This is a genomic window from Arenibacter sp. ARW7G5Y1 (assembly GCF_003201775.1).
In the GTDB taxonomy this organism is placed as follows: domain Bacteria; phylum Bacteroidota; class Bacteroidia; order Flavobacteriales; family Flavobacteriaceae; genus Arenibacter.
The window spans coordinates 1-57,671 of record NZ_QJJZ01000017.1 but is presented as its reverse complement, the minus strand read 5'-3'; the positions used below and the strand labels follow the sequence as shown (position 1 = coordinate 57,671).

The window sequence follows — 57,671 nt, the reverse complement described above, 5'->3', positions numbered from 1 at the left end:
TGCACGATATTGATGTGCGAATTAATGTATTAACGCCCTGGCATTTGTGGGGCTTCCTATATGAACTTCCTAGGATGGAGATCCTTTACAATAGCATCCATTATATAGACATGATACGGTACTTTTTAGGCAACCCTAAAAGAGTGTTGGCGAAAACCACAAAACATCCCAATATGCCTGAGCTGGCAAACACGAGGTCTTCCATTATTATGGATTACGGGGATTTTATAAGGGCCAATATAAACACAAATCATGGCCATGATTTTGGCATAAGACATCAGGAATCCTATTTCAAATTTGAAGGTACAACGGGTGCAATAAAAATTGTGGTAGGTCTTAACCTGAATTATCCCGAAGGATTACCAGATCAGTTCGAGTTCATCACCACTGAAAATGATCAAGGATGGCAAACTTTGGAAATAGAAGGGTCTTGGTTCCCCGATGCATTTATAGGTACCATGGCAGGTTTAATGAAGAAAATGGAAAACCCTGATTATAATTATATCAACTCCGTTGAGGATGCTTTTTGCACCATGGAGGTAGTTGAAAAATGCTACGAATCCAGTGCTGGACAAGAAAAAAATGGTAATTATTAATATTTGAATAAGAAATACATTGAAAGTCGGTCTATTTATACCATGTTATATTGATCAATTTTATCCACAGGTGGGAGTCGCTACACTAGAGTTATTGGAGAAATTAGGTGTAAACATTTACTACCCTAAGAACCAAACTTGTTGTGGTCAGCCAATGGCTAACTCGGGATTTGAATGCTATTCAAAGGATACTTGCAAACTATTTATCAAAAACTTCCGTGAATATGATTATGTCGTTACACCTTCTGGCAGTTGTGCTTACCATGTTCGGCACCATTATAATATAATTGAACAAAATGAAAATGTTACCCACTTAAGAAAAAACACTTTTGAACTTTGTGATTTTATTGCCAACGTAATGGAAACCCTGCACTTAGATGCTTCTTTACATAAAAAAGTTGGACTACATCAGAGTTGCCATGGTTTAAGGGGTCTGAAACTTGGTCAGGGCAGTGAATTGGTTTCCGAACCGCACTCCATCGCGGAATCATTGCTTTTAAAAGTACAGGGACTTGAATTGGTTTCTCTTAATAGAAAAGATGAATGCTGTGGTTTTGGTGGGACTTTCGCTATAACTGAGGAAGCAATTTCAATTAAAATGGGAAAAGACAGACTAACCGATCATATTAAAAATGGTGTTGAAATTATAACAGCGACCGACATGTCCTGCCTGATGCACTTAGAAGGGATTTCCAAAAGAAATAATTTGCCTATCGAGGTTAAACATATTGCAGAAATTTTAAATAGCCAATGTTAACACATTCACAAGCAGCAAAAGAATTTAATAAGGACGAGAGTCGAGTAGATTGGCATGACAAAGCCATATGGCATTTGCGCCAAAATAGAGATTTAGGCGTCAATAAAATTCCCAATTGGCAACAATTAAGAGAAACGGCTTCGGAAATTAAGCTTAATGTACTATCCCATTTAGATACTTATCTCGAAGAATTTGAAAAAATGGCCCTGTCAAACGGCGTTCATGTCCATTGGGCTTTGGACGGTGATGAGCACAATAAAATTGTTAAGGACATCCTAGAAAAGCATAGTGTGCAGAAGCTGGTTAAGAGCAAATCAATGTTGACCGAGGAATGCAATTTGAATCCCTATTTGGAAAAGTATAGCATTGAGATAGTGGATACAGATTTAGGTGAACGGATAATTCAATTGGCCAAGGAAAAGCCAAGTCACATAACCGCTCCGGCAATTCATAAGAAGAAGGAAGAGATAGATCAGCTATTTCAGAAGATGTTGGGTACTCCTCCTTCAAATGGAGACGCCCAGTTTCTTGTCAATGCCGCTCGTACGGATTTACGGAAAAAATTTCTTAATGCTGATGCAGCTATTACCGGAGTCAACTTTGCTATTGCGGAGTCGGGCGGTTTCGTTGTCTGTACCAATGAAGGCAATGCCGATTTAGGGGTTCATTTAGCGCCAGTCCATATTGCTTGTATGGGCATAGAAAAGATTATACCCAAACTTGAACACTTAGGAGTATTCTTGAGGCTATTGGCAAGAAGCGCCAACGGTCAATCCATTACGTCCTATTCTTCCCATTTTTTCAAACCTAGGAAAGGACAAGAAATGCATATTGTAATAGTAGACAATGGAAGGTCTAAACAACTGGCAAGTGAGGATTTTAGGAATTCTTTGAAGTGTATAAGATGTGGTGCTTGCATGAACACATGTCCAATATATCGACGTAGTGGAGGCCATAGCTATGGGAGCACTATACCTGGTCCCATTGGATCAATTTTGTCTCCCAACATCGACTTAAAAAAATATTCGTCATTACCATTTGCATCAACATTATGTGGGTCTTGCACGGATGTTTGCCCTGTGAAAATCGACATCCACTCCCAATTGTACAAGTGGAGGCAAATTATTATGAAAGAACACCCAAATAGAGTTAAACAGATGGCGATGAAAACGAATCAGAAGGTATTTGAGCATCCCAGGCTCTATAATATAGTTGGAATTGTTATGCGAAGGGCTATCAAATTATTACCTAAAAGTATTTTATACAATAAACTAAACATATGGGGAAAACAGAGAGATTTACCCAATGCCCCAAAGAAAAGCTTTAAAGAATGGTACAATGAAAGAAGTTAACAGTAGGACCAAAATACTATATCGGATTAAGGAAAATAAGCCAAATGATAAAACCAATATCGATTTAGGTCAATTTTTTATTGACGATAATGAGAATAGCGTTATCAATTTTTGTGAGAATTTAGTAGACAACGATGGGGACTATCTAATTCTAGATCGAGCGGATAACTTACAAGAGGTGCTTCTAAAGGAAATCAATGGGAGATCATTCGCAGATTTAACGGGAAATATTGTAGACCATCAAAGTTGGAGTTTTAATGGACTGATCAGCCCTAAAAAATGGAGTGATATTAAGGTTTCGATAATCAATGGTATTATTGGAGTGGCCGAAAATGGAGCAGTTTGGTTGGACGATGATTCGATGCAGAATATTAGGACCCTGCCTTTTATAGTGGACCATACAATCTTTATTCTGAATGTTAAGCAAATTGTGCCTACAATGCACCATGCTTATGAAGCCTTGGGTAAAATTAAAACCGGATTTGGAGCCTTCATTGCAGGCCCATCCAAGACGGGAGATATAGAACAAAATTTAATTATTGGAGCACATGGACCAATGTCCCACCTAGTTATAATTGTCGGCTCTTCTGATTCCCAATAGGAAAATCCTTAGGTGCAAGATGAACTCTGACAATGGGAGTAAAAACAAAAAAATTATTGTTTTTAGGTAAGCAAGGCAAAATATGGATTAATGGCAATAAAGAGAATAGTTTGTTAAACAATTGCTATTATGGACATTGTAACAACCACTTAATTAATTGTAATAGTAATGAATTCAAATGTTTTAAATGACGATCTAAATAAACGCAAACAAAATATGATTAACAAGACAAGTAGAATACTTATGGGAATTATGTTGATAAGTTTCCCATTATTTATTAATGCTCAGCAAAAGTTGAAGCGAGCAGATAGTTTTTTTGGCTTTCACTTTGATTTTCATGCCACCGCAAATGATAAAGATTTAGGAAAATACTTTAATGAAAAGGACCTAGCGGATTTTTTAAGACGTACAAAACCCGATTACGTACAAATTGACAGCAAAGGACATCCTGGGTTTTCAAGCTATCCTACCAAAGTTGGATACTCTGCTAATAGTTTCAATCAAGATCCCATGAGGCTATGGCGAGAGGTGACCAATTCCTTTAATATCCCCCTTTATGTACATTATTCTGGCATATGGGATGATAAGGGAATTAGTAGTAACCCGGAATGGGCCCGTGTAAATGCAGATGGCTCTAAAGACCTTAGACATGCCGCCTATTTAGGTCCATATTCGGATAAACTATTGATTCCTCAAATAAAAGAAATGATCGATAATTATAAAATCGATGGGGCATGGATAGATGGCGATTGCTGGGCTACAGGCCCTGATTATTCTCCAGAAGTTGTTGACGCCTTTTTACAGGTAACAGGTTTGGATGCGGTACCATTAAATTCCGAAGACCCAAATTATGGTAAATGGTTGGATTTTAATAGAACCAAATTCAAACAATATTTGGAACATTATGTAGATGCAATTCATACCTACAAACCTGGATTCCAAGTAGCAAGTAATTGGGCCTATTCTTCGATGATGCCCGAAAAAGTAAATATAAATGTCGATTTTCTTTCGGGAGACGTTTCAGGCCAGAACTGTGTTTATAGTGCTGCCTTTCAAGCTCGTTGCCTTGCCTTGCAGGGGAAGCCTTGGGATTTAATGTCATGGGGATTTGTGCCTTTGGATTTTTCGGCAGGTATTCATAGTCCTAAATCGCTGGTACAGTTACAACAGGAAGCGGCTCAAGTAATGGCTATGGGGGGCGGATTTCAGGTATACTTTCAGCAAAATAGGGATGCGTCGTTTCAGAATAGTATAGATGTAGATGCAATGACAAAACTGGCAGAGTTTTGTAGAGAACGACAACCTTTTTGTCAGAATAGCAATGTGATACCTCAAATTGCTTTATGGTATTCTGGGGAAGGTTGGAAGAAAGATAATAAAGGGGTATATGGATGGGGGTCGAATATGGAAGGCCTTAATAACCTATTTATGGACGGTCAAAACTCTGTTGAAATCTTGATGGACCATCACCTGGATGAGCGTATGGAAAAGTATCCTGTAATTGTTATTCCGGAATGGGACCATTATGACCGCATTTTAAAAAAGAGATTACTGGAATACGTACATAACGGCGGAAATCTTTTTGTTATGGGCGCTAATGCTGTAAATCAATTTGAGCCGTACTTAGGTGTTACTTTTGTGGAAACCAACAGCCATGAACAATTTAATATAGGGGATAAAGATCTAAATGGTATTACAGGAATACGGACCAATTGGCAAAAAGTAACCCCTAAGGAAGGAACTAGTACTATTGGCCACGTATACCATCAACGTGATTACCGTTTTGCAACCGAATTTCCAGTTGCCACCATAGCTGATTACGGGAAAGGGAAAATTGCCGGTTTGTATATGGATCTGTCAGAATCATATAATGTGTCCAGGCACCCCATCTATAATAAAATAGTGAACAATGTATTGGACAAGCTTAATCCAACCCCAGGGGTGCGCGTAATTGGAAGTGAAAAAATACATGTTGTACTTGGTAAAAATGAATCGAATATATTAGTACATCTAATTAATGCCGATGGGGCACATTTTAATAAAAATGTTTACGGTTATAGCGAGGTGATGCCTTCCAATTCGTTAACTATAGAGATTAAATCCAATAATAAACCTAAGGCAATTAATTTACAGCCAGATGGCAAGCGACTAAAATTTGATTATCAAAAGAACCTTATAACCGTAAATGTTCCACCAGTGGATATTTATTCGATAATTGAGGTTGAGTATTGATCAAAAATTTTTGATTTAGTTTCTCTTTTTTTGGGTTACCTATTAATCCAATATGGTGGTCATATCGTTTGAAACATCAGATAATACAATGTATAGTGTCCAATAACCGTAAAAAACCTTTTTTTTACGGTTATTGGATGCCAAACTCCCTTCCAATTTAACCGCAAGTATCAGTACTTATGGTTAAAATTTTAAGTATCCGGTTAAACTTGCAAATTGACATTTTTCATATACCTAGTTCTGTTGCCTAATTCAGCTTGGCCCATTGCTTGGAACAAAAAGGGGTAGTGACCGATATTATAGACGGGTCCTTGTGGCATCATAATTTAAGAATCACACAGGCATATTTAAAAGATTTGAATAATCCGGTCTTGGATGTTGCTTGCCGGCTTTTATTATGGAGCAATACTTTCCAAAAGTTTATTTACAAATAATCTCCTTATGCTATTTTGTGAAACTTATTACATAGCAAGGTCGATTTAGAATAGATCCAATATCTGTAATTATGAATTGTGTCATTATCCAAAGAGGTAGCGATATATGGACCATGTCTATTTCACAATCTCTTGTTCAAATGTAATTTGATATATTCAGAAGGACTAATTTGTTTGATTGCCTTAAAAACTCTATTAAAATTTGAAATATTATTAAAACCTGATTCATAACACACCTGGGAAATATTGCATTTATACTCCATCAACATCTTGCATGCAAAACCTATTCTAATTTCATTAACAAATTGCGTAAAGGTTTTTTTATGGTAATTAGAGAAATAGCGACTAAAAGAGGATGGATTCATATGTGCTATCTTTGCAATTGTTTCAAGTTTAATTTCTTCTTTGAAATTATTCATTACATAATTGTAAACAGGAGCCATTCTACTTTTTGGAATACCTTGAAATGAGTTAACAAAACCCGAACTGGACAATAATTCAAAATCATTTCGAGCAGCCAATTCCGCCATAATGTTAATTAGGATATTAACTCTGTCATAGGCCGAGCTTTCTACCATATCAGTCGCCTTTTTAATTATAGAACTATTTGCTCCACCTCTAAAGGCGACACCAACTTTTGCCTTTTGTATAAGTGAAATAATATTTTCCATCTCTGGTATTTGTTGCATTCCCGAAACCAACTTGTTGTCGAAGTGTATAACAACAGCTTCTGCTTTCAATGCAGAATGTTCTTGGAAATATATATTATCGTTTAGCCAAAGATGTGGTAAATTCTCCCCCATTAATACTACATCCCCAGGTATAAATTTTTTAATACTGTCACCAACAAATCTGGTACCTGTACTAGATAATATAACATCCAACTCCAATTCAGGGTGATAGTGCCAGATTTTTAAAAAATTTTCAGAACTGTAATTTTGAAGACTTACCGATTTATTTGGTTCAATGTACCTCCCGATTAGTTGTGCTTTCATTTTTTGCCTTCCAAGTTTAGTTTTAAAAATCTAACACAATATACTTAATTCACCAAGTATAATGCCATAATATTTAGATATAATCAATCTATTTGCAAAAATCGTATCATAATTGGAAATAATTTTAGTAGATAGCACTTTGGTTTCCTTCTAGTTTTACACTGAAATATTATTACGGAAGTGAGCATATTATTAAAAGAACCTTCCATAATCAAAGTTTGGATGAAATTAGGGTTTAGTGTGATTTTGATAGTTCAAGAAGGACTATTTAATAGATAACGGGATTAACCCTGACCATTTCATTAAAAAATAACAGTTTATAAATAAATTTTATGTGTGGTAAAGAAGTTGACCTTATAAAGGCTTTAAAAAATTGCTTTATCTACCTGTTTTTATTTATCTCTTGTACGGATAAGGAGTTGAGAGTAGGTGAAGTTGCTGTTATTCCAAAACCGCAAGAACAAGTTATTGGAGAGGGGTATTTTGAGTTTGATTCAAATACAAAAATAGCAGTGGAAAATGAAGAGCAACTGAAAATTGTTGATAGGATTTTAACTAGGTTTAAGAAGCTTTCTGGTTGGAAACCAATCGTATCCATCTCAAATAATGGAGACATAAATTTTATTACTGATTCCTCTTTGCCTGCTGAAGCATATGTTTTGAATGTTATGAATGGAAAAATTGAGGTGAAAGCAGCATCCGGTCCAGGTTTTTTCTATGCTATGGAGAGTATGAAACAATTGTTCCCTGTGGAGTTTTTTGGTAAAGACTTAAATAAGCCTATTAGATGGGGTATACCTGTAGTATATATTAAAGATAGGCCAAAGTTTGAATGGAGAGGTTATATGCTGGATGTTTCCCGTCATTTTTTTGACGTGGAACAGGTAAAGGCGGTTATTGATTTTATGGCCGAATCAAAATTAAACCGTTTTCATTGGCATTTGACAGATGATCAAGGGTGGCGTATAGAAATTAAAAGTTTTCCAAAACTTACAGAGGTTGGGTCATGGAGAGTTGATTACAATGTTACGGATGAAACAATCTCCAATTGGTTTGGACGACCAAGGCAGAAACAAGGTGAAAAAGCTACATATGGCGGGTTCTATACACAAGATGACATTAAGGAAATTATTTCTTATGCAAAGGATCGATACATAGAGGTAATCCCGGAAATTGACATGCCTGGTCATTCCCAAGCCATTGTGGCCTCCTATCCAGAATTAGGATGTGTCAATGCCGAATACACTGTTGCCACCGGTGGAGTGGTAAGAAATAATACACTAAACCCTGGAAAGGAAGAAACCTATGAGTTTGCGGAAAATATGTTAAATGAAGTGATGGACCTGTTTCCCTTTGATTATATACATATAGGTGGCGACGAATGCAATAAAGAGCAATGGCGGGTTGATCCTGATGCTCAACAAAAAATCTTAAAAGAAGGCCTGAAAAATGAAGCGGAACTGCAAAGTTATTTTATTAAGCGCATGGAGGAAATTATTAATGCCAGAGGTCGCAAAATGATTGGTTGGGATGAAATTCATGAAGGAGGATTAGCTCCAAATGCCACTGTAATGAGCTGGAGAGGTGAGCTGGGTGGAATTAGTGCAGTCAAATCGGGGCACGAAGTAATAATGACCCCGTCAAATTTTTGTTATATAGACCTAAAACAAGGGCATGATGACTTGGAACCAAATTTGGGATACTCAGAACTTTTATTGTCAACTTCCTATAATTATAAGGTTGTTCCCGATAGTCTCACAGCGCAAGAGGCACAACTAATTAAAGGAACCCAGGCAAATATGTGGACAGAATCCATAAGTGATTGGGGTAAGCTTACCTACATGACATTTCCCAGACTCTTTGCAATTGCAGAAAATGCTTGGACAGAACATTCAGAAAAAGATTGGGATGATTTCAGCGATAGACTTTTGAAACAATTTGAAAGAATGGACACCAAAAATATTAGGTATGCTGTTAGTGCGTTCAGTCCATGGATAGACCACGAAGGCAATGGGAAAAATATCAATATCTCATTAAAAACGGAAGTCAATGGGCTCGATATTCGATATACTCTGGACGGTACTACCCCCACTAAACAATCTTTAAAATATGAAGGAACATTTATAATAGACAAAACTAAAGATGTAAAGGCAAGAGCCTTTAAAAAGGATAAGCCAGTTGGCTATATTTCCAATTTAAAATTCCCTGTTCATTTAGCTGCTGGAGCTAAAGTCCTGGACCATTCTAACGATAATACCCAGGAATTGCTCAAGTTGACCGATTTGAACTACGGGAGGCTAAAACAGGAAGATCCATCTTGGCAATATTTATCAAATAATGCAGAAGTGGTTATATACCTTGACTCTATAACAGCCTTGGACGAACTGAAATTTGAGGCCCTTAGGTATACCATATCCGGAATTTATGCTCCAACAGAAGTCGAGGTATCGGGCTCCATAGATGATTTTAACTATACCCCCTTGGGCAACATGTACATGCCTGAAGCTGGGATACAGGGAAGAAATAAGGTTGAATACCGTATACCATTATCGAAAAACAAAGTAAAGAGTATTAAAATCAAAGTAAAAACGCCGTCTCCAATACCAAAAGGGCATCACATGGCAGGCAGTAGTAGCATTATAGCAATTGATGAATTAATTCTAAACTAATCACAAAGCAAAATAACATTACTACGAACCATTTTTTAGGAAGAAATAACTCTCAAAATAAGATTCCAAAACTAGAAAAAGGGAGATAAAAATAGACAATACTTTTTTGATTTCCCTTGGATGATTTTTTTATAACTGAATGGCATCAAATGGTTATGGAAAATGTTGATCTAATTTAAAAACATTTCCAGAAAGAAGATGTTTCATGCTGGTTGAGGTATATACCAAAATTACATGGAAGGATATGTCTTTACCCATTTTGAAGTAACCAAGTAGATCATTGCAAATTTGAAAATAGGGATTTCACTTCTTGAAAGGGAAGGGGTGGTCTTGAAGGAAATATAAAGAGGTTTCGTGCGACTTATAACGGTAGATCTCGGACGAATTCAAATCAATTTTTTGAGAGATTTAGTTAAATGTTGGAAGTAAACAAAGTTGAATAATAAACCAAAATACAAATTATGAAATTTTTTTATCGCAAAGGATTAAATCCTCCTTTAACCCGGAAACTGAATCTAAAAATTATGCTCACAGAATGTTTTATTTTAACAATCATTCTCAGTGCCCATGCCAATGTCACCAATCCAGGCATAGTCAATAACTTAAATAAAAAGGGAATTGAAGTCAATTCAAAGTTGCAACATATAATTAATGGAGTAGTTATGGACGCTTTTGGCGTCCCGTTGCCTGGTGCAAGTATTTTGGAGAAGGGCACTACTAACGGAGTTCAAGCTGATTTTGAAGGTGAGTTCCAAATTGATTTAGCTAGTAAGGATGCTATTTTAGTGATTTCTTATCTAGGATTTGTAACACAAGAAGTTGAGGTGAACGGACAATCAAGTGTCACTATAACTATGGAAGAAGATATTGCTAATTTGGATGAAGCAGTAGTGATTGGATACGGAGAACGAACCAAAAAATCGATTGCAGGATCTATAGAACAAATTTCTGGTGAAGTTTTAGAAAATCGTCCAGTTACAAATGTGTTGAACGGCCTGCAAGGAGTTATGCCCGGCCTTACTGTAACAAGGAGTAGTGGAACACCAGGAGGGGAAGGTTATGCGCTAAATGTTAGAGGTTTAACCTCCATAAACGGAGGTAATAGTCCTTTAGTGTTAATTGATGGTACAGAAGGAGATCTTAACCTCTTAAACCCTAATGATATTGAATCGACTACTTTGTTGAAAGATGCTTCGGCTTCCATTTACGGAGCCCGAGCGGCAGGAGGGGTTTTATTAATCACTACTAAAACTGGTAAAAAAAATAAAAAAATTAGATTTTCTTATACTACCAATTATTCCACAAATGTTGTTTCAAACTTAACGGAAAGAGTTAATATAAAACAATGGGTAGAAATGGATTGGGAAGCAAAATTGGCTTCTGGATCGATACCTCAATTTGCAGGGGGAGGTACCTTGGAGGAAGTTTTAGCTAAAATTGATGCTAAAGCAGAGCCCGACGACATTGGAGGCAATGCCTATTTGTTTTATGAAGATGTAGATTGGGATTCAATACTCTTTGATGACGGTATTCAAACAAATCACAATATTTCCATTGATGGTGGAGGAGACCGTTCAGATTATTCAACATCTTTTGGGTATACAAGAGTTGATGGTATATTAAGTGATGGTTGGGATTCTGATGAACGCTATAATTTAAGATTAAATCATGGTTACGATATTACTGATCACCTACGTCTTGAATCTAAAATTTCTTACAGTCGTTCTAGAACATTGGAAGGTCCAAGAGGTTCGAGCAACGTATTTGCTCTAAGAAACAAAATGTTTACATGGTTTCCAGTCTATACTTTAAGTGGAGATACCTATGGTGAACAATGGGGTTTTGAAAACCCAAAACAATGGGCAAGTAAAGACCCTGGTAAATCTACACGTATTAGAGAAAATCTGGATGGTAATTTTAAGCTAAGTTATAAAATATTCAAGGATTTAAAACTGCAAAGTCAAGCAGCAATAAATAGAAGAATTGGAAATGACGAGCACTTTAGGAATATAGTGCCTAGAACTAATTATAATGGTACGCCGGCAGGCTTTTCTCAGAGCAAAACTGAATTGCAATATTGGAACCAAAATTCAACTTATAAAAATTTCTCATTGTATTTTGACTACCATAAAATATTTGCAGGGAAGCATGATATTAGTTTAATGGGAGGTACGAGTCATGAAGAAAATGAAAACAAAAGTTTTTGGGCCAGTAGGGATAATTTTTCCCAAACAGAAGTACTTAGTCTAAATCTAGGCAGTACCGAGAATATGCTAAATAGTTCTAATGCAAATCAGTGGGCCATTCGATCTTATTTTGGAAGATTAACGTATGTTCTTGATTCGAAGTACGTAGCAGAAATTAACTATCGTAGAGATGGGACCTCTGTATTTTCACCGGAAAAAAGATGGGGTGATTTTGGGGGGCTTTCTTTGAACTGGATAGCTTCCGAAGAAAGGTTTATAAAAAAATTAAACACATTTGATTTCTTAAAAATAAGGGCTTCATATGGTACTACAGGTAATCAAAATTTAAATTCAGCCAATCTATATGATTATATAGCACTCATAAATATTGGTGGGGTATATCCCTTTGGTAATGGAGAAAGGGCTCAAAGCGCCACAGAAGCTGGTTTGGTTTCTCAATCTAGAACATGGGAAGATTTGGAAACCGCTAATTTAGGACTTGATTTTGCTTTTTTAGGTTCCAGATTATCGGGTTCATTAGACGTTTATAAAAAAAATAATAACAATATGTTATTGGGGGTTAATTTACCTTCAGTTTTAGGAGGTTCTCCTCCAGCCAAAAACATTGGAAGTCTAGAGACGAAAGGATTTGAATTTAGTTTGAAATGGGCAGAGGCTTTGTCTACTGATTTTTCTTATGGTATTAGTGGATATTTGAGTGACAACACCAACATCCTGGTAGATCTAGATGGAAGAGACTTGATTAGCAGTACTAGAGAGGGGTACGCATTAGGCACAATATGGGGATATGTTTGGGATGGAATTATTCAAAATCAAGTTGAATTAAATGAATATAAAAAATTAACAGGTATTCCTAATGACATACAAGTGGGCGATGCGAGATATAAAGATATAAATGGCGATGGAAAAATTTCACTATATGACGATCAGGGAAATGATGGAGATGTTGTTGATTTAGGAACCAATGCACCTAGATATAGTTTTGGGTTTAATTTATCTGTAAAATACAAGGATTTTGATTTTAGTACTTTCATTCAAGGGGTTGGAAAAAGATCTGTATTCTATGAGGGTGCATTTGCTATTCCTTTTGAGCAGCCATGGTGGCAACCTTTAAAAAGATTCTACGGAAATACTTGGCAACCAGATAATCAAGGAGCCAAATATCCAAGACTTACTACAGGAGGCACTAGATATTGGAATTACAGAACTTCAGAAAACACTAGGGTTAACGGTGCTTATGCACGATTTAAGAACATTACCCTTGGATATTCTCTGCCGCAAGAGGTACTGGAGAAACTAAATATTAGCAAGCTTAGAATTTATTTCAGTGGGGAAGATTTATTTACTATAGATAGTATGACTGGAGGATATGATGCAGAAAACACCAATGGTTCAGATGTGTTTTATCCATTTACGAAAAGATATTCACTTGGTTTAAACTTAACTTTTTAATAAAGGAGAAATGAAAAAAAGACTGACAAAAATAATAGCATTGTTTGCCGTATTGGCATTCATGATGAGTTGTGATAAGGAATTGAATTTGTATCCCTTGGATCAAGTTTCCGATGGTTCTTTCTGGAAGGTTCCTAGTGATTTTGAAAAAGCCGCTAACGCTTTTTATGGCGGTTTGCCTGGAGCGAGCGGAGGTTATGATCAAGATTCCGATATTGCTGTTGGAGGAAGTTCCAACACCATAAGCAATGGGTCTTTGATTATTGAAAATGGCCCGGGATGGAGTGGTCAATACGCTACTATTAGAGGGGCAACTAGATTAATTGAACGTTATGAAAGTGCATTGGATATACAATCAGATATTGAGAGATATGCGGCTGAAGCACGTTTTTTTAGAGCAATGACTTATCATAATCTGGTAAGCACATTTGGTGATGTTCCTTTGGTAAAAAGGGCTCTAGATTTAGACTCTGAAGAATTGGATGCCCCAAGGGCGCCAAGAGCCGAAGTTGTTGACTATATATTGGAGGATCTTGATTGGGCGATTGCACATTTGCCTTTAGAAAGCGAATTGGTTTCAAGTGAAAAGGGAAGGGTGACAAAGGGGGCCGCTTTGGCGTTGAAGTCTAGAGTATTTTTATTTGAAGGGACATGGTCAAAATACCATGGAGGAGGTGATTCCAACGCTTATTTTAGTCTGTCCATTGATGCCTCTCAAAAGTTAATAGAATCTGGGGAATATGAACTTTATACTGGAAGTTCGACAAATTCGGCATATAGATTTTTGTTTTTAGAAGAGGGTGAAGGTAGTAAAGAGTCAATTTTAGCCAGACGGTATAATCGCGATTTAGAAATTTTCCATAATACCACAAGATTAGTAATGACATTCTATAATGCGCCAACAAAACAATTGGCAGATATGTATGTTTGTTCAGATGGCTTACCTATAAGTGTTTCCCCTTTGTTTCAAGGTTATGATTTAATGACATCTGAATTTGAGAACAGGGATCCGAGGATGGCCCAAACAATGTTAGTGCCTGGAACAGAATTTGATTATTTAGGTTTGAGAACTTTTATACCGAGTATTGGGGGAACCAATGAAAGTACACCTAGTGGGTATATGCCCTTTAAATTTGTCTCGGATAATTCGGAAGCTCAATTGGGAAAAGCGTATAACGATTATATGGCTTTTAGGTATGCGGAGGTTTTACTAAATCATGCAGAAGCTTTGTATGAGAAAAATGGGAGCATTTCTGATTCAGACTTGAATTTGACTATTAATAAATTAAGAGACCGTGTTGGGGTGGCTCATCTTACAAACAGTTTGGTAAATAGTTATAATTTGAGTATGCTCGAACAAATTAGGAACGAAAGAACTGTGGAGTTAGCTTTTGAAGGATTTAGGTTTAATGATTTAAGAAGATGGAAACAAGCAGAAAACAAACTTCCTGTAAACTTATTAGGTGTGAAATATACAGGTACGGAATATGAAAATTCCCCTCCTAATGATGTTAAAACTATTCAGGTTGATAGTGATGGATTTACAATTGCTGATGATGCTATTCGAAGATCATGGGATGATAAACTTTATTTGTTTCCTGTACCCGTTGAGCAGATTCAGTTAAATCCAAATCTTTTACCCCAAAACCCAGGATGGTAAATAATAAAATGAAATTAAAAATGTTCAAAATGAAAAATATACTATCAATATTCGTTGTGCTATCTCTAGTAATTATGGGTTGTGAAAAAGAGCTCGATTATCAAATTAAAATTGATAATCGACTTAAAGGAAAAGATCAACTTTTTTTATCGCATGTTAATCCTAGTACAGGAGTTGATTATACAACTGAGGAATTGGCAGCGTTGGAATACGACCCACAAAAAGAGGATTTTTTTACCGGTCCTATTGATTTAACACTAGCTGCTGAATCTAAACTCCTGAATATAGAGGTCATTAATAACAATGAGGTTATTGAAACCATTAACAATTTTACGGAGGTGAACGGTTTATATGAAGCAACATTTAGCTCAACAGTCGGCGATCTTGGAGTTGGTATAGGCGAAAGTTACCCTATTACATTTAAATTTACTTATGACAATTTGGGTGAAGATGGGTTCGATTATAACGCTGTACTATTTTTAGATTTTTTAGTCAGGGATAACTCTCCCAATTTAGCTTTACATAAGCCCTCTAGGGCCTCTAGTGAAGCTTATGGCACTTTTGCCGCTACGGCAAATGATGGAAGTACAAATTCAAATTATCCCAACATTGTCCACACGGCTGATCCAGTTGGTGTAGATAGTTGGTGGGAGGTGGATTTGGAGGATATTTATTCTATCAGACAGATAAATATTTATAATAGAACCGATTGTTGTAGTGAACTCTTAACTAATTATCATGTATTTATTTCTGAAGAACCATTTACAGATAATAGCGTTGCTGCAATTCAATCTCAGCCAGGTGTTACCGATATTTTTCAAACCTCAATTGCGGGTCATCCAACTAAACTAACAGATATTAACGTTATGGGAAGGTATGTTCGCATACAATTCGACTCAACTGATGCGCAGTTTCTTGAAATAGGTGAAGTAGAGATTTATTAAAGCTTAAAAAATAATCATTTGGTCGTTAATATTTAGTTAGTTATAATAGAGGCTGTTTATGTGAAAACAGCCTCTATTTTTTTATTTCAAAATTGTAAAAGGCAAATAAACTAATAGCAGTTGTTCCTTCCGATTCAGATTTCTGAATATATTAAAATATGCAATCCATCAAGGGTGTTATTTGTACATTATGAGTTTAAGAAGGTTGTCTTTATTCGGGTTCAAAGAGTTAAGGGTATTGATCCTTGGAGAAACTAGAATAAAGATTTTTATTAAAGAAAGCTCAATCATACCGTATATTTGGATACATCGAATTTGATGATTTTGCTTACCTGATCATAGTACAATGCCTTTTTAATACCCTTGCCCTTTAGTTTTGAAATCCTTTAGGTCTTGAACGGGTGGTCTGTCCTTTATAATGTTCCGTTCAATATCCCTATTGTATAATGCTCTTAATCTACGTTGCGTTATGCCGATTCCACCATTCTTCCTGCCAGTTTAAAACATGAAACAATTTTTTCCCAGAAAGGAAAAACAGCATCGTTTATAGGATTGTTGTCCACCCGGAATTGCTGACCAAAATCATGTAAGTTGAAAAATTCCTTTCCAAATTCAAGATAGGCATAGACCTTTAGTGCCCGGTCTTTATTTCAACAACAGCCTATTATTATGAATCTATTTGGTGTTTTTTTAATAAAACAACCCGTATGTGAATCCCATGGGCTATAAAGATAGTATAGAGTATCTATTACTAAGGTATTGCGTTACAGGCAAACAAAAAAGATTTACTAAATTGGCCTGTAAAATAAATATAGTCAATAACTATATTGAATCGTAAGTAATTATTTAATGTTTTGTATCCCAATAAATAAATATAGATCAATAATACTAGCCTTACTTCTTTTTGGATTGGTGAGTTGCGAATTCCTGTCTCAGCAAAAAAGCAATTCGGAAAACAGAGAGGAATCCAAATCATTAGCTGTGAAAAATCGCAATAACAACAATTTACCAAGCATTAACGATAGTCTTATTTTTCAAAAAGTCAAGCAAAAATTTGTTTTTGCTGGCGGGGAAGATATTCCATTGATCCCATATAGCTCCAAACATATATTTGATGACCATTCCTCTATTATATTCGTTGAATGGCTTGATGGGAACCATATCATAATGATGACTGAGGAATATGAAAAACCTAATAAATTAATTGTTCTAAATACCAATACAAAACAAATTAAGGAATCTGTTCTCCTCGAATTATATAAAACCTATGGTGCCATTTCTAGATCTAAAATATATGGTTTATCTCCTAAAAAGGACTATTTCCTTTTTTCAATTGGAGGAAATGGTAATACTTCCTTTAAACTGATTGCCTTAGATTTAAAGAGTTCCATAACATATGAAATAGAGGATTTTATAAAGGATAGACTTATTATATATAAAAAAACCAATCAATTGCTCCCTCCTGAGGGAAAGGATTTTTCATTTCTACCAAACTCCATAAGCTCTTATGGGGTATTTTCGTTTACCGATGACAATGGTTTCCAAATAGAACATTCACAAGCAAACTATGATGAAAAAAATGATGTTCAGAATTACTATACTACCATCAAGTTTCCATCACTACAAAAAATAATTTCCAAACCAAAAACAGGAACTATAGATTTTCCAACAATAGATTCTTATGGGATGAGTGATAAGGAAGTTGAAAAACGTTTATACTTTACAAATTTTTATACATCATTGCCCTTAAAGTTTGAAAACGGAAAAATATACAATGCTCCACCAAGTAATATTGGAGCTTCTTTTGGGTTGCAGGAAATCAATAATGATGATAAAAGCCGGTATTCTTTGATTCCCTTCCATTATTATTTAAACCCAAAAACTTTAACTCCAAGTTTTGAAGTTGAAATAAATTCAACTATAAACTCTATGAGCAGTAAAGAACAAACAAGATACACAGGTTTGTTGGTGAATGATAAAAATAATTTTGAGCTGAAAAAAGTACTCGTTCACGGCGTAGGAGTCCAACATCTGTACAAAAGGAAAGACGATTTTTTGATAACTTCCATACTTTCTGACAAAAAGGATAATCATCTGGCTGTATGGGACCTAAAGACAATGGGGAGTTTGGCTGTGCTTAATTTGGAGCCGAAAACCAATTATATGAAAGGACTGTTTTTTGATGCAGTGAACAATCAAATTATTGCAGTACACTCAAATCCTGCCAAAATATTCTTTTGGGATTATCATCCCAAATAGATGATAACCCATTACCAATGTATGTTTGGAATAATTGCGGGAAAAAAGACAAAACATAAAATAAAGGGTAACTAATAACGATCATGTTCTCCTATGAATTGGTGCCGATGAGGCATAGTTTTTAATAAGAATAAACAATAGGAGAACTAGCAATTATAGCTATTTTTTGGGACAGGCGGCTTATACGTATAAATCGGGCAAATTATATGAAATAATCCGAGGAAAGGATTATGATATCAAATGGTTAAGTCTTGGCTATGGTTGCTCAAAAAAAGAAGACAGCATTTATTTGTATGAAAGTGAATGTTTTATCAAGACCCATAATGGACTGTAAGCACTAATTACTATATTCAGTGTTGTAGCCATTTTGAAAATTGAACGCTAAATGAAAACCGAATATCTAAATAGTATCAAGAAACAATTTGAATATTACAAATCTGTTGGAGAAAAAACATTTGACCAATTGAATGAAAAAGACCTTTTTTGGCAATTTAATGAAGACTCGAACTCTATTGCTGTAATAGTAAATCATCTTTGGGGAAATATGAAATCTCGTTGGACTAATTTTTTGACTACTGACGGAGAAAAAGAATGGCGGAATAGAGATATGGAATTTGAATCGGTTATAAAAACCAAAGATGAATTACTTGAAAAATGGAATGACGGGTGGAAATGCTTATTCAAGGCGTTGGACTCGGTAAATGAAGATAACTTTGAAACAAAAGTATATATCCGAAATCAAGAACATTCAATTCTCGAAGCAATAAACCGACAATTCGCTCATTATCCTTATCACATTGGACAAATCGTATATATCGGAAAAGTAATAAAAGGAGACGGATGGGAAAGTTTGACTATTCCGAAAGGGAAATCGAATGAATTTAACGAAGAGAAATTTTCAAAAGGAAAACACAAAGGACATTTCTCTGATGATTTAAAACAAGAATAATAACTGGCTACAACAACATAAGCTATGTAAATCAATAGTCCATCCCCATACATATGAGACCCTGCAGTAACTATTTTGTTTTAGATGGGTCCATAATGTTGATTTTGGGGTGTGGAATTGGTGGCGACCGTTCCAAGGATTTTTTATGTTCAATTAAATGTTTCATGGTTATTCCAGACTTGGTCTATCTGGATAGGCTATGGCATTAATACACTTTACGGGCATACCCGACCTAACATTTGAGTGGCTTGCAAAGTTTATAACGGTACATTCCATCAACAAAGATGTGCTAAAGTAGATTTATATAGAATAACTGGTATAGAAAGAAATGGTGTTGCGGCTAAGGACCATAGTGAACAAATATATTCCGCCGTAGCTAATTCCAATCCAATTATATTGCCCTTGGTTCATCTTGCGAAGATTGTACGCAACTATTTGGTTGAAAAATCAATCTTGGATTTTTTTTCAAGGAAATATGATATTCTTCGAACTTAAAGGTATTTCGGAGACCTAGGCGTTAGGGATGGAATTTTGCAAAACGATCCTCAAGAATACAATCCGCAATGGATGGTTCAACACTTTTTACCTTAAAATTGACCTTCTTGGCCTTGGCTGATCTTACTTTTTTCCAAATTGTGAATGGAGTCCATATCCAATGAACGTGTTTTTTTTGAAATATACATCCCATGAAGGATTACGAAGATGGTGCCTCCTGCAAAACAAAGATTCAATACGAGTATTATGCTTATGATCTGTGACATGATATAGGGTTTTTGGGTGTTATACAAATGTCGAAAATAGGGGAAGCTGGGTGTTATACAATTTTTAAAATAGGTTATATAATTATTCTAAAATGGACCGTTTAAAAACTGTAAAGACTATTCTGTTTGGTATAAATAAAAGTCAGTTTAAAGGCTATGGCCGTAATTCCATTTTAATTTTGAATGAAGATAGGGAGTATATACAGTGGTTGGATATGGAAATGTATAAATGGTAACATTTCCTGCACAATCGGTTTGAATGAATATGGCGTTTCCATGGACAACACCATGCCACTGATGGTGTTCCGGCAGTAAATGGAACCGTTGACCTATCTAGTTGAACACTACCCAAGTATTGGTAGAATTGTGTTTTCCTTCTATCACAATTTTATAAAATCGGGAAGGAAATTTACGTAAGTCTATTTTTGTACTATTACGGCTCCCTTTTACTGTTTTAACCAATTTAAAATGGTCGTAATTACCATTTTTAAAACCATTTTCCGTACTTAGATAAATTTTAAGTTCTTTATCCCTATTATAATTCCTCCAGTTAAGGGTTAAGTCGTTGCCTTGAACACTCGCCTTTAAATTACTCACCGAAAGTGGTCCGGTAATGGAGACCCCATCAATTTCAAACGCCCTGTTACGCTCGGGGTTGATTTCCAAACTTCTGAGCATCGCCGGCAAAATATCAACTATACCTGGGGTTTCGTTTTTAAAATAGTCATTTAAATTATCGGCGTTGGTAATGATCCAGGTCAGGCGTTCCCTGTCGGATTGTCCACCATGCCCTTTGCCCGTTTCCTTGTTCCTGCCATGATCTGTAGTGATGAATATCTGCCAATCTTCGCCATATTTCCCTCGTCTAAATTCCATTGCCTTGTATATACGCCCTATTTGTTTGTCCATTATGGTAATGGCATTGTGAAATTGTTCGCTATCCCCGTAACGGTGCCCCATATCATCTGTATATTCAAGATACACCCATGAAAGATCTGGACTTTCCTCTATTATATACCTGGCGGCTTCATCAACTACCATTTCATCTATTTTATGGATGTAAAGCCGGTCTTCGTCATGTGGAAAATTTATGGTGTCCAATTCAAAGCCATCAAAATGATAGTTTAATTTCAGGTAATTGGTTTGAGGAAGGCTCTCCCCGATTAATTTTGTTCTATTGTCCAACCATGTAGAGAATATAGCTGTTTTTAATTCTGGCCTGCTCTCTTTGGCATATCTGAAAATTGTCCAATAATTGTAATTGGGATCTTCGATACTGTTGCCCCACACATTGTGTTTATTGGCCCAAGTACCGGTTAACAGACTGTTGTAACCTACGGCGGAAATAGTAGGAGTTTCAGAATAACTATCCTTAGTTCCTCCTACATAGGCACGGGTATATCCCCCTTTCTTGGCAATGGTATCGAGGTGGGGTGTTTCCACGTTTTCCAAAACATCAGCAGAGATACCATCAACTATAACAAACATTATTTTGGTGTTCTGCTTCTGTCCGAAGAGGGTGGAGTAGTAAATAAGGCTGATTAAAATGAGGCTATAAAGTTTCAAGGTACTGATTGTTTATTGGTTTTTCTCAAGGTGTATGATAGGTATAAATATACTTTTAATTTTACGGAATGTTATTTTGGATTGGAATTAATTTGTAGTGGATATTTTCTAAGATTGTATTGAATTTTCATGTCCATTACTTGGATTGCCCCGGCAATAAAAAGAATATAATCATGACTTACAATATTCAACTAAATGGGTTTGAAACTAAACGTGGGTTTCCCAATGGCTGTAGTCCCAATAAAAATTTGGAATTATTGGGTCAAATCGAATTTAGGGATACCGGCAATATTTCAGCTTGAGAATGGTAGGAGATATATGTTGTCCTTTACGGATTTTGAACCTTCTGAAACAACAGCCATGGTTTTGGGCTATCTGTTCAAAAATATTTTAAAAAGAAGTCAGATTGTTAATTTGTCATAGGTTAGGCGTCATGAAAAAATGTAAGGGGGAGTATGTGGATGTATCGGCAGTATCAATTTTTTAGTACGGCAAGGTTGTTGTTTCGGGCTTTTAATGGCAAGTTTTTCCCAGCCAGTGATCCTTGGGTTTAAAGTGGTTTTTTTCATTTCTTCAACGCCCAACATTTTAAAATTCTATGTATGTTTGAATAAATATGTTGAACTATGGGTCTTAAAGTTGTTATGGGTACAATGATTGTTGTTGTATTTACGTTCCTTTCGTGTAAAATGGAAACGAAACCATCCCATGTGGGTTCGGCCGAAATATCAAAAACAATTGCCCCGCCAAATATTATTTATATCCTTGCCGATGATTTGGGGTACGGGGATCTTAGTGTATATGGACAAAAAAAATTTAAAACCCCCAACATAGACAAGTTGGCTGCCGAGGGTATGCTTTTTACCCAACATTATTCTGGGAGTACTGTTTGCGCCCCCTCAAGATCGGCACTTATGACCGGTATGCATACGGGGCATACGGTGGTTAGGGGGAATCATGAGGTTAGGCCGGAAGGACAGTATCCCATTCCTGATAGCACCCTTACCATAGCCGAAGTCTTAAAGACAGTTGGTTATAGGACAGGGGCCTTTGGAAAATGGGGATTGGGATATCCTGGGTCTGAGGGTGACCCCAATAACCAAGGATTTGACACCTTTTATGGCTATAATTGTCAACGATTAGGGCATAATTACTATCCTTATCATTTATGGTCCAATCAAGACTCGATAGTGCTTCCGGAGAATTCGGGCAAGAAAAAAGGTATTTATGCTCCAGATCTCATCCATGAAAAGACCTTGCAATTTATTGAAGAGAATAAGGATAGACCTTTTTTTGCCTATGTTCCTTCTATAATTCCCCATGCAGAATTAATTGCACCTCCGGAAATACAAAATAAATTTAGTGGTAAATACTTACCTGAAAAAATATACAAAGGAACCGATGGGGGTCCAACTTATAAATTGGGGGGTTACGGTTCCCAACCCGAATCGCATGCCGCTTTCGCAGCTATGGTGAGTATCTTGGACGAACAGGTAGGTGAAATTGTTAAGAAGGTCGAGGATTTGGGAATTGCGGATAATACCCTTATAATCTTTACCTCCGACAATGGTCCGCATCTAGAGGGAGGGGCGGATCCTGATTATTTTGACAGTAATGGTCCTTTAAAAGGATATAAAAGAGACTTGTACGAAGGGGGAATTCGTGTCCCCATGATGGTAAAATGGCCCACAAGAATCAAACCGGGAACTATCACCGAGCATGTTTCCGCATTTTGGGATGTCTTTCCCACTTTGGCTGAAATAGCGGGGGTAAAGGATACTCCAGGTTTGGACGGGATTTCCTTATTGCCCACCTTGCTAGGTAAATCCGCTGAGCAGAAAGCGCACGGGTATCTGTATTGGGAGTTTCATGAAAAAGGGGGTAGACAAGCGGTACGAATGGGAGACTGGAAGGCGGTAAAGTACAATGTACTACAGAATCCTGATGCCCGGATAGAGCTATATGATCTTTCCAAGGATATTGGCGAGGAGAATAATGTGGCGGCCGATTTTCCTGAGATTGTGGCTAGGATTGAAAGGATTTTGGAAAATGCCAGGACTCCTTCAGAAGTATTTCTATTTGGAAAATCATAATATGGAAGTGGTAGGTAGCCGTGTCCCTTCAATTTAATTGTGGATTGATTTATTTGCCCACCGCTGTTGAAACATAGACCTGCCGGGGCGGTATCCTACATTTGGTCCAATAGCCATAACTTTATTTTGATAGCATAGGACATCAATTTATTGAAAAAAAATCTCCAAGCTTGTTTTATACTCTTAAAATTGGTGTAATTTTGGCGGACTATTATTCTGTTTGTACAGATAATGGGGTATTAGCTCAGTTGGTTTAGAGCGCTGCCTTGACAGGGCAGAGGTCACTGGTTCGAATCCAGTATGTCCCACAAAAACACCTCGATTTTATAGGTTACAATAAATCGAGTATTCTTTCCAAAGCCATGCCTCTTGATCCTTTTATCAAGATAGTACCGTTTTTTAGGGTGTTGGTATTGAGAATTTCCTTAAGATGGTCAAAGGATTTATATTTGTTAAGGTCGTTTTTTGTCTTGAAAAAGTTTTCCCCAATTAAAAACACATGGTCTAAATTCATTTGGGTGACTATATTGGCAATTTCCTGATGTTCTTTTTCCGCTGTATTTCCCAATTCGAACATGTCTCCTAAGAACGCAACCTTATTGTCCGCTTTCAATTGCTGAAAGTTGTCCAATGCGGCCTTCATACTTGTAGGGTTGGCATTATACGCATCCAGGATTATATGGTGGCCGTTTTTGTCTATTATTTGGGAACGATTATTTTGGGGAACGTAATTTTCAATCCCTTTTTTTATTTCATCCAGCGCAACGTTAAAGTATTTTCCAATTAAAATTGCGGCACAGCAATTGGTGAAATTATAACTGCCCACCAGTTGGGTTGTAATATGGACATCGCCAACGGCAATTTTAACAAATGGGTCGGCGCCTATAAATTTTATTTCAAAAAATTCGCTATTGTTTTGGCTATACCCGTATTTTTTTATGACCGTGGCCAGTTTTTCTTTCTGGATCGGGTCGTCTGCATTGTAAAAAATGGATCTGTCATGGCTTGTTAAAAAATTATAGAGTTCACTTTTTCCTTTTATTACCCCCTCCTCACTTCCAAAACCTTCTAGATGAGCCTTCCCGAAATTGGTAATATACCCGTAATCCGGCATCGCCAGCTTACATAAGAAATCTATTTCCTTAAGATGGTTGGCACCCATTTCAACGATGGCCATTTCCGTATCCGGGCTTATGGTAAGCAGAGTTAAGGGTACACCAATATGATTGTTTAGATTTCCCTTGGTGGCAATAGTCTTATATTTTTTGGATAGAACGGCGGTAATGAGCTCCTTGGTGGTGGTTTTGCCATTGCTTCCGGTAAGGCCGATTACCTTTGCTTTGCAATAATTTCGGTGATATTGGGATAGATTTTGTAGCGTTGTAAGTACATTTTCAACCAATATGGCCTTTTCGTGGCCTGCATATTCCTCTTCGTCGATTACGGCATATGCGGCGCCACTTTCCAGAGCCTGGAGGGCATAGGAGTTGCCATTGAAATTATCTCCCTTTAAAGCAAAAAATATGCAATTTGGACTTATTTTTCTAGTGTCTGTGCAGGCCTGTGGGAACTCCATAAAGAGTTGGTGCAGTTGTTCTATTGTCATAAATCTAAGATATAAAAAAAGCCCTTTTTAAAAAGGGCTTCTCTCTATATTTATTTAGTTGTTGAACCTATTTGGCTTTCTTGCCTCTAGGGGTTTTGTTTTTTGTTTTGGATTTGGAACCTACTCTAGACATGGCGCATCTAAATCCTATATAATCCGTTGCCATATATTGTGGTAAATACCTTCTTTGCGCTGGGTCCAACCAATAGGCCCTATCTCTCCAAGAACCTCCTTTGAAGACTCTGACCTCATCATTGATCAGTGAAGTTCTGTTATTGGATTTGTCATAAGCTCTCACAATATTGCCTGTAGAGTCTACCTGTACCTTGCTCACAGGAGCATCGTACATTTTTCTTTTGTTCTGTTCATCTTCGTCCTCTTCATTAAACCTATCATAAAATCTGGTAGATCCCGGTTCACCGTCCCTATATCCACGATTGTCACTGGATGAGAAGTTGGTTCTCAAGAAGGTTTCCTCTTCATCAATTGGCACCATTTTTATTTCCCCTGGCAAGTTTACAGCTACTACTTTACCATTGGGTAGGGTGTCATAGATAATAGAGTCGCGTATTACATTTACTTTTCCGTCTTTTCCAATGGCTGTTTTCATATAAACGTTTCCTCGGAAATAATTAAAGTCACTAACTTCATCGTCTACTATAGGTCTATATACATCCGCAACCCATTCGGCTACGTTTCCTGCCATATCATATAATCCAAAATCATTGGGCTTGTACGATTTAACTTCCGCAGTAATATCTGCTCCGTCATCGGACCATCCTGCAATTCCACCGTAATCTCCTTTTCCTTGTTTAAAGTTGGCCAATTGATCTCCTCTACCAACTCTTTGACCGTTTCTTGTATAATCTCCTTCCCAAGGATATTTTTTTCTACCTCTATAGTTATTGTATTCCCTACTACCAATCTGAGCCTGCGCCGCATATTCCCATTCAGTTTCTGTAGGCAATCTATATTCAGGTAAGATGATCCCTGAGCTTCTTTTGGCAAAGACAGAAACTGAATCTTTTTTCTTCTTTCCCTGTAAGGAGTCTATCTGTCCGTTGTATACAGATTCCGGTCTATTTAAATACGCTTCTGTGCTAAAGCCACCTTCTGCTTCACCATTAATTACTTTGTATTTGGCTTCCTCAGAAAGATAGCCTTCCCTTTCCAGCATTACCTCATTAACACGGTCTGTTCTCCATTCGGCAAATTGGGTAGCTTGTATCCAATTAACACCAACCACGGGATATTCCGCATAAGCTGGATGGCGCAAATAGTTATTCGTCATAGTTTCGTTGAATCCCAACCTGTTTCTCCAAACCAATGTATCAGGCAATGCACCAGTGTAAATATGTACATATTTTGGGTTTTCTGGAGGGTAAACACTCTTCAGGTAATCCAAATATTCCAAATACATTACGTTGGTAACTTCGGTCTCATCCATATAGAAAGACTGCACGTGCTGGGAGGTAGGGGTGTTGTTCCATTCGTGCATCACATCATCTTGAACCTGACCTTTTGTAAAGGTACCACCTTCTACAAACACTAAACCAGGGGCAGTTTCCTGCTCTTTAAAGTCTGAATTGTACTGAAATCCACCTTCCTTGGCGTTAATATTCCAGCCTGTAGCCCTTGAAACATTTTTAGAGGATGATGAGTTTTTACAGCTTGAAAAACCACCAGCTACTATAGCGCAAGAGAGTACAACTTTGATGAATTGTTTTTTCATAATTAGGACTTGAGTTCAAAAGACAAACTTCTTTTTAAAGGAGTTTGCGATTCATATTTTATTAATATTTTATGTCGCTTTCGGCATTTAGAACGATGATTAAGGCATAATATTTTGTTAAATGAAAAAAAATTGATCATTTATTTAACATGCAAAGAGCATCGCTTAACATGAATAACGACTTAAAATTTAATATAGTATGGTTAATTGATAATTCTTTGAAAAATATCAACTAAAATCCATCACAATGATACAATATAGTACATTGATCATTCTTATGTATAGTATGATATTGTAAAATGAATTTAAATCCCGATTTTTTTAATGGATTATATAAGATATTCAGAAAAAGAACGTTTGACTATAATGAACCGGGATAATTTTATTTGGGTTCTTTTGGATGACTATGGAAACCAAATCTTAATTTTAACAAGTAAAAATGAAAAAATTATCAATACTTTTCTTGCTTTTCTTGGTGTTTAGAGTTGCTGCTCAGGAAGATAGGGTGATTACTACCGCTGTCCCATTTTTGACGATTGCTGCAGATGCCAGGGCATCAGGTATGGGGGATATGGGGGTTGCAACATCTACTGATGCTTTCTCCCAACAATGGAATCCGGCAAAATTTGCCTTCGCTGAAAGGAAAATGGGAATTGGATTGAGTTATACCCCTTATTTGGAAAGTATAATCACGGATATTGCCTTGTTGAGTGCAAACTTTCACAACAAGATCAACGATAGAAGTGCCTTTGCCTTTAGTATCAGATACTTTACCTTAGGGGAAATAGAACTTAGGCAATTTGCAGGGGACCAGGCAAGATTGGCCAAGCCCAACGAATTGGCTTTTGATGGTTCCTATTCTTTAAAACTTAGTGAAACATTTTCTATGGCAGTTAGCGGGCGATTTATTAGCTCAAACCTTAAATTGCCTGATAATGGCAGTGAGGATTCCAAGGCGGCAAGTTCATTTGCTGTGGATGTTTCCGCTTACTATCGCTCTAGGGAAATTGCTTATAATAGTTTTGATGGCCGATGGAGGGCCGGCTTCAATATTTCAAATTTAGGGAGCAAGATAAAGTATGACGATGCTGGGCAGGAAAATTTCCTTCCTACCAATTTGAAAGCTGGTTTTGGCTTCGATTTTATTTTGGACCAGGATAATGTGCTTGGACTTACCACTGAATTTAATAAACTATTGGTGCCTACCCCGCAGGATTATAATGAGGACGGGGTAATTAATGGAACGGATAATGACGAGTATCAACAGACCACTTTTTTTGAAGGGGTCTTTAAATCATTTGGCGATGCACCTGATGGTTTTAGTGAGGAGTTGAAGGAATTTACTTGGGCACTGGGTGCAGAATATACCTACCAAAATGCTTTTATGTTAAGAACGGGATATTTTAATGAGAGCGATTTAAAGGGGTCAAGAAAATTTTTCACCTTGGGCGCCGGTTTTAGATTTAAGTCGGCCCAGGTAGACCTGTCTTATTTGTTCTCAACTTCACAGGTCAGAAACCCTTTGGAGAATACACTTAGGTTTTCGCTCACATTCAATTTAGGAGAAGAATTCTTGAACGATTAAGTTGCTATAAATCATATAGTTTATAAACAAAACCTGCCTTCAAGCAGGTTTTGTTTATTTTTACTAAATTCTATAATGCTAAATATCTATGAAACTACGTAAGATCGGGTTTGATCTCATGGTCTATGAATCTGTGGACGAGCTGGAAAAGGAGGATCAAATCTTAATGATCGAAGCAGTGAAGGCGAGAAATAACGCCTATTCCCCTTATTCAAAATTCAATGTTGGGGCAGCAGTTTTATTGGATAATGATGAAATTGTAATTGGCAACAATCAGGAAAATGCCTCGTATCCCTCCGGTTTGTGCGCGGAAAGGGTAGCTATATTTTATGCTTCTGCCAAATTTCCAGGTATTGGTATCAAGGCCATTGCCATAAGCGCCACTTCCAAAAATTTTGTGGTGGATAAGCCCGCCGCTCCTTGCGGTAATTGCAGACAGTCTATTTCGGAATATGAAATAAAACAACTTCGGCCTATATCTATAATTATGTCCGGGGAAACCGGAGAGATTTTAAAATGTAAGTCTGTTTCCGATATTCTGCCGTTGGCCTTTAGTAGTGCATTCCTTGGGTAGGAGACGAAGATAAAACATTATAACTTTAGCCTATTGGTATTTCCCAATTATTCCCTTTTTTGTTTTTTATAATCCCTTTGTAGGAAGCTTTTGATTTAATTTTTTTTCCTATTGATTTATATATGTATTTTTGTTTTCCGTTTCTGTCTTAAACTTGTTTTTGTTCGGAGCGTATTACTACATAAATTATCAATTAATGGAAAAAATAACCAAAGAGGTCTACCTTAAATGGTATGAGGACATGTTGTTCTGGAGAAAGTTTGAAGATAAACTGGCTGCAGTCTATATTCAGCAAAAAGTTCGTGGATTTTTACATCTTTATAATGGGCAGGAAGCGGTTCTTGCGGGAGCATTACATGCAATGGATCTTAGCAAGGATAGAATGATTACTGCTTATAGGAATCACGTTCAGCCAATAGGTATGGGGGTTGATCCCAAAAAAGTTATGGCAGAGCTCTATGGTAAAGTTACGGGAACCTCAAAGGGAATGGGGGGTTCCATGCATATTTTTTCCAAAGAGCATCGTTTTTATGGCGGTCATGGTATTGTTGGTGGCCAGATTCCCTTGGGAGCTGGATTGGCTTTTGCAGACAAGTATTTTAAAAGGGATGCTGTAACACTATGCTATATGGGAGATGGTGCCGTTAGACAGGGATCGCTCCATGAAAGCTTTAACTTGGCAATGCTTTGGCAATTGCCAGTTGTTTTTGTTTGTGAAAACAATGGTTATGCCATGGGTACATCGGTGGCCAGAACCTCCCATTCAACGGAGATTTGGAAGTTGGGATTGGGATATGAAATGCCATGTGGACCAGTAGATGGAATGGATCCGGTAACGGTTGCCAAAGAGATGAGTAAGGCTATAGAGCGTGCCAGATCCGGAGGCGGTCCTACATTTCTGGAAATGAAAACCTACAGGTATAGAGGTCACTCCATGTCCGATGCCCAGCATTATAGGACTAAGGAGGAGGTAGAAGAATACAAGAAGATCGACCCGATATCGCAAGTGTTGGCTATTATTAAGGAAAACAAATATGCCACGGATGCTCAGATAAAAGAGATAGATACCCGAGTTAAAAAGTTGGTTTCGGAGTGTGAAAAATTTGCAGAGGAATCGGATTATCCTCCTATAAATCAATTATATGATATGGTATACGATCAAGAGGACTATCCATTTGTAAAACATAAAATATAGGTAAATGGCAGAGGTAATAAATATGCCAAGACTTAGCGATACCATGGAAGAAGGGACCGTTGCTAAGTGGCTAAAACAAGTAGGCGACAAGATAGAAGAAGGTGATATTTTGGCGGAAATTGAAACCGACAAAGCCACCATGGAGTTCGAATCTTTTAATGAAGGAACTTTATTATATATAGGTATTAAGGAAGGTGATACGGCCCCAGTGGATTCACTTTTGGCCATAATTGGTGAAAAAGGTGAGGATGTCTCCGAGTTGATAAATGGTGCAAATTCTGATGCCAAGGAGGCAAAACAGGATGAGGCTGTTGACAAGAAGGAGGAAAAGGAAGCCCCTAAGTCTACAGGAGCCACTATCCCGGAAGGTGTCGAAATTATAAAGATGCCCCGTCTAAGTGATACTATGGAGGAAGGTACTGTGGCAACATGGTTGAAAAAAGTTGGGGATGAGGTTGAAGAAGGGGACATTCTTGCCGAAATTGAAACCGATAAGGCCACCATGGAGTTTGAATCTTTTTATTCAGGAATCCTTTTATATGTTGGAATCAAGGAAGGGGAAACAGCCCCGGTAGATTCTGTGCTTGCCGTAATTGGTCCAAAAGGAACAGATGTTGATGCTGTATTAAGTGCAGGATCAGATTCCGCTCCGGTAGAAGAAAATACTGCCAAGGAAACTAAGCAGGATGAAACTCCTTCCAATAGCGGCCAGGAATCGGCACCTATAACCGCTAATGATGGTCAAAGAATTTTTGCTTCCCCATTGGCCAAGAAAATTGCCAGGGATAAAGGAATAAACCTAGCGGATGTAAAAGGTAGTGGTGATCAAGGAAGAATTATAAAGAAAGACATAGAGGATTATCAGCCAAATCAAAAAGCTGCAGGGAAAGCGCTTCCTGCCCAGGAAAAAGCTTCCTCTCCACAAGCTGCTGTTGCGGCCCCAATTAATTTGCCGGTAGGGCAAGAGGGGACTGAGGAAGTGAAAAATTCTCAAATGCGCAAGGTAATAGCCAAGCGTTTGGGGGAATCGAAGTTTTCCGCGCCTCATTACTATTTGACGATAGAGGTTGATATGGATTATGCCAAGGTTTCAAGAGAGCAGATCAATGGTTTGCCAGACACCAAGGTATCCTTTAACGATATGGTAGTTAAGGCTTGTGCTATGGCGTTAAAAAAGCATCCACAGGTAAATACCTCATGGAACAATGAGACTACCAGATATAATCATCATATCCATATTGGGGTAGCCGTTGCGGTTGATGAAGGCCTTTTGGTACCTGTGCTTAAATTTGCAGATCAAATGACATTGACCCAAATAGGGGCCTCCGTGAAGGATTTGGCAGGAAAGGCAAGAAATAAGAAAATAAGTCCAGCGGAAATGGAGGGCAGTACTTTTACCGTCTCCAATCTTGGAATGTTTGGAATTTCTGAATTTACTTCTATTATTAACCAGCCCAATTCTGCAATACTATCAGTAGGGGCAATTGTCCAAAAACCAGTGGTCAAAAATGGTCAGATAGTGGTAGGCAATACGATGAAAGTAACCTTGGCCTGCGATCACCGAACCGTGGATGGAGCTACGGGAGCTCAGTTTTTGCAGACACTTAGGGCGTATTTGGAGAACCCGGTTACCATGTTGGCTTAAATTTATTATTTTAAACAATTATATAAAAAGCATCCTGATTTTCAGGATGCTTTTTTAACTTTAAGTCCTTTCTGGGTCTAGAGGGTTATAGGTATGCTTCCAAAGGATTCATAATTAATCATGACCTTTATGTAAAAATGGGAATAAAATACAATTCGTTTATATGACAAATAAAAATCAATTTATGAAAAACATTATAGGTCTAGCCATATTATCAATCGCATTGGGTTGTGGTGGCGCTAAAATAGATGAGTCGGTTGGTTCGGCAACAGGGACCAATGGTTCCGGTGCAATTGCCAAGGATGCCTCCGCAGTTCAGGGTAGCAAGGGAGTTTCTTCGGTAGTTTCAGTTTTTTCCACAGAAAAAAAGGTTGGGGAAATAATTTCCTATTTGGCTTCCGATGAACTAAAGGGGCGTGAAGCCGGTAGTGAAGGAATAGAAATGGCAGCCGGATATATAGAAAACATTTTTAAAAGTAATGGAATTGATCCCTTCTTTAAAAATTACAGGGATACGTTGGCCAATTTTGAAAAACCGGCATACAATATAGTTGGATTTATTGAAGGAACGGACAAACATTTGAAAAACGAGTTTGTTATAATCGGCGCCCATTATGACCATATTGGTTCTGCTGATGTGGTCGCCAATGATCATATTGCCAATGGGGCCAATGACAATGCCTCCGGTACAACCGCGGTTTTGGAATTTGCACGGTATTTTGGGAAGTTAAAGAATAATAAACGGAGTGTAATTTTTGCCTTGTTCAGTGCAGAGGAAAAGGGTTTATTGGGATCCAAACACTTGGCAAAACGGCTAAAGGACCAAAATTTGGATCTCTATACCATGCTGAATTTTGAAATGGTGGGGGTTCCCTTGGTGGGGAAAGATTATTTTATGTATGTAACGGGATATGAAGAATCCAATTTGGCGGATATTAGCAATACCTATGCCCAAGAAAAATTAGTTGGATTTCTCCCTACGGCAAAGGAATACAATCTGTTTAAAAGATCGGATAACTATCCATTTCATTTGGAGTTTGGAGTTCCTTCCCAAACCTTTTGTACCTTCGATTTTACCAATTTCGACCACTATCATAAGGTAGGCGACGAGGTCTCTATAATGGATTTTGGACATATGGCCTTATTGGTAAATAAGACCATTCCTGTTTTGGAAGGTATTATTAATGCCCCTAGGAGGGAGATAGAATATAACTAATGGCGAATATTATAATTACAGGTAGTAGTAGGGGGATTGGTTTTCAATTGGCACAGTTGTTTGCAAATGAAGGACATAAAGTGTTGGCACTATCTAGAAATAATGCCCCGATTGCCGCATTAAATCATCCTAATATCTCCAGTTTCCCCTTTGATTTGGGCAAAGGGTCCAATTATAACCAACTGGACGAGTTTCTTAAAAATAACTGGAAACAGGTCGATGTCCTTATAAACAACGCGGGTAAATTACTGAACAGACCTTTTTTGGAAACTTCCATGGAAGCATTTGAAGAGGTCTATAAAGTGAATGTTTTTGGAGTTGCCAATATCACCAAAAGAATTATTCCCTTAATGCCCAAAGAGGGTCATGTGGTTACTATTAGTTCCATGGGGGGAGTACAGGGTAGTGTGAAGTTTGCAGGCTTATCCGCCTATAGTTCCAGCAAAGGTGCCGTAATTACAATGACAGAATTGTGGGCAGAAGAATTTAAGGAAACGGGACCATCATTCAATGTATTGGCCTTGGGGGCGGTACAGACCGAAATGTTGGAGGAGGCCTTTCCTGGATATAAGGCTCCTACCACTGCTCTGGAAATGGCTACCTATATTAAGGACTTTGCACTTACCGGTCATAAACTTTACAATGGAAAATTACTACAGGTGTCCAACTCAACACCTTAATTCTTATAAAGCCAATGAAAGATTATAAGTGTGTTATTTTCGATTGTGATGGGGTATTGGTAGACAGTGAGCTGTTGGGGAACCAGGTATTTGTGGATATGGCCAATGAACATGGTGCTGGGATAGATATATCCTATGCCATGTGGCATTTTAAAGGTGGGTTTTTAAATGATAGTATTAAACAGCTAGAGACAATTTTACAAAAGGAATTGCCTTCGGGGTTTGAAAGTGAATATAGGCAAAGGTCCTACGAGGTGTTTTCTACCCACTTGAAGCCTGTGGAAGGAGTTGAACAGGTCTTGAACAAATTGACAGTTCCATTTTGCGTTGCATCCAGTGGACCACAGGAAAAAATCAAAAGGAATTTGGCTACGGCCGGTCTGTCCTCTTATTTTAAAAACAATATCTTTAGTTGTTATGACATTGGAAAATGGAAGCCCGACCCAGCTATTTATTTACATGCGTCAAAAACCATGGGTTATGATCCAAACGAGTGCTTGGTGATAGAGGATTCCTTTAAGGGGGCTAAGGCAGCTACCTCAGGAGGATTTGATGTTTACGGCTATACGCTGTTGAACGAGGATCCCGATTTTGAGAATGAAGTGACCAAAACCTTTGAGGAAATGACCGAACTTATTTCCTTACTGAATTTAAAGTAGACAACTTCTTATCATATTATTACGTCTTTGCGGGTTTGTTGCCCGAAATTAGGGTGGCTATTATCTTGGTTTGGGGGAACTGCTCCAGAATAATCTTGATAAAAACGGTTATTGGAATGGCCATGATCAATCCGGGTACTCCCCAAATATATCCCCATAGCATCAACATCACCAATACGGTAATGATATTTATGGAAAAAGATTTTCCCATAAATATGGGTTCCAGAATGGATCCAAACAACACCTGTACCCCGGTAATGGAAATCACAAAGAACAGGAGGGTACTTGTTGGTTCCAGTTCCACAAAGGCAAAAATGGCTAAAAGCACAACGGAAATAATGGAGCCGACCATCTGAACAAAATTGATGGCAAAGGCGAACAAGCCCCAAAATATTGGAAAGCTGACGTCGAAGAACACGCAGGCCAGCCCAATTCCGATTCCCGTAAAAAGACTAACCAAAAATTTGACTTTTATAAATTTAATTAGGTCTCTTTCAACTTTTACAAACGTTTTGACCGAGGTGTGCTTTTGTTTTAGTATGGTATTGTTCATTAATTTTTGAACGTTTATTGATTCTGCCAACCAAAGCACAACGAAAAACACGGTCATTAATATCATGGTGACCGTATTGCCAATAAAATCCAAGGTGGTCCCAAAATTCTTCATCATACTTTCCTTGGGAATAAAATTGTTGATGATGTTCTCCTCTTTGGAATAGGGTATTCCAAGATAATCTTCCATACCCAATAACAGGGCTTCCAATTTGGTCTCTGCTTTTTGGAAAAAGGCATTGTCTGCATTCAATATTTCCTTGCTAGTAAGTTGTATTAGTTCCCCGCCAATTTTTAAGGTGCCGATGAAAATGAGTATAACTATAACGATACTGACAGGTTTGGATACCTTCTTTTTGTTGAGCCAGCGCATGATGGGTAGGAACAACAATGCAATGAACATAGAGAAGATGAGGGGGATAAAAATAAATGAGAGAAGCTTTAGTAAGTAAAACACTAGGGGGATTACTATAATAAGCAATAACTTATTGGTGGTTCTTAACTCGTTCATAATTATAATAATAGTTTGTTTTTCGTTGTGTTCAACGGGAATGCAAAGTTAGTGGAAAGAAGTTGTCTTTAATCGTTAATAAAAGTGTAAATATTCTTATGGATACATTTTTTTTTGGTTTCGTTAATTGTATTTTGTATTTAATTATTGGTTAAGGCATTAAGGAATCTTAAAATTTCTAATTTTGTTACTATGCAGGACACTTTGAATAAGTATCTTCCTGAACGGGCGGTAAGTTTAAGTATGGAGCTTATAAAGGAAAATGGAGTACATCTTAAGATTGTGAATCAGCGTGTTACCCGTCATGGAGACTATAGGAGGATGCCCAACGGATCCCATCAGATTACCGTGAACGCCACTCTAAATAAATATCGATTCTTGATTACTTTGGTTCATGAGATAGCCCATTTGGTTGCTTTTGAAAAATATGGACGTAAAATAAAACCACACGGATTGGAGTGGAAAAGAACATTTCAATTTCTAATGTTGCCATTTTTAAGGCCTGAGGTTTTTCCAAACCATCTTTTACCCTTGTTGGCCAAGCATTTTAGAAACCCAAAAGCGAGTAGTGATACGGATGCTGGTCTGTCTTTGGCCCTGAAGCGTTTTGATGTACAGGATAGTGAAAAAACCTATATTTTTGAATTGCCCCACGGTAGTATTTTTAGGATATACAATGGAAAATTATTTCAAAAAAAGAATAAAAGGGTAAAGCGATACGAATGTATCGAAGTAGCTACTGGAAAGGTCTATCTATTTCAGCCCAATGCCGAGGTGGAGTTAATAAAAGATTAAGGGAAAACACTATGAATAAGAATTATTATGCAGTTTTGATGGCAGGTGGTTTAGGATCCAGATTTTGGCCAATAAGTACCACTGCGTATCCAAAACAGTTTCATGATATGTTGGGTACGGGCGATACCCTGATTCAAAAGACCTTTAAAAGGCTGGCGAAGTTTATCCCGATTGAAAATATTTTAATTTTGACCAATGAAAGATATAACGAATTGGTCTTGGAGCAATTACCGGAGGTTAAACAAGAACAAGTAGTTTTGGAGCCGACTATGCGCAATACGGCCCCATGTATATTATATGCAGCCTTAAAAATACAGAAAAAGAACCCGGATGCCGTTATGATGGTAGCTCCAAGTGACCATTGGATAGAGGACGAGGAAGCATTTGCCAAGGATGTTATAAGCTGCTTTGATAAGTGTGAAAAGGAAAAAGTCCTCTGCACTTTGGGAATAAAACCTACTTTTCCCAATACCGGCTTTGGGTATATAGAATTTGAAAAGAACGAAGGGGAACCATTAAAAAATGTTTTACAGTTTAGGGAGAAACCAGATTATGAAACGGCCAAGGGTTTCATAAAACAAGGTAATTTTTTGTGGAATGCCGGTATTTTTATGTGGAGCATAAAAACTATCGTGGATGCTTTTAAAAAATATCAACCAGAACAATACCATCTATTTATGAGCGGATGGAATTATTATAATACAGATCAGGAAAAGGCATTCATAAATGAAAATTACCCCAAGGCAGATAATGTTTCCATAGACTATGCCATTTTGGAACCATCCAATAATATATATGTCCTTCCAGCCACTTTTGATTGGAACGATCTTGGTACATGGGGTTCTTTATACGATAAATTGGATAAGGACGATAATAACAACGCTTTGGTGAATTGTCAAGTTTTGGCGGAAGATGCCCACGGGAATATGATTCGATCCCCAAAAGGAAAAATTATCGTTATTGATGGATTAAAAGACTATATTGTAGTAGACAAGGAAGAGGTTTTGCTCATATATCCAAAATCCAAGGAACAGGATATTAAAAAGGTACTTGCGAAAATTAAAGATAAATTTGGAGATCAGCTGGCTTAATTATGGAGGAAAATTTAAATAAGGACCAGAATCAGGAATTTCCTGAGGGAAGTGGACAGGACATTAAAAGAGATTTTAGAGGTCTTTTGGAAGGTGTTAAAGTATTTTTGGCCGATCTACTGGATATACGCAAGAATACGGATCAGGAGGCCACCAAAGAATCCATTGTTGCGGATATTCCTTTTAAAGGCCATACTTCCTGGATTTTAATATGTTCCATTTTTATTGCATCGGTTGGCCTTAATGCCAATTCTACGGCGGTTGTTATTGGTGCCATGTTAATCTCACCTTTAATGGGCCCTATTTTGGGCATGGGGCTATCCTTGGCAATCAATGACATTGACACCCTGAGGCGTTCGCTCAAGAATTTTGCGGTTATGGTGGCCTTAAGTGTTATTACCGCTTTTTTATTCTTTTATTTATTTCCCTTAAGGGATGAGTCATCGGAGTTGCTGGCAAGGACCGCTCCGGATATTAGGGATGTGCTAATTGCTTTTTTTGGTGGATTGGCATTGGTGATTGCCCGGGCAAAAAAAGGGACCATTGCCAGCGTTATATATGGGGTAGCCATTGCAACAGCCTTGATGCCCCCTTTATGTACCGTTGGTTTTGGTTTGGCCATTGGGAATTTTAGCTATGCCACCGGCGCCATGTACCTCTTTACCATAAATACTATTTTTATTGCACTGGCCACGTTTTTGGTTATAAAATTATTGCGTTTTCCCATGGTGCGCTATGCCAATTCGCAACGTAGAAGATTTATAGCCAGAATGGCATCCATAGTGGCCATTTTGGTCATGATTCCTGCCGGATTTACCTTTTACGATGTGTTTCAAGAGTCCTTGTTTAAAAAGGAGGCCAAGCAATTTGTGACCAACAATATTGTCCCTTATGAATTACCGGGAGAGGGTCGTTATTTAGAGAATTTGACCGATATTCAATACAATCATGGCGTGGATGGGTTTATAGAATTGGTTTTTATGGGGAACGAAACTATCCCCGACAATGTTATTGCAACTTGGAATACGCAAAAGAACACTTTTGATAAGCTTAAAAATGTAGAATTAAAAATAGTACAGGGATCTAAAAATCAGGAGCTGGATCAAATGAAGTATGTGAGCGAACTATATGAATCCAAAAAGGCGGAACTGCTAAGTAAAGAGCAGCAGATTCAGGTGTTAAAGGAGGAGGTAGGTAAAATGAGCAAGATAGTTGAACAACAGATTCCTTTTCAGGAAATTAGTGCCGAAGCCAAGACCAATTATGAGAATTTAACCAGTTTGGGCTTTTCCTATACCATAACAACGGATTTTAATAAACTGGATACCATTCCTGTTTTTAATGTACAGTGGAAAAAGGGATTACCGGCACAACAAATAAAAACCGATTCCAAAAAACTAACGGATTGGTTGCGACTAAGGCTCAAGAATTCGAAGATTCAAGTACGGGAAGAACAGAGTTAGTTCCTCTCTTCTATATACATCTGTCGCACCTTTTTAAATAATTCCGAAGAATAGACGAAATCGGTTACGGCTTCGTTATCTGTTTTAAAAATTTCCTTATTGCTGCCTTCCCATTCCTTTAGGCCATTTTTAAGGAAAATTATCTTCTCTCCGATTTCCATGACAGAATTCATGTCATGGGTGTTGATTACCGTAGTAATATTGTATTCTTGGGTAATTTCGTGGATAAGATTATCTATAAGGATGGCGGTTTTGGGATCCAGTCCCGAATTGGGTTCGTCACAAAATAAGTATTTTGGATTCATTACAATAGCCCTGGCTATGGCGACCCGCTTTTGCATTCCTCCCGATATTTCAGATGGATATTTGTTATTGGCATCAACAAGGTTTACCCGTTTTAGTACAAAATCTACCCGATCCTGCATTTCTGATTTCGATTGTTTGGTAAACATGCCCAGGGGAAACATAACATTGCCCTCTACGGTCATGGAGTCGAACAGCGCGCTACCTTGAAAAACCATTCCCATTTCCTGCCTTAAATTTCGCTGTTCACTGGCTGATAGTTCGGAATAGATTTTACCGTCGTAGCTAATAGTACCTTCATCTGGTGTAAAAAGACCTAAAAGACATTTTAAAAATACCGTTTTACCGGAGCCACTCTGTCCTATTATAAGATTGGTCTTGCCTTTTTCAAAATGGGAACTAATGCCTTTTAAAACATGACTTTCCCCAAAGGATTTGTGTATGTCGTCTACTTCTATCATTAGCCCAAAAGTAATTGCGTTAAAATATAATTTATAATGATGATCACAACACTTGTCCAAACAAAGGCTGTGGTGCTCGCCTTACCGACTTCCAAAGCCCCTCCCTTCATATAATACCCGTGAAAAGAAGGTATAGTGGCAATAATTAGTGCAAAAACTATCGATTTTATAAAGGAATAGGTGACATGGAAGGGAATAAAGTCCAATTGCAAACCTTCAACGAAGTCTGCACTGGAGCTAAACCCTCCAAAAACGCCGGCTGTCCAACCTCCAAAAATACCCACATACATGGCTATGGCAATAACAAAAGGATAGAACAACATTGCTATTATTTTCGGAAAAACCAAATAGTTTAAAGAATTTACTCCCATAATCTCCAAGGCATCGATTTGTTCCGTTACCCTCATTGTTCCAATACTGGATGTGATATAGGATCCAACCTTACCGGCCATAATAATAGAGGTGAAGGTGGGGGCAAATTCAAGGATAACCGATTGCCTAGTAGCAAACCCAATAAGATTTCGGGGTATAAGTGGGTTGGTGATGTTCAGGGCCGTCTGTATGGAGACTACACCTCCGATGAAAAAGGAAATGAAAATAATAATGCCCATGGAACCATAAACCAGTTCGTCTATTTCCTTTAATATTAGAGTTTTCATAATGGACCATTTGGTGGGTTTTTTGAAAACTTCCTTGATCATTATAAAATAGCTGCCGATTGATGCTATATAATTCATTCAATATAAATTACTGCTTAGGAATGTAAAAATAACAATATTAAGAATCATTTAACTTCCAATTAAAATTTAAAGGTTTTATTTCTATATTTTTGTTGCTTTAAAAATAAAAAGAATGCAAAATAAGAGTCTGTTCCTATTGCTTTTAGTGCTGGTAATAGGATTTAAGCCAGTTGAGGTAAATGCCCAGAGAAAATCTAAAAAAAACAGGGTGGAAACCATGGTCAAAGCCGAGAATGTCACTGATCGGAATATTGCAACCACTCCTAAATTGGTAGTGGGCATTGTGGTAGATCAAATGCGGTATGATTATTTAACCCGTTTTTGGAACCAATTTGGAGATGGAGGATTTAAGCGTTTGGTAAATGATGGATTTAATTGCAAAAACAATCATTTTAATTATGCTCCAACAGTTACTGGTGCCGGTCACGCCTCGGTTTACACCGGAACAACACCATCTGTACATGGTATAATTGCAAATGATTGGTATGATAAATATGCGGATGAAAGTGTTTATTGCGCTGGGGATCCTAATTATAACTCTGTAGGGACGTCTTCCGATGCCGGAAAAATGTCCCCACATAGGATGCAGACGACGACCATCACGGACCAAGTTAGGTTGCACACCCAAATGCGTGGTAAGGTAATCGCCGTTGCCATTAAAGATAGAGGTGCCGTTCTGCCTGGAGGGCATACTGCCAATGCCGCATATTGGTTTGATGGCGGGTCCGCAGGTAATTGGATTACGAGCTCTTATTATATGGACAAATTGCCTAATTGGGTAAGTGAATTTAATGCACAAAAAAGTGTGGACAAATACAAAAAACCATGGACAACCCTTAAAGACATCAATAGCTATTTGGAAAGTGGTGAGGATAACAATAGTTACGAAGGGCTCTTTGAAGGTCAGGCCACACCTACCTTTCCCCATGATTTGGTGAGCCTGTGGGATAATAATGGCAAATATAGTATCTTGAAAAGTACACCTTATGGAAATAGCCTAACCACTGATTTTGCTTTGGAGGCAGTGGAAAAAGAGTCGCTTGGAACTGACAATAATACCGATTTTTTGGCAATTAGCTTTTCAAGTACGGATTATGTGGGACATAAATGGGGGGTAAATTCGAAGGAGGTAGAGGATACTTACCTGCGTTTGGACCAAGATTTAAAACGTCTTTTTGAGACCCTGGACAAGAAAGTGGGAACAGGGGAATATACCGTTTTCCTAACCGCAGATCATGCGGCTATTAATGTTCCGGCCTATCTAAGGGATCAGAAACTGCCAGCTAGCGTAGTGGAGTCAAAAAAATTGGATGACCGACTTACTGAATATTTGAAATATACCTATGGAACAACGGATATTGTGAAGAAGACTTCCAATAATCAGTTGTTTTTGGATTATAGGGTGATCAAGAGTTTGGATTTGGACATTGCAGATGTTGAGGAAGAGATGGCTTTGGAATTAATTCAATATGATGGTGTCCATAAGGTGTTTACCGCCAATCAGATGTGGCAGAATCAATATACCAGTGGTGTTCCTTATATAGTTCAAAACGGATTTAATCAAAAACGTTCAGGGGATGTGTTGATAGTATTCGATCCAGGAAGTGGAAAATATGGGGATACGGGGTCTACACATGGATCGCCATGGAACTATGATACCCATGCACCCTTGCTATTTTATGGTAAAGGCATTAAGAAGGGCAGCACGGTAAATAGGACAGAAATTCCGGACATAGCTCCCACAATAGCTGCCTTGATGGGAATGAACGCACCATCAGGAACCAGTGGAGAGCCAATTGAGGAGGTAATGGAATAACAGTAAATTTATATAAATTCAATAAAAGCCAAATTTTTCTTACTGGAAGAGTTTGGCTTTTATTTTTCTCCATCGCAGCTGCCGAATAAACTTGCCTTCCTCGGCGCTTACCAGAAAATCTGTTTTTTCTTTCCGGGCCAAAAAATACCCTTGAAGATTGTCTGCAAATGCGCTCGGTTTTTTTTGTTTCAAAGCCATTTTTATAGAAGCTATCAGGGTAATAAGTAGACCGTACCTCATACTGTACATGGCCTTCCCTTGTAGTAGTTTGGCCTTTTTGTTATAAGCATTTCCCAAGGGCCGTAAGTGTTTAACGTGCAAGTTGCTATCGGTATAGATGTTAAAACCGTTGTACTGGGCAAGTAGCTCGTCCACGGTATCCCACCCCATGGCAGTTTTGAGTCCGCCAATAGCATTAAAACATCTCTTGTTGTAAGCTTTAAAGGCACCACGTACGTGGTCTTTGTCCATAGGGTGATTTAATCTCCATTCACCGTTTATGTCCTGTTCATATGCAAATCCACCTGCCATTCCAATTTTAGCGTCTGTTGTAAAAATGTTGGCTATTCTTTCGAAATAAGAATTGGGAAGAATTATATCGGCATCCAACTTCACAATAAAGTCATATTCGTCATCCAATTGTTCCAAACCTTTATTAAAGGCATTGATAACCTTACTACCTGGCAAATGGGATGAAGAAGATTTTACATTTATTTTTGAGATAAAATTATGTTTGGCAGTGAAATTATCTATTATTTGCTCTGTGCTGTCCGATGAATTATCATTTACCACAACAACTCTTTTTGGGGGCATGGTTTGTGCAACCACAGAATTCAAGGTATCCGTTAAGAATTGACCTTCGTTATGTGCTGGAATGATGATATAGTAGTTCACCTATAAAATTTTATTTGCTTCGGGTATCGGACCGGTCTGCTTTAAGTTTGTTTTAGTAAACATATAAATATTTCAATAAGTATTCCCAATTTGGGTTTGGGGTATATTTATTTGAAGGTTTTACTTTCTAATCTTTGACGGGTCGGATTCAAGGCTATTTTTTCTTTCTGCATAAACTATATAATATCTAGGGGTAAAACTCCGGAGTAATGGTCTTATCCCAATTTTTTTTACTGGGTTCGTCCATTTTGCCCGATCTTTAATTTCCCACCCCGCCTTTTCCAGTAACCAATCGAACTGCCAGTCTTCAAATTCGTGATAATGCCTATCCCAAGGATCGGTCTTGCTCTTGTAGGCCGATGAAAACCATAATCTTAGTGGGATACTGGCCACTAATTTATCGGTTTTAATTTGGCTTAGAATATTGAATGGGGCCAAAAGATGTTCAAAGATTTCAAAGGCAGTGGCAACTTCGGCCTTGGTGGACAAGGCAGCTGAAAAATCGAGGTCCAAATCCTCACCCCTTGTGTTTTCTACCTGGTAACCATTTTCTTTCATAATCCTGGAAAAGGGATTCTCTACCCCAAGATCTAAAATGGGTTGGTCGGTAGATATGTGTTTCTGTAGGAATTCCAGGGTATGTTTAAAACGTTTGTTCGGGAAGGTTTTTTCGTACATCGGCAGTGATCTGGTTTGTTTTTAACATGTATATTTCGGTTCAACAGGCAGCGGACCTTATAAACGAAAACAAGTATATTTGAAAAAGTGTTAAGAAGTCCAAGGATTATACTCTATAGACAATGGCGTTTATGTTCATACCTGCACCAACACTCGCAAATATAACAACATCTCCCTTTTTTATCGATTGATTTTCCATTTTTCCATTTTTCACCATATCGAACAGGGTGGGTATGGTAGCTACGGAACTATTACCTAATTTTTCAATGCTCATGGGCATAATTCCATCTGGCATTTCCATATTGAAAAGTTTGTAAAAACGTTTTATTATGGCTTCATCCATTTTTTCATTGGCTTGGTGAATGAATATTTTTTTTACTTCATTGATAGGCACCCCGCTTTTATCCAAACTATCTTTCATAGCCTGAGGAACATGGGTTACCGCAAATTCATATATCTTTCTACCATACATCTTTATATATCGTGTGTCTTCTTTTGAAGTTTTGGAGTAGGACTCACCAAAAAAGAGAAAAAAGGCTTCTTCATTGGCATAAGTTGCGCTGTTGTGCGCTAGGATTTCGCCAGCATTTTCCTTGGCTTCAACAATGGTGGCCCCGGCACCATCAGAATAGATCATGGAATCCCGATCATGCTTGTCCACGACCCTTGACAAAGCTTCTGCGCCGATTACAAGACATTTTTTGGCAATGCCACTTTTGATAAATGCATTTGCTTGGATTACACCTTCTATCCAACCTGGACAACCAAATAAGAGGTCATAGGCAACACATTTGGGATTCTTAATCTGCAGTTGATGTTTTACCCTTGTGGCCAAACTGGGAAGTGCATCCCCTTGTGATCGGCCAAAGGTCACATCTCCAAAATTATGGGCAAAAATTATGTAGTCCAATTCCTCTTTGTCAATTTTTGCATCGGCAATTGCCTTTTCTGCGGCAAAAAATGCCAATTGGGAAGTGTTCATGTTATCCTCGGCATAGCGCCTTTCGCTAATTCCGGTAATCCCTTGGAATTTTTGAATGATCACATCATTCGGATGTTTAAAAGGGGTCCCGTCCGCATTTAAAAATTTGTGATTTTTGAAATCTGAATTCTTTGTTACGATAGTTGGAAGGTAAGAACCAGTGCCAGTAATGCCAATGTTCATAATAATGTGCAATTTTAATAATATAAATATAAACTAATTGGACCGGGGTAATTTGTGTCCCTGGTATTTGATATGATGTTCAAGATAATTCCACTTTTGCAAATGTCAAAAAAAAAGCCTTTCGCAATTGAGTGAAAGGCTTTAAAAGGCTCTATTTTATTGAGTTTTTTAGGCTTCTGCGTACGCTTCTATGGGCGCGCAGGTGCAAATTAAATTACGGTCTCCATATGTATCGTCCACACGTCTTACGCTAGGCCAAAACTTGTTTTCCAAAATGTAGGGCAATGGAAAGGCAGCCTGTTGCCTGGAGTATGGATATTCCCATTTGTCAGTGGTAATCATTTCCAAGGTATGGGGTGCATTCTTCAGGGCATTGTTGTTGTCCTCAGCGGATGCGGCATCAATCTCTTCACGAATAGATAGCATGGCACCACAGAACCGGTCCAGTTCGGCCAAGCCTTCGCTCTCCGTAGGCTCTATCATAAGTGTTCCTGCCACTGGGAAAGAAACCGTAGGGGCATGGAATCCATAATCCATTAATCTTTTGGCGATATCGGTAACTTCTATGCCATTTTCTTTAAAGGGCCTACAGTCTATAATCATTTCGTGGGCAGCTCTTCCTTTTTCCCCTGTATAAAGTACCTCGAACTTTCCACTGAGCTTATTCTTAATGTAATTGGCATTTAGGATTGCGGTCTTGGTAGATTGGGTCAATCCACTTTCCCCCAACATTTTTATATATCCATAAGAAATTAGACAGACCAATGAACTTCCCCACGGTGCTGCCGATATGGCTGTAATAGCCTTGTCTCCCCCCGTTTTAATCACGGGGTTTCCTGGTAAAAATGGCACCAATTGTTCCGCTACGCATATGGGGCCAACCCCAGGGCCGCCTCCACCGTGTGGGATAGCAAATGTTTTATGCAAGTTTAAATGGCATACATCGGCCCCAATGGTGGCGGGATTGGTCAATCCTACCTGTGCGTTCATGTTTGCACCGTCCATATAGACTTGACCTCCATTGTCATGGATCAATTTTGTAATTTCCTTTATGGAAGATTCGAATACACCATGGGTAGATGGGTAGGTTACCATTAAGGCGGATAAATTGTCCTTGTGCAATTCGGCCTTTTCAGCTAGGTCGGCCACATCTATGTTACCGTTCCCGTCTGTTTTTGTAACTACTACCTTCATGCCCGCCATTACTGCAGAAGCAGGGTTGGTACCGTGTGCCGAGGCAGGTATTAAGCAGATATTTCTGTGGCCTTCACCTCTGGATTCGTGATATGCCCTTATGACCATTAGGCCGGCAAATTCTCCTTGTGCTCCAGAATTTGGCTGTAAAGAAGTACCTGCAAATCCAGTAATGATATTAAGGTCTTTTTCCAATTCCTTAAGGATGATCTGATACCCTTCGGCTTGTTCAACGGGAACAAAGGGATGGATGTTTCCCCAACGCGCCAAGCTCAACGGAAGCATTTCCGAGGCCGCGTTCAATTTCATGGTACAGGATCCCAAGGAAATCATGGAGTGGTTCAACGCCAAATCCTTTCGTTCCAGTTTTTTGATATACCGCATCAATTCGGTTTCCGAGTGATAGGTATTGAATACGCTATTTTCTAAAAACGTTGAGGTGCGCCCAAATTTGTTCTCAAGGAGGGAATGGGGCAAGAGGCCATTGATTGCAATGGGTTGCTTCCCAAGGGCTTCCGCGAAAATAGTGACTATTAATTGTAGATCCTTAATGGAAGTGGCTTCGTTCAACGCAATGGATATGGTATCTGCATCAACATATAGGAAATTAACCCCGAGTTTTTCAGCTATAGGTCTCACTTTGGAGGAATTGGCCTTTATGCTAATGGTGTCAAAATATGTAGTATTGGTTTGGTACAGCCCCAGTTTTTCAAGGCTATCCACTAGGGTTACGGCTGTGGAATGAACTTTGTTTGCAATGTACTTCAGTCCTTTTGGACCGTGATAAACGGCGTACATTCCAGCCATTACTGCCAACAGTACCTGAGCTGTACAGATGTTGGAGGTAGCTTTATCCCGTTTTATATGCTGTTCCCTTGTCTGAAGCGCCATCCTCAACGCCGGTTTGCCATCGGTGTCCTTGGTAACTCCGATAATTCTGCCTGGGATATTTCTTTTGTACTCTTCCTTTGTTGCAAAAAAGGCGGCATGGGGGCCTCCATAGCCTAATGGAATTCCAAAACGTTGAGTGGTTCCAACCACTACATCGGCTCCAAATTCACCAGGAGGGGTCAATATTGCCAAACTTAAAATATCGGCTGCAACGGCAACTTTTATATTTTTTGCTGCCGCTTTGGCCACGAATGGGGCATAATCATATACCTGGCCGTGTTTTCCCGGATACTGCAGCAGGGCACCGAAATAATCATCGTGAAATTCGAAGTTTTCGTGGTTGCCTACAATTAGTTCTATTTTTAGGGGAGTTGACCTTGTCTTTAAAAGTGATAAGGTTTGTGGTAATATCTCTTCGGAAACGAAGAATTTTAAAACGTTATTTTTCTTTTGATCCCTACTGCGCACATCAAAGAGCATGGTCATGGCTTCTGCGGCGGCAGTACTCTCGTCCAAAAGGGAGGCATTGGCCAATTCCATTCCGGTAAGTTCCGCTATTACGGTCTGGAAATTCAATAAGGCCTCCAAGCGCCCCTGGGCAATTTCAGCTTGGTAAGGGGTATAGGCCGTGTACCATCCGGCATTTTCCAAAATATTTCTTTTTATCACTGAAGGAGTTATGCTTTCATGATACCCCAAACCGATATAGGATTTAAAAACTTTATTCTTCTCGGATAAATTTTGGATATGGGACAAATACTCGTGCTCACTCATGGGCGTCTCCAAGGCCAAGGGTTTTGCTAAACGAATATCGTTAGGAATGGTTTCATTTATCAACTGGTCCACTGAGTTGACATTGATTGTTTTAAGCATCTGTGGAAGGTCTTCTTCTCTAATGCCAATATGGCGCAAGGCAAATACGTCTGTCCTCATAAATTCAAGCTATTTTAATCTAAAATAAAGGTCAGCAAAAATACTCATTATTTATGTTTATTTTGCAGCTTTTACCTCCAACTCCTTCAAAGTTTTTAACTAAAATAAGAGGTTATGAACACTTTGGTTACTTTTGATTTATGAACTGGCGTAGCTATTTATTTCATTTTTACCTGGATGCCAGTATACATGTAGCATTATCAGTTTTTGCATTCATTGAAATCACCTGTGTATTTTTTGGGTTGTCCAGGGACAACCATATCTCGTATCTTGTATTTTTCGGAACAATTGCCTGCTACAATTTTGTGAAATATGGGGTAGAGGCCAAAAAGTATTTTCTAGTTTCCAACACCTATCATAAGAATATTCAGGTAGTCAGCTTTATGGCCGGGGCCTTTGCCGTGTATCATTCTTTGTTTGTGTCCTTTGAAACTTGGATAGGGATTGCCGTTTTGTTGGTGTTAACTAGTTTATATGCCGTTCCGTTGTTGCCCAACGCAAAAAACCTTAGGAGTTTTGGGGGACTCAAAATTTTTATTGTGGCTTTGGTATGGGGGGGTACAACGGTGGTTTTACCTGCTGTGGCTGCAGAGATGGCTTTGGATTGGGATATAATGGTGGAGTTGACTCAAAGATTTTTAATGGTACTGGTCTTAATGTTGCCATTTGAAATTAGGGATTTGGATTATGATGACCCGGAACTAAGAACCTTGCCGCAACGATTTGGGTACCCAAGAACAAAGATTTTGGGTGCCGCCGGGATGGTTGTTTTTTTTCTATTGACTTTTATGAAAGATCACCTGACACATTTGGAGGTGTTGGGTAAAGGTCTGGTATTTTTCGTTCTGGGAGGCTTACTGTTGGTCACCAAAAGAAACCAGGCCCAATTTTTTTCTTCATTCTGGGTAGAATCCGTTCCAATTTTTTGGTGGGCCTGTATTTTGGTGATGGATGCCTTTTTAAGTCCTTGATTTTAACTCCGTTTTCATCTTTTCCTTCTCTTCAATAGGAAGCGTTTTGATGTTGGCTTGGGAGCAGAGTGAGGTTAATTCGGTGTTTTTTTTGGAAAATGTTTTACAGGTCTTACAAAATAAAACATGAAGTTTGATCTTGATTTTCTCTAGGAGAGAGGCTTCCTTATACTGTATTTTAGTACAAATTATTTCAACGTCCTTGCAGCTTTTCATATCTTGAACCAATTGTTGTTTAGGCAATCCATAAGAACTGTTCTTGCTCTATGGAGGATGACCCAAAGATTAGACGGATTGATATCTAGCTCCTTACAAACCTCCTCTGTACTGAGGCCGTTTATGGTTTTTAGGGTGAATGCCAAAGCGTGTTTTTTTGGAAGCTTGGCTATACATTCCTGAATGGCCATGCCCAATTCTTCATTTTCCAATTGGCTGTTTTCCAAAAGACTCATAGGATCAGCTACTTGCTCCTCCAGGTAGTTGCTATTGGCTTCACTGTTTTGGTTTTGGGTAATGCGGATCATGGATTTCGCCTTCTTGGAATTTATTTTGCGATAATGATCAATCACCTTTCTTTTTAAAATGGAAATCAGCCATGTGCGTTCAGCAGCTTCCCCTTTAAAATTTTTGGCAGATTTTAATCCGGCAAAAAAGGTTTCCTGTACCAAGTCTTTGGCAATTTCAGAATCGTTGACCCGGCTTACCGCATAGTTAAAGAGGTAGTCGGAATAACTATCGACCCATATATCCGGATTTAAATCTTGTTTTGTCATACCTGTTTGTAGTTTCAAAAATAAGTGATTTTTCTCAAGTAGAATTCTTATTTTTGAATAAGTCTTTAAGATATGAAAGCAATATTCCTTTTTTTGGTGGTACTTGTACTGCAAACCAGTTGTTCACAGGAAAATGTGGGCAAAATGCCGATTGGCGACTTTAAGCAGGAATTACTGGATAATGCTATTTTGGTAGATGTCCGGACCCCTGAAGAATTTAATGCGGGGCACCTGGAGAATGCCAATAATATTAATTGGTTTGACCCTGATTTCACGGAACAATTTAAAACAGTGGACAAAAGTAAAACCATTTACCTCTACTGCAAGATGGGTGGGCGTAGCGCCAAGGCACAGGAAAAATTAAAATCCCTGGGTTTTACCAATGTAGTTAACTTGGAGGGGGGATATGATGCCGTTAAGGCGAACAATTGATCCTATGGCATAGGCTGGGCAGTATTCGTCATATTTCATGGACTATGCATAGGGCAGGACAATTTAATGGTTATGGTAAGATATAAGTCAAAAATTGGATGGATTCTGGTAGTGGTAATCCTGCTCTTGCTATTGGCTCCAGTTTTCCAGTTCTTGGAACACTCTTTGAGTATTGGGCCTTTCTTGTTGTTGTTACCTTCAATTTTTATTGGTTACATCTTTATGTCTACCTATTATGAAATTGGAAATGGGGCTCTAAGGGTCAGAAGTGGATTTCTGCTCAACCGTTCCATTCCAATAAGTTCTATAACAAAAATTGAGGCTACAAAAAATCCCATAAGTGCACCGGCCACTTCCTTTGACAGGCTGGAGGTGTTTTACAATAAATATGAAAGCGTCATCATTTCCCCTAAAGGGAAACGCGCATTTATAGCCCATTTAAAACAGCTAAATCCCAATATTCAGGATAATACGGGATTGTAAATTGTTTACTCTGTTTCAAGATAAAATGGAAACAGCGGGATATCCCTTTAGCGGTTTAGATTATTGCCTTAATCGAAACCTGTAATTAATTGGATGTCTCAGCCAATAGGCCTGCCCTTTTTAACAAGGCCTCTATCTTGGGTTCGCTACCTCTAAAGCGCTTATACAATTCCATGGGCTTTTCAGTTCCGCCTTTAGACAGTACATTATCCTTGAATTTAGTGGCCACCTCTTGGTTGAAAATACCTTTCTCCTTAAAGTAGGCAAAAGCATCCGCATCCAAAACCTCCGCCCACTTGTAACTGTAATATCCAGAGGAGTATCCGCCTTGAAATATATGGGAAAATGAGGTGCTCATGCAAGTTTCCGGGCTTTCTGGATACAAGTCGGTTTCTTTAAAAGCAAGCTGTTCCTGAGCCTTAACGTTGGTAATCCCTGAGGGGTCCATTCCGTGCCAGGACATATCCAATAGTCCAAAACTGATTTGTCTTATAGTGGCCATTCCTTCTTGGAAGGTGGCCGAATCTTTTATTTTCTGAACCAATTCCATTGGTATTGTTTCGCCTGTTTGGTAATGGGTGGCAAATAATTCCAATGCCTCCTTTTCATAGCACCAGTTTTCCATTATTTGGCTGGGCAATTCCACAAAATCCCAATAGACAGAAGTGCCGGACAGGCCCGGATAAACCGTATTTGCCAACATACCGTGCAGACCGTGGCCAAACTCATGGAACAAGGTGGTGACCTCATTAAAAGTAAGTAGGGAGGGCTTGCTCTCTGTAGGTTTGGTGAAATTACAGACGTTGGAAATATGCGGACGTATATTAATCCCGTTTTGGACGTACTGCGCTTTGTAAGAGGTCATCCAGGCTCCCCCGCGTTTTCCCGGTCTAGGGTGGAAGTCGGCGTAAAATAGGGACACTGGATTTTTGTCTTGATCATAAACATGATATGTCTTAACATCCGGATGGTATTTGTCAATATCAAACACCTCTTCAAATTGCAGACCAAATAGTTTTTCAGCTACCTTAAATACGCCGGCAATAACATTTTCCAGCTTAAAATAGGGTTTAAGTCTTTCGTCGTCCAAATCGAACAGTTTTTGCTTCAATTTTTCAGAATAATAGGCGCCGTCCCATTTTTCCAACCGGTCTATGTTGTCCAATTGCTTTGCGAAATTTTCCAGTTCTGCAAATTCCCTCTCAGCGGCCGGTTTTGCTTTTTCCAGCAATTCCTGAAGAAATTGGTGGACTTTTTCAGGGGTTTCTGCCATACGCTCTTCCAATACGTAGTGGGCATGTGTTTTGTATCCCAACAGCTGGGCTCTTTCGTGCCGGAGGTTGGCAATACTGATTATGTTTTTCTGATTGTCCAATTCGTCATTGTGAAAACCTTTGCTTCCAAAGGCAATGGACAGTTCTTTTCGCAATTTTCTGTTCTTGGCATATTTCATAAAAGGAATATAGCTGGGGTAATCCAAGGTGATCAACCACCCTTCCTTATTTTTAGATTTTGCCAATTGCGCAGCAGCTTCTTTTTCTCCTTCGGGCAGACCGTCCAAATCGGCCTCGGTAGTAAGGTGCATTTCGTATTTATTGGTCTCCGCCAAAACATTTTCCCCGAATTGAAGCTTTAGTTTGGACAGTTCGGCATCAATTTCCCTAAGGCGTTTCTTTTTCTCCGTAGGCAAATTGGCCCCGTTCCTACTAAAACTCTTGTATTTTTTATCGAGTAGGGTATGTTCTTCTGTAGTCAATTCCAAATCATCCCTTTGTTCGTATACCGCTTTGACCCGCTTGAATAAATCCTCGTTCAGCGTAATATCATTGCTGAATTCGGACAATAGGGGAGATACCTCCTGGGCTATTTTCTGAATTTCCGGATTGGTTTCTGCAGAATTCAAATTAAAAAAAACGCTTGATACCCTATCCAATTGTTGTCCGGCAAAATCCAAGGCGGCTATAGTATTTTTAAAAGTAGGAACCTCCTTGGAGTTTGCAATGGCATCGATTTCTGCCCTGGCATCCTCTATGGCCTTCAAAAATGCAGGCTTAAAATGTTCGTTTTTTATTTTGGAGAATGGCGCTGTATCAAATGGGGTCAATAATGGATTCATATATAGGAATTGCGTTTATTTAATGGTACAATAATTTGTAGGGACAGTTTATTTTTTAAGGTTTGCTTTTTTCATTTCCTCGGCACCATCCATTACCTTTTGCTTTAAGCCCTCTTTGTAAAAAATGATTTTGTCCAGGACACATTTGTCCGAGCTTCCTATAATCTGCGCCGCCAATATTCCGGCATTTTTTGCACCATTTAGGGCCACTGTTGCAACGGGGACGCCTCCCGGCATTTGTAGAATGGAAAGTACGGAATCCCAACCGTCTATGGAATTGCTGCTTTTTACGGGAACACCTATTACTGGTAGCGGGGACATGGAGGCTACCATTCCCGGTAAGTGAGCTGCACCTCCTGCGCCGGCAATGATTACAGAATATCCGTTTTTATGGGCATTCTTGCTAAAATCGAACAATTTTTCCGGGGTACGGTGGGCAGAGACAATATCAACATCTACCTCAATATCAAAACCTTTTAATATATCAATGGCTTCTTGCATAACGGGAAGGTCGCTGGTGCTTCCCATAACTACGGCTACTTTACTCATATCATTGAAAATTTTATTCACTAATCACTTTAATAGTATTTTTGACTTGTTCGGCTATTTTTCTAGCCTCCTTAACGTCGTTGTTCACAATAGTAACATGACCCATTTTCCTGAAAGGCCGGGTCTGTTTTTTACCATAAATATGGGGTGTAACACCATCTAGGCCCAAAATCTTCTCCATATTTTCATATACCACATTACCTGTATGGCCCTCTGCACCGACCAAATTTACCATAATACCGGCTACCTTGCTGGCCGTATTTCCTAACGGAAGGTCCAAAATGGCACGGATATGTTGCTCAAATTGGTTGGTATAACTTGCTTCAATACTGTAATGGCCACTGTTATGGGGTCTTGGAGCCACCTCGTTTACCAGAATTTTATCGTCCTGGGTCTGGAACATTTCCACGGCCAACAGCCCAACATGCTTTATTTTATGGGATAGTTGCAGTGCTATTTCCTGAGCTTTTTCCGCAACCTTGGTATCTATGCGTGCGGGACAGATAACATATTCCACCTGATTGGCCTCGGGATGGAACTCCATTTCCACCACGGGGTATGTTCTTACTTCGCCGCTGGCACTCCGAGCCACGATCACTGCAAGCTCATTTTTAAAATTCACCATTTCTTCGGTAATGCATTCCCCAGCAGGCAGGCCGTTCAGATCTTCCAGTTTGCGAACTACCTTTACCCCTTGTCCGTCATATCCAAATTGGGTTGCTTTCCAAATAAAAGGAAATTTAAGGCCGCCGTTGGCAACACTGTCTTCGATCTCACTTTTATAAGCGAAACGCTGAAAATCTGCAGTGGGAATATTATGGTCTACATAAAACAGTTTTTGTTTTGCCTTGTTCTGTATTATGCGCAGTGCACGTGTAGGCGGAAAAACCTTCAATCCTTCCTCTTCCAGTTTTTCCAAGGCATCCAGGTTTACGTTCTCGATCTCTATGGTAAGCACATCTACTTTTTTGCCAAGCGCATAAACTGCATCAAAATCCATTAAATCGCCCTTAAAAAATTCGTTGCAGGCTATTTTGGAAGGGGCTTCGTCCGATGGGTCCAATACCTTGGTATGGATGTCAAATTTTCTTGTTTCGTACAAAAGCATTTTACCTAATTGACCGCCTCCTAGTATTCCTAATTTAAATTCAGAAGAAAAATAGTTCATTGGAAAAGATTCGCTTGTATTAAAGTAGATTGTATTTTAGAAACAAAAATACAGCTAAATCTTAGAAACTAGGCCTGGACCCTTAAAAAAGAGAAATCAAAGTGCTATATTTGGCACTTGAAATTATTATAGAAACATTAGTCTTGATTAAGCTACACGACAAATATTTTAAGCCTTTTATAAGTGAAGGTGAGATTACCGCCGCGATAAAGAGAATTGCGGAACAAGTGGCTGTGGATTACAAGAAGGAAACTCCCATTTTTGTGGGCGTACTTAACGGGGCATTTATGTTCGTTTCGGATTTTCTAAAAGCTTATCCCTACCCTTGTGAGGTTTCCTTTGTGAGGTTAAGCTCCTATCAGGGCCTTACTTCTACGGGAATTGTGGAAACACTTTTGGATGTTCCGGAGAATATTGAGGGCAGAAGTGTTATTATTCTAGAAGATATTATAGATACAGGTAGGACCGTAAAAAAATTAATCGACCTATTCTCCAATACCAAGGTAAAGGAATTTAAAATTGCAACCCTGTTTTATAAATCAGAAGTGTACAACGGAGAGTACGATATAGACTATTTCGGCATGAAAATCGAAGATAAGTTTATAGTAGGATATGGATTGGATTATAATGAATTGGGAAGAAATTTAAGAGAAGTATATCAACTAAACCAAAAGCATATGATAAACCTAGTTTTGTTTGGAAAACCTGGCGCAGGAAAGGGCACACAGGCTTCATTTTTAAAGGATAAATATAATTTAAAGCATATCTCGACCGGAGATGTCTTTCGTTATAATATTAAGAATGGTACCGAACTGGGAACATTGGCAAAGTCATATATAGACAAAGGAGAATTAGTACCGGATGAGGTTACCATTAAAATGCTACAGGATGAGGTAGAGAAGAATCCCGATGCCAGTGGATTTATCTTCGACGGATTTCCTAGGACTACGGCCCAGGCCCAGGCTTTGGATGATTTCTTGGTAAGTAAGGAGATGCGGATCGATGCAACCATTGCCTTGGAAGCCAATGATGAGGTATTGATACAAAGACTATTGGAACGCGGTAAAGTTAGCGGTAGGAGCGATGACCAGGATGAAAAAATGATTCGTAACCGCTTTGATGAATATAATGAAAAAACGGCTCCATTAAAGGATTACTACGATGATCAGGGGAAATTTCACAGCGTCAACGGAATAGGTTCCATAGAGGATATTACCAGCCGCTTGGCAAAAGTAATAGAGGAATTACAGGCGGTATAAGTTTGTGGCCTTTGGGAATGTATTCCCAGTTTAGGAAAGGGAATTAATATAAATGAACCTCGCGGGATCCGGTTGTCTGCCTACCCATAAGTTCTTAATTAAATGGGGAGCTATAAGAGTTCTGTGGTTCTACTGTGATAGAACTTGCTATAATAAACTAAAAAAATGACGGAAGGGAATTTTGTGGATTATGTAAAGGTGCACCTTGAATCCGGTAACGGAGGGAAAGGCTCTGTGCATTTGCATAGGGAGAAGTTTATCACAAAAGGTGGGCCAGATGGTGGTGACGGTGGTCGTGGTGGGCATATAATTGTCCGTGGCAATAAAAATTTATGGACCCTTTTGGGCTTTAAGTTTACCCGAACCTTTAGGGCCGGGCACGGTGAGCATGGCAGTAAAAACAGAAGTAGTGGTGCGGACGGACAGGATGTGTATTTGGAAGTGCCCTTGGGCACCGTTATTAAAGACGCAGAAACACTAGAAGTCTTAATGGAAATAACCGAGGACCAGGAAGAGAAAATTCTTTTGGAAGGCGGTATGGGAGGTCGCGGCAACTGGCATTTTAGAACAGCTACCAATCAGACGCCAAGATACGCCCAACCCGGCATAAGTGGTCAGGAATTGGACCTTATCCTGGAGTTGAAAGTATTGGCAGACGTAGGCTTGGTAGGTTTTCCAAATGCGGGTAAATCTACTCTTCTTTCGGTCCTTACCTCTGCCCAGCCCAAGATAGCTGATTACGAGTTTACGACCCTTAAACCCAATTTAGGGATTGTGGAGTATAGGGATTTTAAAAGTTTTGTTGTTGCGGATATTCCCGGTATTATTGAAGGGGCGGCCGAGGGAAAAGGACTTGGGCACTATTTTTTAAGACATATAGAGCGTAATTCAACCTTGCTCTTCCTGATTCCTGCAGACAGCAAGGACATTTCCAAAGAATATGAAATACTGTTGGACGAGTTGCGCAGATATAATCCAGAACTGTTGGATAAGGACCGTTTGATAGCGATCTCCAAAACCGATATGTTGGACGAGGAGCTTATTGCAGAAATGAGAATTGAACTGGACAAGGATTTCAAGGATGTACCTTATATGTTCATATCTTCGGTAGCCCAGATTGGGCTGGTGGAACTTAAAGACAGACTGTGGGCCATGCTGAATAGATAGTCCCAATTTTCATTGGATATACAGATGCCCGTTTATGGTATTTATAATGCCTTGCGTTTTAACGAAAACTTACCCTCATAAAAAACGGCAAGAATAATTTTCACTATTTTAGAGTCTATTTAGGAAATACCAATCACAATTTCTTAAACGGGTTCTTATAAAAATTGGAATAATGAAAAGTATAATCCCATTCTTGCTCTTGCTATTTTTAGCTTCCTGCGGCGCCATTCGTGTAAATTATGATTATGATAGGGATACTGACTATTCTAAATATACTACCTATAACTACTATTCGGACATGGATACCGGTTTAAGTGAATTGGATACCCGCCGATTAGTAAGGGCTATTGATTCCACTTTACGGGCTAAGGGTCTTTTATTATCCGAAGAACCCGAATTTTTAATAAATATTTTGAGCAGCTCTTTTCAGGCGCCTAGAAATAATACGGTAGGGGTAGGTATAGGAGGTTCTGGGAGGAATGTTGGTGGAGGAATGACAATTGGAATTCCAGTGGGAGCAGCAAATGTGGAACGTGAAATTCAGTTCGATTTTGTGGATAGTGAAAAGGATGAGCTTTTTTGGCAGGCCGTAACAGTAAGCAGCCTTAGGGAAAATAGTTCTCCAAGTGTAAGGGAGGCAAAAATTCAGGAATTGGTGACCAAAACTTTTGAAAAATACCCCCCTAAGAGTAGAAAGTAACCCGTACTTCCCAAGGTAAGGGTAGAGGCGAAATAGCTATAATAAAAATAGGAAGAGGTCGTCTAAAAACTAATTAGGCGACCTTTTATTTTTCGGTTTTTCTGATATTATTTTGAACTTGCCTTGTTGATCAGGTAATTTTAGAGG

46 protein-coding genes and 1 tRNA gene (1 of these 47 running past the window's edge) are annotated in these 57,671 nt (G+C 38.5%); 31 read left to right on the top strand and 16 right to left on the bottom strand.

Going from position 1 to position 57,671, the window contains the following annotated elements; translation table 11 throughout:
- The 5 genes from C7972_RS19865 to C7972_RS19845 all read left to right on the top strand — a co-directional run.
- Positions 1-596 carry the 3' portion of a Gfo/Idh/MocA family protein gene (locus tag C7972_RS19865; RefSeq protein ID WP_110357918.1) on the top strand. The gene continues 469 nt to the left of window position 1, outside the view, so the window shows 596 of its 1,065 coding nt (coding positions 470-1,065); its start codon lies beyond the left edge, outside the window; it ends in the stop codon at positions 594-596.
- A gap of 19 nt (positions 597-615) precedes the next feature.
- Positions 616-1,353 carry a (Fe-S)-binding protein gene (locus tag C7972_RS19860; RefSeq protein WP_110357917.1) on the top strand — a complete coding sequence of 246 codons (738 nt, stop codon included), beginning with the start codon at positions 616-618 and terminating at the stop codon, positions 1,351-1,353.
- Positions 1,347-2,705 (top strand): lactate utilization protein B, encoded by a 1,359-nt coding sequence (locus C7972_RS19855; RefSeq protein WP_110357916.1) that lies wholly within the window; start codon positions 1,347-1,349, stop codon positions 2,703-2,705. Before C7972_RS19860 ends, C7972_RS19855 begins: the two co-directional genes overlap by 7 nt.
- Positions 2,692-3,306 carry an LUD domain-containing protein gene (locus C7972_RS19850; RefSeq protein WP_181422946.1) on the top strand — a complete coding sequence of 205 codons (615 nt, stop codon included), beginning with the start codon at positions 2,692-2,694 and terminating at the stop codon, positions 3,304-3,306. The genes C7972_RS19855 and C7972_RS19850 overlap by 14 nt, the downstream gene beginning before the upstream one ends.
- Positions 3,307-3,474: 168 nt before the next feature.
- On the top strand, positions 3,475-5,538 hold the full coding sequence (locus tag C7972_RS19845; protein ID WP_110357914.1) for an alpha-L-fucosidase: 2,064 nt from the start codon (positions 3,475-3,477) through the stop codon (positions 5,536-5,538).
- 556 nt (positions 5,539-6,094) lie between these two features.
- On the opposite strand, the gene C7972_RS19840 is transcribed toward C7972_RS19845, so the two are convergent.
- A complete protein-coding gene (locus C7972_RS19840; RefSeq protein ID WP_110357913.1) occupies positions 6,095-6,967 on the bottom strand; it encodes an AraC family transcriptional regulator in 873 nt (290 codons plus the stop codon).
- Between the two features lie 332 nt (positions 6,968-7,299).
- Here C7972_RS19840 and C7972_RS19835 point away from each other — a divergent pair, with 332 nt between their 5' ends.
- The 6 genes from C7972_RS19835 to C7972_RS19810 all read left to right on the top strand — a co-directional run bounded on the left by C7972_RS19835 (position 7,300) and on the right by C7972_RS19810 (position 19,107).
- Positions 7,300-9,636, top strand: coding sequence for a beta-N-acetylhexosaminidase (locus C7972_RS19835; RefSeq protein WP_110357912.1), 2,337 nt, complete (start codon positions 7,300-7,302; stop codon positions 9,634-9,636).
- A gap of 461 nt (positions 9,637-10,097) precedes the next feature.
- Positions 10,098-13,295, top strand: a complete 3,198-nt coding sequence (locus tag C7972_RS19830; protein ID WP_110357911.1) for a TonB-dependent receptor — start codon at positions 10,098-10,100, stop codon at positions 13,293-13,295.
- Between the two features lie 10 nt (positions 13,296-13,305).
- The gene (locus C7972_RS19825) at positions 13,306-14,955 is read left to right on the top strand and encodes a RagB/SusD family nutrient uptake outer membrane protein (RefSeq protein ID WP_110357910.1); all 1,650 of its coding nucleotides are present in this window, start codon (positions 13,306-13,308) and stop codon (positions 14,953-14,955) included.
- Between the two features lie 29 nt (positions 14,956-14,984).
- Complete coding sequence (locus tag C7972_RS19820; protein WP_181422945.1) at positions 14,985-15,899, top strand: discoidin domain-containing protein; 915 nt, start codon at positions 14,985-14,987, stop codon at positions 15,897-15,899.
- A gap of 981 nt (positions 15,900-16,880) precedes the next feature.
- Positions 16,881-18,158: a hypothetical protein gene (locus C7972_RS19815; RefSeq protein ID WP_146216356.1), complete on the top strand. Its 1,278-nt coding sequence runs from the start codon at positions 16,881-16,883 to the stop codon at positions 18,156-18,158.
- A gap of 385 nt (positions 18,159-18,543) precedes the next feature.
- Complete coding sequence (locus C7972_RS19810; RefSeq protein WP_110357907.1) at positions 18,544-19,107, top strand: DUF1572 family protein; 564 nt, start codon at positions 18,544-18,546, stop codon at positions 19,105-19,107.
- A gap of 587 nt (positions 19,108-19,694) precedes the next feature.
- Here the strand turns inward: C7972_RS19810 and C7972_RS23930 are convergent.
- A complete protein-coding gene (locus tag C7972_RS23930) occupies positions 19,695-19,868 on the bottom strand; it encodes a hypothetical protein (RefSeq protein WP_181422944.1) in 174 nt (57 codons plus the stop codon).
- 92 nt (positions 19,869-19,960) lie between these two features.
- Between C7972_RS23930 and C7972_RS23925 the strand changes: the two genes are divergently transcribed.
- Positions 19,961-20,104 (top strand): hypothetical protein, encoded by a 144-nt coding sequence (locus C7972_RS23925; RefSeq protein ID WP_181422943.1) that lies wholly within the window; start codon positions 19,961-19,963, stop codon positions 20,102-20,104.
- 97 nt (positions 20,105-20,201) lie between these two features.
- Here C7972_RS23925 and C7972_RS19800 read toward each other — a convergent pair whose 3' ends face one another.
- The gene (locus tag C7972_RS19800) at positions 20,202-21,356 is read right to left on the bottom strand and encodes an alkaline phosphatase family protein (protein WP_110357942.1); all 1,155 of its coding nucleotides are present in this window, start codon (positions 21,354-21,356) and stop codon (positions 20,202-20,204) included.
- 767 nt (positions 21,357-22,123) lie between these two features.
- On the opposite strand from C7972_RS19800, the gene C7972_RS19795 reads away from it, so the two are divergent.
- Together C7972_RS19795 and C7972_RS19790 are read left to right on the top strand one after the other, a co-directional pair.
- The gene (locus tag C7972_RS19795) at positions 22,124-23,527 is read left to right on the top strand and encodes an arylsulfatase (protein WP_258364906.1); all 1,404 of its coding nucleotides are present in this window, start codon (positions 22,124-22,126) and stop codon (positions 23,525-23,527) included.
- Between the two features lie 233 nt (positions 23,528-23,760).
- Positions 23,761-23,835, top strand: a tRNA-Val gene (locus C7972_RS19790).
- A 23-nt stretch (positions 23,836-23,858) separates the two neighbouring features.
- Here C7972_RS19790 and murF read toward each other — a convergent pair.
- Positions 23,859-25,133, bottom strand: coding sequence for a UDP-N-acetylmuramoyl-tripeptide--D-alanyl-D-alanine ligase (gene murF / locus C7972_RS19785; protein ID WP_110357905.1), 1,275 nt, complete (start codon positions 25,131-25,133; stop codon positions 23,859-23,861).
- 67 nt (positions 25,134-25,200) lie between these two features.
- Complete coding sequence (gldJ, locus tag C7972_RS19780; RefSeq protein ID WP_110357904.1) at positions 25,201-26,865, bottom strand: gliding motility lipoprotein GldJ; 1,665 nt, start codon at positions 26,863-26,865, stop codon at positions 25,201-25,203.
- Positions 26,866-27,304: 439 nt separating this feature from the next.
- Between gldJ and porV the strand changes: the two genes are divergently transcribed.
- From porV to C7972_RS19745, 7 genes are all read left to right on the top strand, one after another.
- Complete coding sequence (gene porV, locus C7972_RS19775) at positions 27,305-28,450, top strand: type IX secretion system outer membrane channel protein PorV (protein WP_110357903.1); 1,146 nt, start codon at positions 27,305-27,307, stop codon at positions 28,448-28,450.
- 88 nt (positions 28,451-28,538) lie between these two features.
- On the top strand, positions 28,539-29,024 hold the full coding sequence (gene cdd / locus C7972_RS19770) for a cytidine deaminase (RefSeq protein WP_110357902.1): 486 nt from the start codon (positions 28,539-28,541) through the stop codon (positions 29,022-29,024).
- Positions 29,025-29,220: 196 nt separating this feature from the next.
- Complete coding sequence (pdhA, locus tag C7972_RS19765; RefSeq protein WP_110357901.1) at positions 29,221-30,219, top strand: pyruvate dehydrogenase (acetyl-transferring) E1 component subunit alpha; 999 nt, start codon at positions 29,221-29,223, stop codon at positions 30,217-30,219.
- A gap of 4 nt (positions 30,220-30,223) precedes the next feature.
- Positions 30,224-31,864: a pyruvate dehydrogenase complex dihydrolipoamide acetyltransferase gene (locus C7972_RS19760; RefSeq protein ID WP_110357900.1), complete on the top strand. Its 1,641-nt coding sequence runs from the start codon at positions 30,224-30,226 to the stop codon at positions 31,862-31,864.
- 184 nt (positions 31,865-32,048) lie between these two features.
- Positions 32,049-33,080 (top strand): M28 family peptidase, encoded by a 1,032-nt coding sequence (locus C7972_RS19755; protein ID WP_110357940.1) that lies wholly within the window; start codon positions 32,049-32,051, stop codon positions 33,078-33,080.
- Positions 33,080-33,760 (top strand): SDR family oxidoreductase, encoded by a 681-nt coding sequence (locus C7972_RS19750; protein WP_110357899.1) that lies wholly within the window; start codon positions 33,080-33,082, stop codon positions 33,758-33,760. Before C7972_RS19755 ends, C7972_RS19750 begins: the two co-directional genes overlap by 1 nt.
- Before the next feature lie 14 nt (positions 33,761-33,774).
- On the top strand, positions 33,775-34,419 hold the full coding sequence (locus C7972_RS19745) for an HAD family phosphatase (RefSeq protein WP_110357898.1): 645 nt from the start codon (positions 33,775-33,777) through the stop codon (positions 34,417-34,419).
- A gap of 19 nt (positions 34,420-34,438) precedes the next feature.
- On the opposite strand, the gene C7972_RS19740 is transcribed toward C7972_RS19745, so the two are convergent.
- Entirely contained in the window at positions 34,439-35,482 is a 1,044-nt protein-coding gene (locus C7972_RS19740; RefSeq protein WP_110357897.1) for an AI-2E family transporter, read from the bottom strand.
- Positions 35,483-35,674: 192 nt separating this feature from the next.
- On the opposite strand from C7972_RS19740, the gene C7972_RS19735 reads away from it, so the two are divergent.
- From C7972_RS19735 to C7972_RS19725, 3 genes are read left to right on the top strand one after another with little or no spacing between them, the layout of a single operon-like run.
- Positions 35,675-36,277: a SprT-like domain-containing protein gene (locus C7972_RS19735; protein WP_110357896.1), complete on the top strand. Its 603-nt coding sequence runs from the start codon at positions 35,675-35,677 to the stop codon at positions 36,275-36,277.
- Between the two features lie 11 nt (positions 36,278-36,288).
- Positions 36,289-37,368 (top strand): mannose-1-phosphate guanylyltransferase, encoded by a 1,080-nt coding sequence (locus C7972_RS19730; protein ID WP_110357895.1) that lies wholly within the window; start codon positions 36,289-36,291, stop codon positions 37,366-37,368.
- A gap of 2 nt (positions 37,369-37,370) precedes the next feature.
- Positions 37,371-38,831 (top strand): DUF389 domain-containing protein, encoded by a 1,461-nt coding sequence (locus tag C7972_RS19725; RefSeq protein ID WP_110357894.1) that lies wholly within the window; start codon positions 37,371-37,373, stop codon positions 38,829-38,831.
- Here C7972_RS19725 and C7972_RS19720 read toward each other — a convergent pair.
- Both C7972_RS19720 and C7972_RS19715 read right to left on the bottom strand, forming a co-directional pair.
- The gene (locus C7972_RS19720) at positions 38,828-39,595 is read right to left on the bottom strand and encodes an ABC transporter ATP-binding protein (protein ID WP_110357893.1); all 768 of its coding nucleotides are present in this window, start codon (positions 39,593-39,595) and stop codon (positions 38,828-38,830) included. The two genes, C7972_RS19725 and C7972_RS19720, sit on opposite strands and share 4 nt — an antisense overlap.
- Positions 39,595-40,332: an ABC transporter permease gene (locus C7972_RS19715; protein WP_110357892.1), complete on the bottom strand. Its 738-nt coding sequence runs from the start codon at positions 40,330-40,332 to the stop codon at positions 39,595-39,597. The genes C7972_RS19720 and C7972_RS19715 overlap by 1 nt, the downstream gene beginning before the upstream one ends.
- A 115-nt stretch (positions 40,333-40,447) precedes the next feature.
- Here C7972_RS19715 and pafA point away from each other — a divergent pair, with 115 nt between their 5' ends.
- Positions 40,448-42,151, top strand: a complete 1,704-nt coding sequence (gene pafA, locus C7972_RS19710; protein WP_110357891.1) for an alkaline phosphatase PafA — start codon at positions 40,448-40,450, stop codon at positions 42,149-42,151.
- Positions 42,152-42,190: 39 nt separating this feature from the next.
- Here the strand turns inward: pafA and C7972_RS19705 are convergent, their stop codons facing one another.
- From C7972_RS19705 to gcvP, 4 genes are all read right to left on the bottom strand, one after another.
- Positions 42,191-43,045, bottom strand: coding sequence for a glycosyltransferase family 2 protein (locus C7972_RS19705; protein WP_110357890.1), 855 nt, complete (start codon positions 43,043-43,045; stop codon positions 42,191-42,193).
- Between the two features lie 120 nt (positions 43,046-43,165).
- Positions 43,166-43,723, bottom strand: a complete 558-nt coding sequence (locus C7972_RS19700; protein WP_110357889.1) for a methyltransferase — start codon at positions 43,721-43,723, stop codon at positions 43,166-43,168.
- A gap of 106 nt (positions 43,724-43,829) precedes the next feature.
- On the bottom strand, positions 43,830-44,888 hold the full coding sequence (locus tag C7972_RS19695; protein ID WP_110357888.1) for a 3-oxoacyl-ACP synthase III family protein: 1,059 nt from the start codon (positions 44,886-44,888) through the stop codon (positions 43,830-43,832).
- 168 nt (positions 44,889-45,056) lie between these two features.
- Positions 45,057-47,906 (bottom strand): aminomethyl-transferring glycine dehydrogenase, encoded by a 2,850-nt coding sequence (gene gcvP, locus C7972_RS19690; protein WP_110357887.1) that lies wholly within the window; start codon positions 47,904-47,906, stop codon positions 45,057-45,059.
- A gap of 140 nt (positions 47,907-48,046) precedes the next feature.
- Between gcvP and C7972_RS19685 the strand changes: the two genes are divergently transcribed.
- Positions 48,047-48,877 carry a hypothetical protein gene (locus tag C7972_RS19685; protein WP_110357886.1) on the top strand — a complete coding sequence of 277 codons (831 nt, stop codon included), beginning with the start codon at positions 48,047-48,049 and terminating at the stop codon, positions 48,875-48,877.
- Between the two features lie 212 nt (positions 48,878-49,089).
- Here the strand turns inward: C7972_RS19685 and C7972_RS19675 are convergent, their stop codons facing one another.
- Entirely contained in the window at positions 49,090-49,650 is a 561-nt protein-coding gene (locus tag C7972_RS19675; RefSeq protein ID WP_110357884.1) for a sigma-70 family RNA polymerase sigma factor, read from the bottom strand.
- A gap of 72 nt (positions 49,651-49,722) precedes the next feature.
- Between C7972_RS19675 and C7972_RS19670 the strand changes: the two genes are divergently transcribed.
- Positions 49,723-50,082: a rhodanese-like domain-containing protein gene (locus C7972_RS19670; protein WP_258364905.1), complete on the top strand. Its 360-nt coding sequence runs from the start codon at positions 49,723-49,725 to the stop codon at positions 50,080-50,082.
- A gap of 72 nt (positions 50,083-50,154) precedes the next feature.
- Complete coding sequence (locus tag C7972_RS19665; RefSeq protein ID WP_181422942.1) at positions 50,155-50,565, top strand: PH domain-containing protein; 411 nt, start codon at positions 50,155-50,157, stop codon at positions 50,563-50,565.
- 85 nt (positions 50,566-50,650) lie between these two features.
- Here the strand turns inward: C7972_RS19665 and C7972_RS19660 are convergent, their stop codons facing one another.
- From C7972_RS19660 to C7972_RS19650, 3 genes are read right to left on the bottom strand one after another with little or no spacing between them, the layout of a single operon-like run.
- Positions 50,651-52,681 carry a M3 family metallopeptidase gene (locus C7972_RS19660; protein WP_110357882.1) on the bottom strand — a complete coding sequence of 677 codons (2,031 nt, stop codon included), beginning with the start codon at positions 52,679-52,681 and terminating at the stop codon, positions 50,651-50,653.
- A 48-nt stretch (positions 52,682-52,729) separates the two neighbouring features.
- Positions 52,730-53,230, bottom strand: a complete 501-nt coding sequence (purE, locus tag C7972_RS19655; RefSeq protein WP_110357881.1) for a 5-(carboxyamino)imidazole ribonucleotide mutase — start codon at positions 53,228-53,230, stop codon at positions 52,730-52,732.
- Positions 53,231-53,243: 13 nt separating this feature from the next.
- Positions 53,244-54,398: a 5-(carboxyamino)imidazole ribonucleotide synthase gene (locus C7972_RS19650; protein WP_110357880.1), complete on the bottom strand. Its 1,155-nt coding sequence runs from the start codon at positions 54,396-54,398 to the stop codon at positions 53,244-53,246.
- Positions 54,399-54,541: 143 nt separating this feature from the next.
- Between C7972_RS19650 and C7972_RS19645 the strand changes: the two genes are divergently transcribed.
- From C7972_RS19645 to C7972_RS19635, 3 genes are all read left to right on the top strand, one after another.
- Positions 54,542-55,657 (top strand): adenylate kinase, encoded by a 1,116-nt coding sequence (locus tag C7972_RS19645; protein WP_110357938.1) that lies wholly within the window; start codon positions 54,542-54,544, stop codon positions 55,655-55,657.
- A gap of 165 nt (positions 55,658-55,822) precedes the next feature.
- Positions 55,823-56,824 (top strand): GTPase ObgE, encoded by a 1,002-nt coding sequence (gene obgE / locus C7972_RS19640; RefSeq protein WP_110357879.1) that lies wholly within the window; start codon positions 55,823-55,825, stop codon positions 56,822-56,824.
- Between the two features lie 172 nt (positions 56,825-56,996).
- Positions 56,997-57,524: a DUF4136 domain-containing protein gene (locus C7972_RS19635; protein WP_110357878.1), complete on the top strand. Its 528-nt coding sequence runs from the start codon at positions 56,997-56,999 to the stop codon at positions 57,522-57,524.
- Positions 57,525-57,671: the final 147 nt, after the last annotated feature.

Excerpts from the sequence above, each read along its gene's own strand:
- C7972_RS19855 (WP_110357916.1), top strand. The coding sequence starts at position 1,347 with ATGTTAACACATTCACAAGCAGCAAAAGAATTTAATAAGGACGAGAGT.
- C7972_RS19850 (WP_181422946.1), top strand. The coding sequence starts at position 2,692 with ATGAAAGAAGTTAACAGTAGGACCAAAATACTATATCGGATTAAGGAA.
- C7972_RS19845 (WP_110357914.1), top strand. The coding sequence starts at position 3,475 with ATGAATTCAAATGTTTTAAATGACGATCTAAATAAACGCAAACAAAAT.
- C7972_RS19840 (WP_110357913.1), bottom strand. The coding sequence starts at position 6,967 with ATGAAAGCACAACTAATCGGGAGGTACATTGAACCAAATAAATCGGTA.
- C7972_RS19835 (WP_110357912.1), top strand. The coding sequence starts at position 7,300 with ATGTGTGGTAAAGAAGTTGACCTTATAAAGGCTTTAAAAAATTGCTTT.
- C7972_RS19830 (WP_110357911.1), top strand. The coding sequence starts at position 10,098 with ATGAAATTTTTTTATCGCAAAGGATTAAATCCTCCTTTAACCCGGAAA.
- C7972_RS19825 (WP_110357910.1), top strand. The coding sequence starts at position 13,306 with ATGAAAAAAAGACTGACAAAAATAATAGCATTGTTTGCCGTATTGGCA.
- C7972_RS19820 (WP_181422945.1), top strand. The coding sequence starts at position 14,985 with ATGAAAAATATACTATCAATATTCGTTGTGCTATCTCTAGTAATTATG.
- C7972_RS19810 (WP_110357907.1), top strand. The coding sequence starts at position 18,544 with ATGAAAACCGAATATCTAAATAGTATCAAGAAACAATTTGAATATTAC.
- C7972_RS23930 (WP_181422944.1), bottom strand. The coding sequence starts at position 19,868 with ATGTCACAGATCATAAGCATAATACTCGTATTGAATCTTTGTTTTGCA.
- C7972_RS23925 (WP_181422943.1), top strand. The coding sequence starts at position 19,961 with ATGGACCGTTTAAAAACTGTAAAGACTATTCTGTTTGGTATAAATAAA.
- C7972_RS19800 (WP_110357942.1), bottom strand. The coding sequence starts at position 21,356 with ATGTTTGTTATAGTTGATGGTATCTCTGCTGATGTTTTGGAAAACGTG.
- C7972_RS19795 (WP_258364906.1), top strand. The coding sequence starts at position 22,124 with ATGGAAACGAAACCATCCCATGTGGGTTCGGCCGAAATATCAAAAACA.
- murF (WP_110357905.1), bottom strand. The coding sequence starts at position 25,133 with ATGACAATAGAACAACTGCACCAACTCTTTATGGAGTTCCCACAGGCC.
- gldJ (WP_110357904.1), bottom strand. The coding sequence starts at position 26,865 with ATGAAAAAACAATTCATCAAAGTTGTACTCTCTTGCGCTATAGTAGCT.
- porV (WP_110357903.1), top strand. The coding sequence starts at position 27,305 with ATGAAAAAATTATCAATACTTTTCTTGCTTTTCTTGGTGTTTAGAGTT.
- cdd (WP_110357902.1), top strand. The coding sequence starts at position 28,539 with ATGAAACTACGTAAGATCGGGTTTGATCTCATGGTCTATGAATCTGTG.
- pdhA (WP_110357901.1), top strand. The coding sequence starts at position 29,221 with ATGGAAAAAATAACCAAAGAGGTCTACCTTAAATGGTATGAGGACATG.
- C7972_RS19760 (WP_110357900.1), top strand. The coding sequence starts at position 30,224 with ATGGCAGAGGTAATAAATATGCCAAGACTTAGCGATACCATGGAAGAA.
- C7972_RS19755 (WP_110357940.1), top strand. The coding sequence starts at position 32,049 with ATGAAAAACATTATAGGTCTAGCCATATTATCAATCGCATTGGGTTGT.
- C7972_RS19750 (WP_110357899.1), top strand. The coding sequence starts at position 33,080 with ATGGCGAATATTATAATTACAGGTAGTAGTAGGGGGATTGGTTTTCAA.
- C7972_RS19745 (WP_110357898.1), top strand. The coding sequence starts at position 33,775 with ATGAAAGATTATAAGTGTGTTATTTTCGATTGTGATGGGGTATTGGTA.
- C7972_RS19740 (WP_110357897.1), bottom strand. The coding sequence starts at position 35,482 with ATGAACGAGTTAAGAACCACCAATAAGTTATTGCTTATTATAGTAATC.
- C7972_RS19735 (WP_110357896.1), top strand. The coding sequence starts at position 35,675 with ATGCAGGACACTTTGAATAAGTATCTTCCTGAACGGGCGGTAAGTTTA.
- C7972_RS19730 (WP_110357895.1), top strand. The coding sequence starts at position 36,289 with ATGAATAAGAATTATTATGCAGTTTTGATGGCAGGTGGTTTAGGATCC.
- C7972_RS19725 (WP_110357894.1), top strand. The coding sequence starts at position 37,371 with ATGGAGGAAAATTTAAATAAGGACCAGAATCAGGAATTTCCTGAGGGA.
- C7972_RS19720 (WP_110357893.1), bottom strand. The coding sequence starts at position 39,595 with ATGATAGAAGTAGACGACATACACAAATCCTTTGGGGAAAGTCATGTT.
- C7972_RS19715 (WP_110357892.1), bottom strand. The coding sequence starts at position 40,332 with ATGAATTATATAGCATCAATCGGCAGCTATTTTATAATGATCAAGGAA.
- pafA (WP_110357891.1), top strand. The coding sequence starts at position 40,448 with ATGCAAAATAAGAGTCTGTTCCTATTGCTTTTAGTGCTGGTAATAGGA.
- C7972_RS19700 (WP_110357889.1), bottom strand. The coding sequence starts at position 43,723 with ATGTACGAAAAAACCTTCCCGAACAAACGTTTTAAACATACCCTGGAA.
- C7972_RS19695 (WP_110357888.1), bottom strand. The coding sequence starts at position 44,888 with ATGAACATTGGCATTACTGGCACTGGTTCTTACCTTCCAACTATCGTA.
- gcvP (WP_110357887.1), bottom strand. The coding sequence starts at position 47,906 with ATGAGGACAGACGTATTTGCCTTGCGCCATATTGGCATTAGAGAAGAA.
- C7972_RS19685 (WP_110357886.1), top strand. The coding sequence starts at position 48,047 with ATGAACTGGCGTAGCTATTTATTTCATTTTTACCTGGATGCCAGTATA.
- C7972_RS19675 (WP_110357884.1), bottom strand. The coding sequence starts at position 49,650 with ATGACAAAACAAGATTTAAATCCGGATATATGGGTCGATAGTTATTCC.
- C7972_RS19670 (WP_258364905.1), top strand. The coding sequence starts at position 49,723 with ATGAAAGCAATATTCCTTTTTTTGGTGGTACTTGTACTGCAAACCAGT.
- C7972_RS19665 (WP_181422942.1), top strand. The coding sequence starts at position 50,155 with ATGGTAAGATATAAGTCAAAAATTGGATGGATTCTGGTAGTGGTAATC.
- C7972_RS19660 (WP_110357882.1), bottom strand. The coding sequence starts at position 52,681 with ATGAATCCATTATTGACCCCATTTGATACAGCGCCATTCTCCAAAATA.
- purE (WP_110357881.1), bottom strand. The coding sequence starts at position 53,230 with ATGAGTAAAGTAGCCGTAGTTATGGGAAGCACCAGCGACCTTCCCGTT.
- C7972_RS19650 (WP_110357880.1), bottom strand. The coding sequence starts at position 54,398 with ATGAACTATTTTTCTTCTGAATTTAAATTAGGAATACTAGGAGGCGGT.
- obgE (WP_110357879.1), top strand. The coding sequence starts at position 55,823 with ATGACGGAAGGGAATTTTGTGGATTATGTAAAGGTGCACCTTGAATCC.
- C7972_RS19635 (WP_110357878.1), top strand. The coding sequence starts at position 56,997 with ATGAAAAGTATAATCCCATTCTTGCTCTTGCTATTTTTAGCTTCCTGC.